This is a genomic window from Thiocapsa bogorovii, from assembly GCF_021228795.1.
GTDB classification, from domain to species: Bacteria; Pseudomonadota; Gammaproteobacteria; order Chromatiales; family Chromatiaceae; genus Thiocapsa; species Thiocapsa bogorovii.
In genome coordinates, this window is record NZ_CP089309.1 from 2813728 (window position 1) to 2871398 (window position 57671).

The window sequence follows — 57671 nt, forward strand, 5'->3', positions numbered from 1 at the left end:
AGTGCTGCATCATCGCGATCCAACCATCGGCGACGCCGCGGTCAAGCTTGCCTTTGCGCATGTCGTCGAACGACACCTTCTTGTACTTGTCCTCCGGGCTGTAATACACGGCACCCGTGTAGGTGTGAACGAAGCGGGATTCGTTCGGATCGATCAGATCGGTGCGCTGAAGCTGGTTGTACTGGCGAGCGACGAGGGGGGCGTCCGTGGCGTTGGTGATCGACTGACTTGCGCGGATCACGTAGCTACCGCGCTCGAAGCTGTAGCGCTTGCGGACCTCGATACCGGCGTCGTTCACCCAAAAGAGGTCGACATCGAGCGTGTCGTCGTCCGCGCCGAGGCTGTAGAGGGTCTGAGAACTTTGAAAGATGGCCTCGTGCGTCGGCAGCAAGGCCGGATCCTCACCCAACAGACCGGACTGGGCGACGAACATGTTGGGCGGAACCGGCTTGAGCAGCTGGAAGGGATCGTCCGGGCGCTCGGCAACCGTCGCGTAATCCAACAGCCACGCCGCGGAAACGGTCCCCCCCCGCGGAGAGATCTCGACGTGAAACACGTCCGTTTCGATGCGGATCGGAGCCTCGGTCGGCACCGCCTGAGCATCGGCCGAGGACATAGCCGGAGCGAGAGACTCTGGAGTCGTCGCGACCTGCGGGACATCCGGCGCCGCGGAGGAAGAGGCGGAGGAGGAGGAGGGTGCATCGACCGTCAGACCGCGCTCCTGCGCAACCTGAGGCTGAACCGGGCGCCCGTAGTCTTCCATCCAGGCCGAGTAGATGAGAAACACCACGGCGGCCAGGGCGAAAAACAGGATTAAACGCTGGTTATCCATGAGAGCAGGTCTGCCTTTCGGTTGGGACTGGATCGAAGCCGCCTTCGTGCCACGGGTGACAGCGCGATACCCGGCGCATTGCCAGATACCCGCCGCGAAGGAGTCCGTGGCGCTCGATTGCCTCGACGGCGTAATGCGAGCAGGAGGGATGGAACCGGCAATGCGGCCCGAGGAGCGGACTGATGCCGTACTGATAAGCGCGGATCAGGGCGATCAAGATTCGACGCATGGTTGTTTCTCGATGGTATCCCAGGCGCGGGCGAGGGTGGCGAACAAGCGCGGGCTGGGCATGGTCGGTGCGCCCGACACACACAGCACAACGATATCCCAGCCTTGGAGGCGCGAGCGGTTGAGCCTGAAGCTTTCGCGGACGATCCGTTTCAAACGTGCTCGGTCAACCGCGCGGCGCGCACACTTCTTGGCGATCGCGAGTCCGAGTCGAGGATGCCCCAAGCGGTTCTCGCGATACAGCACGAGAAAACCGGCGCCTCTGCAGCGCCGTGGTTCGGCAAAAACGTCACGAAACTGTCGGGAAAGGGTCAGTCGACAGGTCCGCGGAAAGGTCTGCTCGGACTCCGCGGGCGTCTCGGTGCGATTCTTCGGAAGGTTCAGGTCGCCAGGCGCACGCGACCCTTGGCGCGGCGTGCATTCAGGACCTTTCGGCCGTTCTTCGTCGCGCTGCGGGCGCGGAAACCATGGGTGCGCGCGCGCTTGAGGCGGCTGGGTTGGAAGGTGCGTTTCATGCTCGGTGCTCCGGAAGTCTCGTCGTCCGGGACTCGACTGAGCCCCGCCTTAAAAGGCGCGGAAACATAAGCAATTTCCGTCTGAAAGTCAATGCCGTTCGGGTTCGGGGCACGGAACCACCGGTTGTGGATAAGTCTCGTCCGGGAGGCTAGACTGCTGCCTCACCGGACCGGCGAGAGCCCGGCGGGGGCAATCTCCCGACCGATCGTCGCAGCCATCGACACGGCCGGAGCGATCGGCGGCCTTGCTCGACACCAACTAGCGGTTTTTGGGGAGTCCACCGTGGGAGTATGGGAACAGTGTGTCAGACAACTAAAAGGAGAGTTGACCTCGGCTGAGTTCAACACCTGGATCCTGCCGCTGCAGGCTCGGGTGGACGAGGGCCGGTTGCAGTTGTTCGCACCGAATCGGTTTGTGCTGGACTGGACGCGCCAGCACTACGAGGGTCGTCTACTCGATCTTTGCCGGTCCTACAGCGATGGCGCGATCGGAAGGCTGAGCTTTGAGGTCGGGGGCTTGGAGTCCGAATCGGGTGCTGCGGCCGCGCAGAGTACCGCCGCCGTTCCCGTCGACGCGGATGGCGAGCTTACCGCCAGACGGGCGAGTGCCAACCTGAACGCGGATTTTACGTTCGACAGTTTCGTCGAGGGGAAATCAAACCAGCTCGCGCGGGCGGCGTCGATCCAGATCGGGCAGAATCCGGGCACGGCGTATAACCCGCTCTTCATCTACGGCGGGGTCGGCCTCGGCAAAACACATCTGATGCACGCCGTCGGCAACATCGTCCTCGCCACCAACCCGAACGCCCGGGTTGTCTATCTGCACTCGGAACGCTTCGTTGCGGAGATGATCAAGGCGCTTCAGCACAATCGGATCGACGAGTTCAAGAAGACCTACAGGTCCGTAAACGCCTTGCTGATCGACGATGTGCAGTTCTTTGCCGGAAAAGAGCGCTCTCAGGAGGAGTTCTTTCACACCTTCAACGCGCTGTTCGAGTCGCGCCAGCAGATCGTCCTCTCCAGTGACCGCTTCCCGAAGGAGGTCGTTGGCCTCGAAGAGCGTCTGAAGTCACGGTTCGGTTGGGGACTGACGGTGTCGATCGAGCCGCCCGACCTCGAAACAAGCGTTGCGATCCTGCACAGTAAGGCCAGCCTTTGGGGAGTGGATCTCCCGGAGGATGTTGCGTTTTTCGTCGGGCGGCGGATTCGCTCGAACATCCGAGAACTTGAAGGGGCGTTGCGGCGCCTCGTCGCGAACGCTCAGTTCACCGGCAAGCCCATCAGCATGGAACTGGCAAAACATGCGCTTCGGGATATGTTGGCCGCACAGGACAAACAGGTCAGTATCGAAAACATCCAGAAGACGGTGGCCGAGTATTTCAAGCTCCGGACTTCCGACATGATTTCGGCGAAACGAAGTCGCTCGATCGCACGCCCGCGACAGATCGCAATGGCGCTCGCGAAGGAGCTGACGAAGCATAGTCTCCCGGAAATCGGTCGAGCGTTCGGGGGCCGCGATCACACGACCGTCCTTCACGCCACTCGGACCATCAAAAACCTTCGCGACAGCGACGCATCGATCGAAGAGGATTACAAAAACCTGTTGAGAACTCTGACCTCATAGCTGTGGATAACGTGTTCACGGAAAACGCACGCAGTTGAAGGCGAGATTTATGCACAGGCTGCCCAGAGGTTGTGCCGGCCATAAGCCAGGTTGACGTGACTGTTTCGTAACGGATTGTGGGTTGCCGCACACTCATGCACAGGCCTTATTACTACAGGTTTTTTAAGTTTCTTAAGTATTAGGAGATCACGATGGAGCTCGTCGTCAACCGTGAAAGTCTATTGCCTGTGCTCAGCAAGGTCGTCGGCGTCGTAGAACGTCGACAAACTCTTCCGATCCTCGGGAACCTGTTGTTGTCGGCGTGCGATGACCGGGTCGACATCTGCGGAACGGATCTGGAAGTGGAGGTCAGAACGAGTTGTAGCGCGTCAGTTCCTCAAGAAGGGGAGACCACGCTGCCTGCGAGAAAGTTGATGGATATTTGTCGGAACCTAGCCGAAGGCACGGAGATCCGGTTTCGACTGAACAAGGAGCGTTGCGTCGTCACCGCTGGACGTGGTCGGTTTACGCTCGGGGTGCTGCCGGCGGCAGACTTCCCCTTGATGGACGCGGAGATCGATGGGGCGGATGTTAAGGTTCCCGAGGGTGTCCTGCGACAGCTTCTCGACAAGACGTCCTTCGCAATGGCCCAGCAGGATGTTCGCTATTACCTGAACGGTCTGCTGGTGGAGTGGGATCGCTCGGGGATTACGGCTGTCGGGACCGACGGGCATCGGCTGGCCAAGTTTCATCGAAGCCTGGATCTGGATCTTTCGGAGCGCGTTCAGGTCATCGTGCCGAGCAAGACGATCCTTGAGCTTCGTCGCCAACTCTCATCCACTGACGAGCCGGTCTCGGTTTCGGTTGGGTCGAGGAGTATTCGTCTGGCGGTCGGCGGGATGGTGATGACATCGAAGCTGGTCGATGGTCGTTACCCGGAATACGAACGGGTCATTCCGCGGGAGCTCGGCAAGGTTGCTCGGGTCAGCAACGATGCGCTCAAGCGAGCTTTGGCACGGACCTCGATTCTGTCGAACGAGAAGTACCGGGGTGTTCGATTGGCGTTCGAGGATGGCGTCCTGAGGCTTCAGGCGCACAATCCCGAGCAGGAAGAGGCGGAGGAGGAGATTGAGCTCGACTACAACGGGGAGTCCGTTGCCATCGGTTTCAACGTGGCTTACCTATCGGACGTTTTGGGGGCAGTCGAGGGTAGTGAGATCGAGGTCCGATTCAGCGATGCAGGGAGCAGTTCGGTGTGGCGCGGCGTCGGCGCCGAGGATGAAACGTATGTCGTTATGCCGATGCGTCTGTGATCGTAGGGGTTGATGGACGGTTTGATCGGTCCGCGACTATTGAGGCTGGGGGTCACGAATCTAAGGAACCTCCGCAGTGTGGATTTGGACCTTCGGAAAGAATCCCATCGGATCCTGCTGACCGGCGCCAACGGAGCAGGGAAGACCACGTTCCTCGAGGCCGTTTATCTCTTGTCCCGAGGCCGGAGTTTTCGGGGTCGCAAGGCAGGATCTTTGACGACGGACGGCGAGACTCGAACCCTGATCGAAGGGGTGTTTCGGGAGGCGGACTCATCGGGCGAGTCGACGCTGGTCTTCGAGCGGAGCAGGCGGGGTAGTCTGAGGCGGTACAACGGTGTCGCGATGGGATCGCTCCCGCCGAGCGACAGCCCGCTCCGGGTCAAGCTCGTGGGTGAGAATCCTCAGGCTCTTTTGGAAGGGGAGCCGATGCTCAGGCGTGGGCTTTTGGACTGGAACGTGTTCCACGTGGAACATCGACTTGGACGGTTGCGGGCCGATCTTCGTCGTGTCCTCGCTCAGCGGAATGCAGCGCTCCGACACGCCGGATCCGGCGTGTCCATCTGGGATCCGACGTTCGTCCAACTTTCCGCCCGTATTACGGAGAAACGCGAGGCCTTCGTAGACCTGTGGCGGACTCAATTCAGATCGCTCGCGAACCACTTTTCTTTCCTTGACGATTTCGAGCTTGTATTCGAGCGCGGTTGGCCCCGAGACAGCGACTTGACCGAAATCCTGGAGCAGGGGCGAAGTGCCGACATTCAGCGCGGGCAAACGCTCGCGGGAGCGCATCGAGCGGATATCGGAATCAGTCGGGACCGCGCTCCACCCCGACTCTCACGCGGGCAGGCAAAGGTTGCCGTGTGCCTTCTTCAACTCGCCGCGGAGCGCGTCCACCGCGGGAAAGGTCTTGCCCCGTCGCTTTGGCTTCTCGACGACATCGACGCCGAGCTCGACACCGCTACGGGCGATCGATTATGGCGCTTGTTCGAGGAAGCGGAGGGACAGCGGATGGTCGCTCGGTTGGGCTACCATCCGACCGAGATCAAGGATGGATCGATCCACCAAGACACGATGTTCCACGTGGAACAGGGTATCGTGACATCCGCTGCCGTCGCCGATCGTCCACCCCCCCCGACGTCCTTGCCTTGATGGCATCACCGGCCGATGTCCTTGATCTGCGCGCAGTACGGCGCCTGAAGCGCTTCGGCCTACGTTCCCGTATAATGGATCGTGCTTCGGGACAGTCTTGCCCCGGCGCCGACTCACCCGACTGCGATGCCCACCATGCTTCCACGAAGCGGTGATACAGTCATCGGCCAACGGCCAAGGGTCGCGCCGCAAGCGCTTGCGCGCCCTCCCACCGATCCATCATCTCGATCACGCCACATGACCTACGACTCAACAAACATCAAAGTCCTTCGCGGGCTCGACGCGGTCCGTAAACGGCCGGGCATGTACATCGGCGACACGGACGACGGTACCGGTCTGCACCACATGGTCTTCGAAGTCGTGGACAACTCCATCGACGAAGCCCTTGCCGGCCATTGCGACAACATTCGCGTCATCCTGCACGGAGACGGCTCGGTGTCGGTAAGCGACAACGGGCGCGGAATACCGGTCGACATCCACTCGGAAGAACAAAGGTCCGCGGCCGAGGTGATTCTCACGGTTCTCCACGCCGGCGGAAAATTCGACGACAATTCCTACAAGGTCTCGGGCGGACTCCACGGCGTCGGGGTCTCGGTCGTGAACGCACTCTCCGATCGCCTTCTCCTGAAGATTGCCAGAGGAGGGCGCCTGTATCAGCAGGAGTACCACCTCGGGGAACCCCAATATCCGCTCAAGCATGTCGGAGACACCGACGCAACAGGAACGGAAATTCGGTTCTATCCGTCTGAGCAGACCTTTACGCACATCGAATTTCACTACGATATCCTCGCAAAGCGACTCCGGGAACTCTCCTTCCTCAACTCCGGAGTCCGTATCGAGTTGTTCGAGGAGGCTACCGGTCGAGAGGACGTCTTCGAGTATCAAGGAGGGATCCGTGCCTTTGTCGAGCACCTCAATCAGAACAAAGAGCCGATTCATCCGAGCGTGATTCACTTCACTGCCGAGCGGCAAACGGTCACGGTCGAGCTCGCAATCCAGTGGAATAACGGCTATCAAGAAACGATCTTCTGTTACACCAACACAATCCCGCAAAAAGATGGCGGTACCCATCTGGCGGGACTTCGGGCCGGGTTGACACGAACCTTGAACGGCTACATCGAACGCGAAGGCCTAGACCGCAATCAGAAGGTCCGGCCGGTCGGCGACGATGCGCGCGAAGGCTTGACAGCGGTCCTCTCCGTGAAGGTGCCTGATCCGAAATTTTCGTCCCAGACGAAAGATAAGCTGGTCTCCTCGGAGGTCAAGGCGATCGTCGAATCGCTCGTGGTCGAGCAGCTGAACATTTTTCTCGAGGAGCAGCCGGGGGAGGCGAAAGCCATCGCCAACAAGATGCTCGAGGCCGCGCGTGCTCGGGAGGCGGCCCGCAAAGCGCGCGAGATGACACGGCGCAAGGGGGTGCTCGATGTGGCAGGGCTGCCGGGCAAGCTTGCCGACTGCCAAGAAAAGGATCCTGCCAATTCGGAGCTGTATCTGGTCGAGGGTGACTCGGCAGGCGGCTCCGCCAAACAAGGGCGTGACCGGGCCTTCCAAGCCATTCTCCCTCTCAAGGGAAAGATCCTGAACGTCGAGAAGGCCCGCTTCGACAAGATGTTGTCTTCTGCCGAGGTCGGGACACTCATCACCGCGTTGGGATGCGGGATCGGACGCGAAGAATACAACCCGGACAATCTGCGCTATCACCGAATCATCATCATGACGGACGCTGACGTTGACGGCGCCCATATTCGGACGCTCCTCTTAACCTTCTTTTATCGACAGATGCCCGAATTGGTCGAACGCGGCCACATTTTCATCGCCCAGCCGCCACTCTACAAAATCAAAAAGGGAAAGCAGGAGGAATACCTGCTCGACGACGCAGCACTGAATGGCGCCATGCTCCAAGCCGCACTCGACGGGGCTAACCTCCATGTCAATGCGGACACCGTACCTTTGGCAAGCACCGCGCTCGAAACGCTCGCGCGTGACTATCAGGTGTTCGTCGGGATTATCAAACGCCTGTCGACACGCTACGACGCAGTATTTCTCGATGAGTTGGCGAAAGCGCCGCCGCTTGACGATGCACTCGTGGGCGATGCTCAAGCTTTTGCCGATTGGCTGAGCGACATGGAGCGACGTTTGAATCAACTCGATTCAATCTCCCTGCATTACCGACTCGCTCTCAGTAGTCCGACATCGCTTCGACCGGACTCTCTGGAGCTGGTTCGATTGATTCATGGTATTCCCGAGAGCCGCATCATCCCTTTGGATTTCTTCCACACGGCGGATTATGCAAGGATCTTGGATTACGGACGGAAGGTCGCTGGATTGATCGAGCCGGGGGCCTACGTCGCACGCGGCGATCGCCGCAAGGAGATCACGGAGTTGGGCGAAGGGATCCGTTGGCTGCTCGCGGAGGCACAGCGTGGGCACAGCATCCAGCGCTACAAGGGCCTTGGAGAGATGAACCCCGACCAGCTCTGGGATACCACCATGAATCCGGAGACTCGGCGCCTGTTACGAGTCACCATCGAGGACGCCGTGGGCGCAGACCAGATCTTCACCACACTGATGGGGGATCATGTCGAGCCGAGACGGGAATTCATCGAGCGCAACGCGCTGAATGTCGAGAATCTCGATGTTTAGAGCGGGTTCGACCCCGGCAATGTGGCGACCGTGGATTCGATCCAGGCTTCCGCCGCAGCATTGATCTCGGTTGCGGTTCGACCGGCGGTGGGAATCGTTGGCCCGATGATCACGTCGATCGTTCCGGGTTCCTTACGGATGCTGCGCCGTCCCCAAAAGTAGCCCGCGTTGTGTGCGATCGGTACGACCGGCCTACCGCTGCGCTCGGCGAGGACAGCTCCACCGATCGCGTAGGGATGGCGGCAACCCGGTGCGACACGGGTGCCCTCGGGGAAAACGATCACCCAACGCCCGCTCTGCAACAGGTGCATACCTTCGCGCACGAGCTCGACGATCGCTCGACGACCCGCGGTCCGATCGATCGGAATACAGCGAAGGCGCTTCAAACCAGCCCCGAAGACCGGGATGCGCATCAACTCCTGTTTCAAGACCCAGCTTTGGCGGATCGGCAACAAAGCCCTCAAGGCGATGATGTCCCATGCCGACTGATGCTTGCTTAAGACAACCGCAGTCTCGACCGGCACCGTCTCCAGTCCGCTGACCCGGTAGTGCAGTCCACAGATCCATCGCAGTGCCCCCAGATTGAGCTTCGCCCACTGCTGTGCGAGCCGATCGAGACCCGATTCCGATACGATCGGACCGAGGACAAGCAGAAGTGTGGAGTAGACGATGACCGATCCGACCAAAAAGACCTCGTAGAGGATGGATCGGACCAGGATCAGAACCGAAAACAGCCCGGAGATCAGTCGATTCCTGAGTGTCGGGCTATCCATAGAGCAGGGCATCGACGGCGGAGGCCAGATCGGCATAGACCGGAACCCCGGCAAGATGCGAGGAACCGCCAGCCACAGTGTCTTCTCCTTTTCCCGTGCGAACCATCCAGGGATCGGCCCCGGCAGCCCTTGCCGCCAGGACATCGCCGAGTGAATCACCGACAAAGGGTACGCCCGGGAGCTTCACCGAAAGGCGCCTCCCGATTTCCTGGAGCATGCCCGGTCTGGGTTTGCGACAGTCGCAGCCGTCATCAGGGCCATGCGGGCAATAGACGATCATCTCGACTCGTCCTCCCTGTTCGGCCAACAGATCCCGAAGCTTGCGGTGCATGCTGTCGAGGTCGGCCGGTGTCAGCAGGCCACGCGCCAAACCCGATTGGTTGGTCGCCACGGCCACACGATACCCCGCGTGCGAGAGTCGCGCGATGGCATCGATACTGCCGGGCAACGGCATCCATTCATCGATGGATTTGACGAAATGTTCCGAGTCCGCGTTGATCACGCCGTCCCGATCCAGGATCACGACCCGCTCACCCATCACTGTTGCCCTCGAAGACAAAGAAGCAGCCTCCCCCTCGTCCGGTCGACGCGTTGATCATTCCTGGAGACGCGAGATGTCTGCGACCAGCAGGAACAGCCCGGCCAGTGAATGGAGCAGTCGAATGCGGTTCTCGCGGATCTCGGGATCGTCCACCATCACCATCACCTGATCGAAAAAGGCCTCGAGATCGCCCTCGAGCTCCGACAAAAGTTGCAACACTCCCATGTAGTCGCGGGCTTGCGCGAGTGGTAAGACCAGAGAAGACAGCTCCGCGACCCGAGCCGCAAGACGGATTTCGGCAGGCTCGTCGAGCAGCTCGCCGTTTGCCTCGAGACGGGCGGAGCCGACCCCGATGTCGATACCCGCTTTGCTTAGAATATTGCGGATTCGCTTGTTCGCTGCTGCCAGGGATGCGGAGCCACTCAGCGCTCTGAACGCCGTCACGGCGGCCAGGCGGGCATCGAGATCGGCGGGTACGGTGACCCCCGTCTGGAGGACCGCCTCGATCGTATCCCCGGCGACGCCACGCTCATGGTAGTAGCCCCGCAGCCGATCGATTACATATCCAAGCGCAGCAGCTTCGACATCCTTGCTCAAGAGCCCGGCCGGATAGCTGGATGCCGCCGAGGCAATCAACTCGCGCAGGTCGAGCTCCAAGGGAGTCTCGATCAGGATACGGAGCACACCGATCGACGCGCGCCTCAGCCCGTAAGGATCCTTGGCCCCCGTAGGACGTAGCCCGATGCCGAAAATCCCGACGAGGGTATCGATCCGATCGGCAATCGCCAGGACCCTCCCGCACGGGCTCGCCGGAAGGACATCGCCAGCGAACCTCGGCAAATACTGCTCCTCCATTGCCGCACAGACGCAGGGGGCCTCGTTCGCGTGCTCGGCGTAGTAGCGCCCCATCGTCCCCTGAAGGCCGGGAAACTCGTAGACCATCGAGGTCACCAGGTCACAGCGCGAGAGCCGCGCCGCGCGTGCGGCAAGGTCCGGATCGACCCCGATCGACGACGCGAGACCGCGTGCCAGATTGGCCACTCTGGCGCTCTTCTCGGCGACGGTCCCGAGCCGATCCTGAAAAACGACGGTTTCCAGTCGTTCGGCGTACCCTTCCAACGGCTGCTTCAGGTCCTGGGCCCAAAAGAAGGCCGCATCCGCGAAGCGAGGACGGATCACGCGCTCGTTGCCTGCACGGACCTGATCCGGATCTCGGCTCTCGATGTTGGCGACCGTGATGAAGGATGCCTGCAAGACACCGGAGGAGTCCTCGACCGGAAAATACTTCTGATTCGAGCGCATCGTCTCGATCAGAACCTCGGGCGGAATGGCGAGATATGCCTCGTCGAAGCGGCCGAGAATCGCTCTTGGCCATTCAACCAAGGCCGTGACCTCGTCGAGTAGCGCATCATCGATCCGTGCACTTAGGCCATTGGCTGAAGCCAGTTCCTCCACCCGGCTGCGAACCAGTTCGCGTCGCCGATCGAAATCCGGCTCGACCGATCCGCGCGAGCGCAGCAGCTCGGCGTATGCCGTCGCTTCGGGTACATCGATCGGCTCGGGGTGATGGAAGCGATGTCCATGCGTCCGACGGCCGGCCTCGATGCCCAGTATCCGGCCCGGAATCGCCTCTGTCCCCAGCAGCAGACATACCCAGTGGACGGGACGGACAAACTCCTCCGAACCCTCGCCCCAGCGCATCCGTTTCGGGATGGGAAGCCTAGCCAACGCGGCGTCGGTCAAGTTCGGTACCAGAGAAGTCGTGAACTCTCCGATAACCCTGCTTTGGAACGCCAGCCATTCACCCTTCTCCGTGACCTCGCGAGCGAGCGCATCGACCGGGACGCCGCAGGATCCGGCGAAACCCAAAGCCGCTCTTGTCGGCTGTCCGTCCGCGCCGAAGGCAGCTTGTATCGCAGGTCCACGCCGCAGGGTCTCTCGGTCGGGCTGTCGGGTTAGGATCCCACGTACCAAAAGAGCGAGTCGACGTGGCGAGGCGAAGGGCTCGATCGTCTCGAAGCCGATGCCGGCACCCTCGAGCTCATCGCGAAAACCCGCGACGAAAGCATTCGAGAGAGCAAGCAAGGCGGTCGGAGGGAGCTCTTCGGTTCCGATCTCGACCAGAAGGTTGCTGGTTGCGTCCACAGTCGTCTCCCTTTAGCGGGTGAGCATCGGGAAGCCGAGGGCCTCCCGGCGGTCAAAATAAGCCTGGGCGACGGCGCGCGACAGGGTGCGTACGCGCAGAATGAACCGCTGTCGTTCGGTGACCGAGATTGCGCCGCGGGCATCGAGAAGATTGAAGGTGTGTGATGCCTTCAAGACTTGCTCGTAGGCCGGCAGGGGCAGGCCCTTCTCGACCAATGCAGCGCTTGCCGCCTCGCAGGTATCGAACAGTCCGAACAAGGCGTCGACGTCGGCATGCTCGAAGTTATACGCAGACTGCTCGACCTCGTTCTGATGGTAAACATCGCCGTAGGTGACGACGCCCGCCGGGGTACGGCTCCAGATCAGATCGTAGACACTTTCGACGCCCTGAAGGTACATGGCGATGCGTTCGAGTCCATAGGTAATCTCTCCGGTCACCGGCCGACAATCGAGTCCTCCGACCTGTTGGAAGTACGTGAACTGCGTCACCTCCATCCCGTTGAGCCAGACCTCCCAGCCGAGTCCCCAGGCTCCCAAGGTCGGCGACTCCCAGTTGTCTTCCACGAATCGAATGTCGTGGACAAGAGGATCGATCCCGAGACGGCGCAACGAGTCGAGGTAGAGATCCTGGATCTCGAGCGGCGAAGGTTTTAGCACGACTTGGTATTGGTAGTAGTGCTGGAGGCGGTTCGGGTTCTCCCCGTAACGTCCGTCGGTCGGACGGCGCGAGGGCTGCACATAGGCACTGCGCCACGGCTCCGGTCCGATCGAGCGTAGGAAGGTCGCCGGGTGGAAGGTTCCCGCGCCGACCTCCATGTCAAGCGGCTGAAGGATGACGCATCCGTGCTCGGCCCAGTAACGCTCGAGGGCAAAAACGAGGCCCTGAAAGGTCGAGACATCCTCTCGATCGAGATTCAAGATCGTTCTCCTTCGGCCAAGTGTTGACGAAAATCGGGCAGTATAGCGCTGATCGGCGAGGTCGCGCCAAAGCAGTACCACAGCGCAGCGTCGGGCCCCAACGCTCCTGGATTCTCGCCGCTGTGCACGCGTTGCTCCCGGAAAAACCCGCGAGGGCAGGGTATAGGTCGATCCCAGAGGGCATCGCGCAGCTGCTGGATTCGATCGCCGGGAGGACCCGTCCGCGCACATCAGGGTCTCGCCTGTTACCCTATTGCGGTGGTCCGACCGCATGCCCGGGCGCGGATCCGGCCTTCAAACATAACCTCGATGCCAACCGCCATGCGCACCTTCAACGATTCGTCAGCCGAACGTCGACATGCCGTAACCTACACGGCAATCGTCGGGGCAGCGATCAATCTCGTGCTCTCGGTCGTGAAGATCATTGCTGGCATTTTCGGTCATTCTCAAGCGCTCGTAGCCGACGGCATTCATTCGCTTTCGGATCTTTTGTCTGATCTGTTGGTCCTGTTGGCAGGTCGCCGGGCCAGCCAAGGTCCCGATCACGATCATCCTTACGGGCATGCTCGATACGAAACGGTTGCAACGCTCGTTCTGGGATTACTGCTCATCGCCGTGGCCGTCGGTATCGCCTGGGATTCCATCGAGCGACTGTTTCAGCCGGAGGCATTGCTCAAGCCGGAACCGCTGACCTTGCTTGCGGCTCTGGGGTCGATCCTCATCAAGGAATGGCTCTACTGGTGGACCCTCGGTTACGCCAAGCGGGTGAAGTCGGATCTGCTCCGCGCCAATGCCTGGCACCATCGTACTGACGCGGTCTCCTCGGTGGTGGTCCTCGTGGGAATTGCCGGGACCATGGCCGGTCTGGCCTATCTTGATGCGATCGCAGCAGTCGTGGTCGCGATCATGATCGCAAGAATCGGCTGGGCGTTGGGTTGGGAGGCGATCAACGAACTGGTCGATACCGGGCTGGAATCCGAGCGGCTGAGCGCGGTCAAGGAGACCATTCGCTCGGTCGGCGGCGTGCGGGACATCCATATGCTGCGCACGCGCCGCTATGCCGGACAGGTTTCGGCCGATGTCCATGTCTTGGTGGATCCCTTCGTCAGCGTTTCAGAGGGCCACATGATCAGTCTCTTGGTGGAGCATCGACTCAAGCGGGAGATCGACGAGATCACCGACGTGACGGTCCACATCGATCCGGAGGACGACGATCGCTTTCCTCCTCCCGTCGGGCTCCCGCTGCGGGCCGAGGCGATGGCGCGCCTAGCTTCGCTCTGGTCGGCGATTCCCGAGGCGAACGAGCGTCAACGGATGGTCTTTCACTATCTGCGGGGCGGAATCGACATCGAGGTCCATTTCCCGTTGGCCGCTTGCCGCCGAACGGGTGCGGACGTGGCCGATTTACAAGCGCGCCTCGCGAACGCGATCGCCGACGAACCGGCATTTCGGGAAGTCCGAATCTTTTTCGGATAGCGTTCGCACTATATCGGTGCGGTTTTTTTCCAAGGAGCCCTGCGAGGGTGCGTAGACGGGAAGAGCAGTCGCGGATGCCCGTGCGAAGAGTGTTTGTGCAATCGATACCGCGTTGGCTCGATCGGTCGGCCGACACGTCCAATCGGAAAATCACCTTTTTAAAACAGTATATTGAGATTCCATCCAGAGGTTGCCGCGCACGGACCAAGCGCAATAGTCCCCCTTTGGCGTGGTCTTGGCTCGGTAGATGCTTTACGCCCGGAAGGTGATCGACAGCACCGGTCGTTCTCCGTCGTACCCCACGAAGAGGACTCCATACAGACCGAATCACCGCGACCCGCCGACGCACTGCGAGTCGTGCAGCCGGAGAGGCGACCTGCTAGGCTCCCATCCGCCTCGCCGCATCCGAGGGCGTAAGGCCTACCACGGCGCCGCCCCACGATCTTTCCCCCGAACCTACAGCAGCGGAGAAATCCCAAATGACAGACGTGATCAAAATGATCAAGGACAACGACGTAAAGTTCGTCGACCTTCGCTTCACCGACACTCGCGGCAAGGAGCAGCACGTCTCCATGCCCTCCAGGGTGGTCGACGAGGATCTGTTTAAGGAAGGCAAGATGTTCGACGGATCGTCGATCGCCGGTTGGAAGGGCATCGAAGCATCCGACATGATCCTGATGCCTGAACCGTCCACCGCAGTCATGGACCCGTTCACGGATGAAAACACCCTGATCATCCGTTGCGATATCCTCGAACCCGACACGATGACCGGGTACGAGCGCGATCCGCGCTCCCTGGCCAAGCGCGCGGAAGCCTATCTGAAGTCGACGGGCGTCGCCGATACGGCCTACTTCGGTCCGGAGCCCGAGTTCTTCATCCTCGACGATGTTCGCTGGGGCGCAGACATGAGCGGCGCCTTCTACAAGATCGATTCCGAGGAGGCCGGCTGGAACTCCGAGCGCGTCTTCGCCGACGGCAACATGGGGCATCGTCCGAGCACGAAAGGCGGTTACTTCCCGGTACCACCGGTCGATTCGCTGAACGATATTCGCGCAGCCATGTGTCTGACGCTGGAAGAAATGGGTGTCCCGGTCGAGGTGCATCACCATGAAGTCGCGACCGCCGGACAATGTGAGATCGGGACCCAGTTCGATACGCTCGTGTCCCGAGCCGACAAGAATCAGATCACCAAGTACGTCGTGCAGAACGTCGCCCATGCCTACGGCAAGACCGCAACCTTCATGCCCAAGCCATTGGTCGGCGACAACGGCAGCGGCATGCATGTTCACCAGTCGCTGAGCAAGGATGGCCAGAACATTTTCGCGGGGGACAAGTACGCGGGCTTGTCCGACACGGCGCTCTACTATATCGGGGGGATCATCAAGCACGCCCGCTCCCTCAACGCTTTGACCAACCCGTCCACCAACTCCTACAAGCGTTTGGTGCCGGGCTTCGAAGCACCGGTGATGCTCGCCTACTCCGCGCGCAACCGCTCCGCGTCGGTCCGCATTCCTTATGTGGCCAGCCCCAAAGGCCGTCGCATCGAGGTACGCTTCCCGGATTCCACCTGCAATCCCTACCTGGCCTTCGCTGCGATGATGATGGCCGGTCTGGACGGTATCCAAAACAAGATTCATCCGGGCGATGCCATGGACAAGGATCTCTACGATCTGCCGCACGAGGAGGCCAAGGCCATCCCGACGGTTTGTCACTCGCTGGATATGGCCTTGGACTATCTGGACAAGGACAGGGAATACCTCACCGCCGGCGGCGTCTTCACCGACGATCTGATCGATGCCTACATCGCTCTGAAGATGGGAGAGGTCACTCGCATCCGCATGACCACGCATCCTGTCGAATTCGACATGTACTACAGTCTCTAGACTCCGGGCGCTCTTGAGCGCGCCAACGAGGCCCCGCAAGGGGCCTCATTCGTTCCGGTTGAGCCCGAAAACCGGGTCGACTATTCTTCGACCATGATCAAGCACTCGCTCGTCGCCATCGTTCTGTTCGCGCCCCAAGCGTCGAGCGCCGAAATCTTTCGCTGGGTCGACGCTGACGGACGTACTCACTTCTCGGATCGACGCCCTCCCGATACGGCGGTTCAACGCGTGGTACCCGAAACGGGTCAAGCCGACTCCGCTGCCCCGGATCCCGAGGCCACAGTCGACATGCCGCTCCTCGGACCCTACGCGGTCTTCGAGATCCTCGCGCCGACGGCCGGAGCACTCCTGATTCAAACCACCGATACACTTGAGGTCAACCTCGCGCTGGAGCCGGCATTGCTCGAAGGGCATCGGCTCGAGCTTCTCCTCGACGATCGTCCGGTGACGGTCGAGGGGGGGTCGACGCGGTTTCAAATTCAGGGTGTCGGTTTCGAGTCGCACCGGATCCAAGCGCGTGTGCAGGATGCCCTCGGAACGGTCGTTGCAGCGACGCCGTCGCTCGCGCTAGAACTGCGCCAATCCGCTCCCCCTGGGGTTTTGCCCTAAGCCTCCTTTATTGCACGGGCTTTCACGATAGACTCAAGCCGACCTGCGATGGTATGAGTTTCGCATGTCTCGGGAGTCGATATGCAGCCGAGTCTGTGTGTCGCGCCGTTCGTTTGCGTAAGCCTCCCGCAGCCCGAACGTGCATATCAAACCCACCGTCTTCGCGTGCGTCCTCGGTCACGCGTGAGCATGTAAGCCGTTCGGATGAGAAATCATGAGTATTCAGCCAGCCCCGAAGCCGGCCTTAGAGCGGACGATTCTCGATCACCTGAACACGGCTGTCCTACTATTCGACAAGGACTTACGTCTCCTATATCTCAATCCCGCCGCCGAGATGCTCTTCGAGATTAGTGCTCGACATATGGTCGGCCACCATGCCCTAAACCTGCTCCCGTGCCCCGACCACCAGGTTGAAGAGCGCCTGAAAGCCGCTCTGGAGTCGCGCCACCCCTTTACCGAGCGAGAGATCAATGTTGTCGCGGGGGACGGACGCACCAAGACGGTGAACTGTACCGTCCTACCATTGCACCATTTCGATGCACAAGATCAAGTGCTTGTTGAGCTTGCCCAGGTCGACCGGCAGCTTCGGATCACCCGGGAGGAACACCTGCTCTCTCAGCACCAGGCAACCCAGGCCCTGATCCGCGGATTAGCGCACGAAATCAAGAACCCGCTCGGCGGGCTGCGCGGCGCCGCACAGTTGCTTGAGCAGGAGCTTCCCGACCCGGGTTTACGTGAGTACACGCGAATCATTATCGACGAGGCCGACCGGCTTCAGGATCTGGTCAACCGGATGGTCGGCCCCAGTCGCCTACCGCGCCGAGCCTTGGTCAATATCCACAACGTCCTCGAGCATGTCCGCGGACTCATCCTCGCGGAGTCGCCGGCCGGTCCACGCGTGCAACGCGACTATGACCCGAGTATTCCGGACTTCATGGCGGATCAGGACCGCTTGATCCAGGCCTTCCTGAACCTCGCGCGCAATGCCGCTGCGGCGGCCGGAACGGCCGGACGCATCGAGCTGCGCACTCGAGTGCTGCGTCAATTCACGATCGGCAACCGTCGTCATCGCCTTGTGCTGCAGGCGCAAATCCGTGACAACGGACCCGGAATACCGCAGGAAATCGAGGATCGCATCTTTTTTCCGATGGTCTCCGGCAACCAAGGTGGTAGCGGACTGGGTCTACCCATTGCCCAAGAACTTATCAATCAACACGGAGGCCTCATCGAGTGCGAGAGTCGGCCCGGCGAGACCACGTTCTACGTTTATCTTCCGTTGGAGACGGGCTATGAATAATCGCGAGCCCAAGGTCTGGGTGATCGACGACGACAGGTCCATTCGGTGGGTGCTGGAGCGCGCGCTGCGGAAGGCGGAAATGCATGTGACCTGTTTCTCCAACGGTGTCGGTGTCATGGAAGCGCTCCAACGCGAGCAGCCCGACGTCATCCTGACCGACATCCGCATGCCGGGGATCGATGGATTAGACCTTTTGCGACAGGTTTCGGCCCGCTATCCGGGACTTCCCGTGATCATCATGACCGCGCACTCCGACCTCGACAGCGCGGTGTCGGCCTTTCACGGCGGTGCCTTCGAGTATCTCCCCAAGCCGTTCGATCTCGACGAAGCGGTGGGGCAGGTCAACCGGGCGTGTCGACGTGGACGAGAGGAGCGTCCCGAAGAGATCGTCATGAGCAAAGCGCCGGACATCATCGGCGAGGCCCCAGCGATGCAGGAGGTCTTTCGGGCGATCGGTCGACTTGCACGTTCCAACATCACGGTTCTGATCAACGGGGAATCCGGAACCGGGAAAGAACTGGTGGCGCGCGCGTTGCACCGCCACAGCCCGCGAAGCGATCGGCCCTTCATCGCCTTGAACATGGCCGCAATCCCGCGGGACCTCCTGGAATCGGAGCTCTTCGGTCATGAGCGCGGTTCCTTCACGGGTGCCCAGAGTCGCCGTGAAGGGCGATTCGAGCAGGCCGACGGGGGAACCTTGTTCCTCGACGAGATCGGGGACATGCCCGCCGAGCTGCAAACCAGACTCTTGCGGGTACTCGCTGACGGGGAATTTTACCGTGTGGGCGGCGTTGCCCCGACACGGGTTGATGTGCGGATCATCGCAGCAACGCACCAGAACCTCGAGGATTTGGTCCGCCAAGGCCGCTTTCGCGAAGACCTATTCCATCGCCTCAACGTCATCCGGATTCATCTGCCGGCGCTCCGTGATCGGCGCGAAGACGTCCCGGTCTTGATGCGCCACTTTCTCGCCCAAGCGGCCCTGGAGTTGACGTGCGAGCCGAAGGTGCTGGCGCCGAGCGCGATCGAACACCTGAAACGGCTCGACTGGCCCGGCAATGTACGCCAGCTGGAAAATACCGCCCGCTGGGTCACCGTCATGGCATCGGGCAAAGAGATTCACGCCGAGGATCTTCCGCCTGAGCTCAATGCGTCGTTCTCCGAGCCGGTCCGCGACGAGCCGTGGGAAACGGTGTTTCGCCGTTGGGTTCGTCAAAGCCTGAAACAGGGGCATGGTGCTTTGCTCGATACGGCTATGCCGATCTTCGAGCAGATCCTCATCCAGACCGCCTTGGAGCATACGGGCGGGCGTCGGCAGGAGGCTGCGCGACTCCTCGGGTGGGGACGCAACACACTGACTCGAAAAATAAAAGAACTGCAACTCGATATCGAGATCGACCCGGAGGAACCCCCGCCGGATGAGGATTCGGCACGGAGCCCCCAAATCAGCTAGGCGGAACGAAGACACGCCCCGCAGTCGTCGCTCCGCTGTATTCACCATTGCTATCGAATGAAGATTTGGAGAACGACTTGGACAGTATGAGTATCGACCTGAAAGGCTCCGAGATCTCCTCGATCGATCTCGAGGACGGACGTCTGAGCCTGCATTTCTCGCGGGCCTATCTTGTCAAGACGATGACGGGCTCAAGCGAGCGCACGCGTTGGCATCAGGCAGGGGATTTGGTGATCGAGGGGGTCGAAGAAGCCCCAATGATTCCAAGCGGCCCGCTCGTCTGTCTGGGGGGGGATATCGAGGAGAATATCTTCACTTATCGGGATATGGTCCCGGTTCCGCTCGAGAGTCGAGGCCATGCGCGCTGTGCGCTGATGTTCGAAGGGTTTTCCGATCCGTTTGTCGCGCAGGGAACGACGGTCAAACTGGAAATGCACGATACGCCCAGGTACATTGAGCATCTACGCTGAACGGCGTCTTGCGGAAAGGAATCATCGTTAAGAGCCGCGTCCAGGATTTCGGACGCGGCGTCCGCCCCGAGCGCGTCTGCTCAGTTGCGCGCCGAACCGACGATCTCGTGAGCAATGTCCACGACTCGGTTGGCCATATCCTGGTATTCCTGCCGATAGTTCACGAGCAAGCCATCGGTCGCCGCCCAGTAGTCTTTGCCCGACACCCCGTGCTCATGCTCGTAGTCGATGAATTGCTTTTGCATCCCGAGCATCTTCTCGATCAGCTCCTGCTTTTCTTTCTTCAGCGTGGCGATATCGCTCATGTCGGTGTCCCCATAGGGTTTTTGGCCGCCTTGGTGCGGCGATGTTAGAACTTTCCCAAACCTTAATATAGCATGCAGCGAGACGTCTCGGTCAACCGCCGAACCCGCTCTTCGGTCCGTCGTTTCCGACCGCGATCGGCTTGCTCGCCCACGCCCGACTGACCTGGATCCGCGATGTTTGATGTCATCCTCTACGAGCCCGAGATCCCGCCCAATACCGGTAATGCCATGCGCCTCTGCGCGAACGGTGGTCTGAGACTTAACCTCATCGAGCCTCTCGGGTTCGCGCTCGAGGATCGTCTGCTCAGGCGCGCCGGGCTCGATTACCGGGAATGGGCCGAGGTCGAGGTCTATCCAACCTTGGAGACCTGTTTAGGGATGCGTCTTCCCCAGCGGCTCTTCGCGCTTACGACCCGAGGCTCGACTCTCTATACGACCCCGCACTACCAAGCCGGCGACGCATTTCTGTTCGGCCCGGAAACGCGAGGCCTGCCGCAAGCCGTCCTCGATACCCTCCCGCACGAGCAACGCCTCTATATCCCGATGCGACCCGGCAATCGCAGCCTCAACCTCTCGAATGCCGTTGCCGTCGTCGCGTTCGAGGCATGGCGTCAAACCGGGTTCGAGGGAGCTGTTCAGCGATAGGCTTGACTGCCGTCCAAGGCAGACGCCGTCAACGATCAAGCGATCGGCCTTCCGATGTGAGCCGCCTGTCATGAGGGCGGCCAAGGGCAGCGACGACACAGACCACGCCTCAGGCGGTCTAGCCGAACTCGGCCTTCGGCTCGCGCTCGAGCAGGGCGCGGGTTGCGCTCTCGGGCGAGGCACCTTCGTAGAGCACTCGGTAGACCTGCTCGCTGATCGGCATATCGATGCCCAAGCGTGATGCGAGCCGATGCATGGCAAGCGCGGTCACGACGCCTTCGACCTCTTGACCGATGTTGGCCTGTGCGTCCTTCAGACTCGCCCCGGCCGCGAGCGCAAGGCCCATTCGCCGGTTCCTGGACTGATTGTCCGTGCAGGTCAGGACCAGGTCGCCGATGCCGGCGAGACCCATGAAGGTCTCCTTGCGTCCGCCCAAGGCGGTACCGATGCGAATTAACTCGGCGAGACCGCGCGTGATGAGCGCAGCGCGGGTATTCGCACCGAACCCGAGACCATCGGCGATCCCGGTGGCGATCGCGAGGACATTCTTCGCGGCTCCGCAGACCTCGACACCGACCATGTCCGAGCTGGTGTAGGCGCGAAAGCGATCCCCGTGAAGTCGCAGCGCAACCTGCTCCGCGAACGCGACGTCGGCCGAGGCGACCGTTACGGCAGTCGGGAGACCGTGCGCCACTTCCTGAGCAAAGCTGGGGCCGGACACGACCGCGAGTGACCGGGCGCCGAGACTCTCCTGTGCCACAGCGTGGAGCAACTCCCCGGTTGCGGGGTCCAGACCCTTGGTCGCCCAAGCGACGCCCATGGTTTCGGGCAGTCGTCGCGCGGTATTCTCCACCACTCGTCGGAAGGCGTGGCTCGGGACGACGATCAGGCAGTCGGTCGCCCCGCCAAGTGCCTCGTCCAGGGAGGCTGTCGCGGCCAAGCCCCTAGGGAGGGGAACTCCCGGCAGGAAGAGACGATTCTCGCCGTCGCGACTAAGCGCCTCGATCTGCTCGACCTCATGACCCCACAGCCGCACGCGGTGCCCGTTGCGGCACAACAGGATGGCGAGTGCAGTTCCCCAGGACCCGGCACCCAGGACCGCAATGATTGCGCCCGAGGAATCTGGCTGGACGGACTCGGTCCGCGCGGAATCGCCCGACATACTTCCGCTCAATGCTGGCTCGGCGGTTCTGCCGCGTCGCCCTTGGCGCGCTGCATCGCCTCTTGCTGATGCTGCGCGAACAGGGCATCGAAATTGACATGTTGCAGAACGAGTTGCGGAAAGCTCCCTTTGGAGACCAGATCGGAGACGACCTCGCGGGCGTAGGGGAAGAGCAGGTTGGGGCAGTAGGCGCCGACCATCGCGCCCATCTCCTGCTCGCCGAAGCCACTGATCCCGAAGATACCCGCTTGCTGCACCTCGACGATAAAGGCCGTCTTGTCCCCGAGCTGCGCCGTCACGGTAACCGAGAGCACGACCTCGTAAAGGTCATCCTGGATGCGATTGACCTTGGTACTGACGTTGAGCTCATGTTTGGGCTTCCATTCGCCGCGGAAGATGTCCGGTGCGTTGGGAGATTCAAACGAGGCGTCTTTGACATAGACACGCTGGACGGAGAACTGTCGCTCCGGCTGGGTACGGGGTTCGTTGCTTTGCGCGTTCTCGGCCATGTTGCGGTTCCTTATCGAAGACTGGATCGAAGATCGTGTAAGAGGATGGGTAGAGTCACCGTCGAATCCGCCATCGGGATCGACGTGCGCTTCAGCGTTTCTTGCGCGTGAGCGGGAGGCTGGCGGCTTCCCATGCCATGATGCCGCCGTGCAGGTTGAAGACCTGCTCGAACCCTTCCTTTCGCAGCTGGCTGCAGGCCATTGACGACTGGGCGCCGGATCGGCAGCTGACGATGATGGGCTTGGCCTTGTGCTTCTTCAGTGTGGCGATCTGATTCTTGAATCCGTTCATCGGCACGTTGATGGCATTGATGATATGCCCCTTTGCAAAATCGGCCGCGGGGCGAACATCGACCACCACCGCATCCTGATGGTTGATCATCTCGGTCGCGGCCAAGGGCTCGACGCTCCCTTTACTGCCCACGATGATGTTGTAGGCGAGTAACCCCGAGATGACGATCAACGCCACGAAGAGGTACCAGTGGTTTCCCACGAATTCCATGATTTGGTCTAGCAGCATCGCTCTGCGATCTCGTTGAATGGGCGAGAGTTCACGGACGGCGCGGCCGACGCCTCGACCATGAGCCGAGCGCATCGAGACTGCAGTTGCCCGCGGTTGCCCTGGATGACTTAAGGTGGCGAAGTATAAGGAGGAGGGACGCGGGCGTCATCCCGCACCGTCTCGCTTCAGTGCGCGTGCTGGCAGAAGACCTCGCGCATCATCCCGATCAACTGGAGTGTCCTTCCGTCGCTGACCCGGTAATACACGCGGTTCGCATCCTTGCGCGAAGCGAGAATGCCCTTGTCGCGAAGAATCGCCAGGTGCTGAGAGATGTTGCTCTGGGAGGTCCCCACGTGGTCCACGATCTCCTGGACACTGACCTCTCGGTCGCCCAAGGTGCACAGGATCTTCAGGCGCAAGGGGTGCGACATGGCTTTCAGCGACCGGGAGGCGCGCTCGATGTCGGCATCGTCCGCGAACAGGTCGATCTCCTCGCGTTCGTCGACCGGGTCGTTCAGGACCGGGCGGGAAGGCTGGCTCAAATTGCTCACCATCGGATCCTGTCTCATCAATTATTAACAATACAATAATAAACTTTTTCCGGCGGAGTGCGAAGTGGATGTCGGTCGCCGCCGGTGCCCCGGGGCCGTCGGAAGACGCCGGTCATGCTCCTGAAAAGAGAGAATCCGGAGCCTCCGCCCGCCGGTCGTCTCCTCGCCTTCCGATCACGCCTTAGACGACGCGTATAATCCAGCGACCGATTCGCATCAGGACCCCCCTCGACCGCTGTGCCCAGGACCGTCGCAACAGGACATCGCGAGTGGTTTTGCCGCCGCGAGCATGATGACAGGCGTGACCGAGCGCTCGACCGGTTCGGGCGTCCCCTGGCGTGCCTCGTTTTGGCGTGCGCCTTGGCGACGCCGACGGCTGCGCTGGAGACGGCGTCCGACGACACCTTCGAGACGCGCGCGAACGACCTTCAGGAGATCCAACGACAGGTCGAGTCGATCGGTCGGGAGCTCATCGAGCAGCACGCGGACCGTCGAGCCTTGATCGCGGAGCTCGAGGTGCGGGAGCGGGAGGTGGCCGAGGCGGCCGTCGCCGGCAGAGAATTGGCGCGAGCCGTTGCCGAGCAAACCCGGGTCGCGGAGGCGTTGCGGGTGCGTCATCTCGAAGAGCACGCTGCGCTTGAGCAGGAGCTCGCACTCTGGGCGGACCTGGTGCGCACCGCTTACGTTATGGGGCGGGCCGACCGCTTACGCTTAATCTTAAATCAAGAAGATACTGCCCAAGCAAGTCGGATTCTTTCCTATTTCGCGTACTTGAACAGAGAGCAGCTTCGTCGAATCACGGCCATTCAAACGCGCGTCGAGCGCCTCACCCGATTGGCCCATGACGCCGAGCGCGAGGCCGAGCGCCTGATCGAGCTGGCTCGCCGCCAGGAGGCGGCGCGGCTTCGCTTGGAGGCCGCGCGCGAGGAACGCGCCGCCGTCCTCAGCCGGTTGGACGCGAGCATCGCCAGCCAGACAGATAATCTCGAGGTCCTCGAGCGGGATTCCGAGGCGCTGCGTCTCTTGGTAGAGCACCTGCGTCAGCGCGCTCAGATCCGTGCCGAGCTCGACATTCGGCGCGAACCCTTCCCCGAACGCCGAGGGCGCTTGACATGGCCGCTGCTGCACGGGGAGATCCTCGCCGAGTTTGGAACCCTCAAGCCCGACTCCGAGCTGCGCTGGGACGGCGTGCTCCTGGCGGCGCGACAAGGCGAGGAGGTGCGCGCCGTGCATGACGGGCGGGTCGTCTATGCCGACTGGATGCGCGGGTTCGGATTGCTCATGGTGATCGACCACGGCGAAGGTTACATGTCGATCTACGGGCACAACGAGGCGCTTCTGAAGGAGACGGGCGAATGGGTGGCTACCGACGAAGTCATTGCCTTGAGCGGCGACAGCGGAGGTCGCGCAGAGCCGGTGCTCTACTTTGCCATCCGTCACAATGGCAAGCCGCAGGATCCGTCCGACTGGTGCGGCGCGGGGCAGCGGCAGGAATCTCTCTCGGATGCGGGCTCTGGTGAACGGGGCGAACGATCTTGACCGGCGACGGGAACGCGTCGGCGCAGAACCGATCAAACCGCAAGTTATATTGCCCTTCGGCGCTGTCGCCTGCTCCCCGACGTCCGGATCGACATCGGTTCCGCCTGACGAAAGCAGCGAAAACATGCGATGCTAGCCCATCCTCCCGCAAGCGCGGGTCGGATGTGCACGGCCTTGCTCCGCAAGGTGCGCCGAGTGGCGCGCCGATCCCAACCGACGTGATTCCATGATGCATGCCATGACCCGACGCCTATCCTTCGCCTCGACCTTGATCCTCGGAATTTGTCTCGTCTGGCCGAGCGCGCGAGGCGATCGCGCCTTCGCCGAAACGGTCGAACACCCGGATATTCCCGAAACCGCACCGATGCCGGCCGAAACCGAGAGCGCACTCCCGCTGCGCGATCTTCGAACCTTTGCGGAGGTCTTCGGGCGAATCAAGGAGGAATACGTCGAGGGCGTCGAGGACAAGTCCCTTCTCGAAGGCGCGATCCGCGGCATGCTTGCGGGTCTCGACCCCCATTCGGCGTATCTCGACAACGAGGAGTTCGAGGAGCTGCAGGTCGGCACCCGGGGAGAGTTCGGCGGTCTGGGGATCGAGGTCGGAATGGAAGACGGTTTCGTCAAGGTGATCGCGCCCATCGACGACACTCCGGCTCAACGCGCGGGTCTGCAATCGGGCGATACGATCGTGCGCATCGATCAAAAGCCGGTGAAGGGGATGAGCTTGAACGATGCGGTGACTTTGATGCGGGGCGAGCCCGGCACGAGCATCGCGCTCACGATCGTGCGTTCCGGCGACGAGCGCCCATTCGACGTGACGATCGAGCGGGCGATCATTCAGGTCGCGAGCGTGCGCAGCCGCACCTTGGAGCCCGGCTTTGGTTACATCCGCGTCTCGCACTTTCAATCGCGCACGACCGAGGATGTCCTGGCCGCGGTGGACACGCTCAAGGCAGCCAACAACGGCACTCTGCAGGGTCTCGTGCTCGATCTGCGCAACAACCCCGGTGGAGTGCTCAACAGCGCGGTCGGGGTGAGCGACGCCTTCCTCACGGAGGGCCTCATCGTCTATACCAAGGGTCGGCAGGACGACAGCAAGCTCCAGTTCCAGGCCGGACCGGATGATGTCCTGTCCGGTGCCCCGATCGTGGTTCTCGTCAACGGCGGCAGCGCATCGGCTTCGGAGATCGTTGCCGGTGCCCTGCAAGACCACAAACGGGCCATCGTCATGGGCAACCAGACCTTCGGCAAAGGCTCCGTTCAGACCATCGTGCCGATCGACGACACAACTGCCCTCAAGCTTACGACCGCGCGCTACTTCACGCCCTCCGGGCGTTCGATTCAGGCCCAGGGCATCACCCCCGACATCGAGCTCGAGCGCGGGGAGTTTAAACCTCTGGCGTCGAACGGGGTGGAGGATCTCAAGGAGTCCGATCTGGTCCGTCACCTCGAGGACGAGGCCCCGGAGTCGGCATCCGAGGACGATGCGGGGGAGGGGTCGCTTGTCGCAGAGGACTTCCAACTGGCAGAAGCCCTCAACGTTCTAAAAGCGCTTAACATTTTTGGACAACTCGGTACGCCCTAGTCGGTGTGTTCGAGTGACGTCCGCGGAGGCGCTCTCTCTCAACATCGGAGTCGATCATGCCAAGCGTACTCGTCCCCCTGGCTCAGGGATGCGAAGAGCTCGAGGCCGTCACGATCATCGACCTGTTGCGCCGCGCCGCAATCGATGTCGTCACGGCCGGGCTCGATCATCGGCCGATCAGAGCGAGCCGAGGAACCCTGTTGATTGCGGATACCCGGCTCGAGGACGTCACCTGGCGAACCTTCGATATGATCGTGCTGCCGGGCGGACAGCCCGGAGCCGACCATCTCGCCGCGGATCCGCGCATCATCGCCTTGCTTCGCAGTCAGCATGCAGCGGGGCGCTATCTCGCGGCAATCTGCGCCGCCCCCAAGGTTCTTGCCGGTGCCGGGTTGCTCGACGGGCGATCGGCGACCGCCTACCCGGGGTCGGTCGATCCTGCGGCCTATCCGAGGGTCAAGTTGACCGACGCGGCGGTCGTTGTCGACTCAACCCTCGTCACCTCGCGCGGCCCCGGCACGGCCATGGATTTCGCGCTGCAATTGATCGCGCTCTTGCTCGGGCCCGAATCGCGCGACCAGGTCGAACGCGGACTGGTTCGAACACTCTGACGGAAGAACGAAGACGCCGGCCCGGATTCCCGTGAGCCCAGGACATCAAGGATCATGCCCCTCGACACGCCGATTTCGGCTGCTGCAGCCATCGCCTCGTTGTTGTTGAGCGTGTCGGCAACCCGCTGGCTGGCCTCCCACGGAGCCTCCGGGCGTGGACCGCTCGATTATCCCAATGCGCGCTCGCTGCACAGCACGCCCGTGCCCCGCAGCGGCGGTCTCGCGGTCCTGCTCGGCGTGGTTGCGCCGCTCGCGGTCTTGACCGCCTCGGGGATCTTCGCCCCCGAGTTGGGCTGGATTGCCGCAGCCGTGCTACCGGTCGCGGGGATCGCCTTCCTCGACGACCTCGGGGAGGTCTCGCGCCGTCTCAGGCTCGTCGCCCAACTCGGCGCGGCTTTGCTGTTGATCGGCGGGGGGCTGCGCTGGGCTGTTCTGGATCTGCCGGGATCGGGCGTGGTCTTTCCGGGTTGGGTTGCCGTCGTGTTGACCCTCGTCTACGTCGTTTGGCTCATCAATCTCTACAACTTCATGGACGGGATGGACGGATTCGCCGCAGGGATGGCCCTGTTCGGATTCTCCGCATTGGCGATCCTCGGCTGGTCAGGAGGCGAAACGCTCTTCGCGCTCGCTTCGGCCTGCGTCGCCGCGGCGAGCGCGGGGTTTCTGAGCGGTAACTTTCCGCCCGCCCGCATCTTTCTCGGTGACGCGGGTTCATCAAGTCTAGGCTTGTTCGTGGCGGCCTTCTCGCTCTGGGGCGCCCATCTCGGACTCTTTCCGCTTTGGAGCGCCTGGCTCGCCTTCTCGCCATTCATCCTGGACGCGACCTGGACCCTGCTGGCCCGTTTGGCGCGGCGCGAGCGCATCTGGGAACCGCATCGGCAACATCACTACCAGCGATTGGTGCTGGCTGGATGGAGCCATCGTCGAACCCTGCTGCACGCCTATCCGGTGATGGCTGCGGCGGCCGCGTGCGCGGTGGCCTCTCCACGTCTACCGCCCCACGAACAGTGGCTGTTGATCGGGGCTTGGGCGATGATTTATGCCATGATCCATTTGAAGGTACGCCTGGTCGAGCGCGCCGCCTCGACGGAGCCGTCATGAATCCGCTGCTCGACCGTCTGCGCTCGCGTACCGCCGCCTTCTCGCACGATCTCATCATGATCCCCGCGGCCTGGCTCGCCGCCTATTGGCTGCGTTTCAATCTCGGTCGGATCCCGCCGGAATTCGTCGACAGCGCCGTCAGCTCGTTGCCCTGGGTCCTCGTGATTCAAGGCACTGTCTTCTGGCTGTTCGGGCTCTATCGCGGGGTGTGGCGCTTCGCGTCGCTCCCCGATCTCGTGCGCATCGTCAAGGCTGCGGTTGCGGGAACGGTTCTGGTGGTGGTCGCGCTCTTTATTCTGAACCGGACCGAGCTGATCCCGCGGTCCGTCCCCGTGCTCTTCCTGGGGCTTCAAGTGATCCTGTTGGCCGGTCCGCGGCTTCTCTATCGCTGGATGAAGGACCACCGACTCAACCTGAGCTCGGGACAGCGCGTCCTGATCGTGGGCGCCGGTCGCGCCGGGGAGATGCTGGTGCGCGACATGCTCCGCGATGCGAGCCGATCCTATTTCCCGGTCGGCTTCGTGGACGACAAGCCGCGTCGACAGGGCGGAGAGGTTCACGGTGTCCCGGTGCTCGGGCTGACCGAGGCGATCCCGGATATCGTCGTGAGCGAGGATATCGATCTGCTGATGTTGGCCGTTCCGAGTGCAACGGCCAAGGAGATGCGCCGCCTGGTCGAGTTGTGCGAAGGCACCGGCCGGCCGCTCCGTACCGTTCCGGAGCTGCATAATCTCATGACCGGACAGGTCAGCATCAGTCAGTTGCGGCCTGTCTCGATCGAGGACTTGCTCGGTCGCGATCCCGTCAGCCTGGACTGGGAGGGGATCCGTGCAGGACTTTCCGCACGCGCCGTTCTGGTCACGGGTGCCGGCGGCTCCATCGGCTCCGAGCTGGTGCGCCAGATCGCGGCTGCCGTTCCGTCTCGCTTGATCCTGATCGACAACGGCGAGTACAACCTCTACCGCATCGAGATGGAACTGCTCGAACACTATCCGAACCTACGCTTCACACGTCACCTAGTGGACGTCGCGGATGCGGCCGGTCTGGACGCGGTCTTTGCCGCCGAGCGCCCCCAGATCATCTTCCATGCCGCGGCCTACAAACACGTCCCGATGCTCGAGGATCAGATCCGTGCGGCGGTACGCAACAACGTGTCCGGGACGCGTATTGTTTCGGAGGCGGCGTCGCGCTGGGCATGCGAGCGTTTCGTCTTGATCTCGACCGACAAGGCGGTGCACCCCGCCAATGTCATGGGTGCCACCAAACGCGTCGCCGAGGCGATCTGTCAGGCCTTGGATCAGAAATCCGCGTGTCGCTACATCACCGTGCGATTCGGCAATGTTCTCGGATCCGCGGGCAGTGTCGTGCCGCTGTTCAGCCGCCAAATCGAGCACGGCGGCCCGGTCACCGTGACACACCCGGATATCGAACGGTTTTTCATGACCATCCCCGAGGCGTGCCAGCTGATCATGCAGGCCGCCGTGATCGGAGACGGCGGTGAGATCTTCGTGCTGGACATGGGCGAGCCGGTCAAGATCCGGTATCTTGCCGAACAGATGATCCGACTCTCCGGACGTGAGCCCGGCGAGGATATTTCCATCCACTACATCGGATTACGCCCCGGGGAGAAGCTCTACGAGGAGCTTTTCTACGACTCCGAGGATCTTGTCCCAACGCGTCATCCAAAGATTCGTGTGGCCCGCGGAAGCGGCGGACTCATCGCGGCCGCGCCTGCCGAGAGCGTCGCGGCACTGGAGCAGGCCGCAGCCGTCGACGATCGCTCCGCGATGGCGAACATCTTGCGGGCGATGCTGCCGGAATGGCACCCTGAGCCGCGCGACGAGACCCGATCGACCGAGGCCGTCCAAGACCGGAGAAATGCCGATGCATGACGACGCCGTCCTCGAAGAGGCACCGAGCATCAGGGCGAGGCGCGACGACCTCGACGAGATCACTTCCGGGTCGCAAACGCTCGCCGCCCTCTCGGATTCGCCCGTTTCCTCGGCCACGCATGATGCGGTAGACGCCGACCCGGAACGCGCCTCGGAGGGCTCGCCGACCCTGCATCCGGAGCCTCCGCCGGAAGGGCGCGTCGTCGCACACCTACACGGGTCCGGAAAGCTCTCGCCCGGCGATCTCGCGCGGGCGAGGCGACTCGCCGACGAGGCGGGCGACCCTCTGTTGCCGATGCTTGTTCGCTTGGGGCTCATCTCCGAGCGCGACATGGCGCAGGCGATGTCCGACGTGCTCGAGCTTCCCCTGACGGACGCGAGCACCTTCCCGTCCGAGCCGTTGCGCGAGGACCTCTTCAGTCTGCGGTTTCTCAAGGACGCCAAGATCCTCCCCGTGTCCGAGGATCAGGACAGCATCCAAGTGGCGTTCGCCGATCCGATCGATCGCTTCGCGGTCGAGGCCATGCAGATGGCGGCGGGCAAACCGGTGAAGGCACTTGTCGGGCTGCCGAGCGAGATCGAGCTGGCCCTAGAACGCCTCTACGAGAAGGTCGAAGAGGCGCCGGAAAGCGCCGAGGCGGCGCTCGGTGATTTCGACGAGGAGGATATCGAGCACCTCAAGGATCTCGCCAGTGAGGCCCCGGTCATCCGGATGGTCAACCAGTTGATCCAAAAAGCCCTCGAATCAAGAGCATCGGATATCCACATCGAGCCCTTCGCCGACCAGCTCAAGGTGCGTTACCGCGTCGACGGGATCCTCAAGGAGGTCGATGCACCGCCCGTGCGCTCCACGGCCGCGGTGATCTCGCGCGTGAAGATCATGGCGAAGCTCAATATCGCGGAGCGCCGCCTGCCTCAGGACGGCCGTATCCCGATCCGTATCCAGGGCCGGGAGCTGGACCTGCGTGTCTCCACCGTTCCGACCATGTTCGGCGAGAGCGTCGTCATGCGTCTGCTCGACAAGGAAAGCGTGCGCTTCGACCTGGATGCGCTCGGCTTCGATGGCTCGCCGCGCGAACGCCTCAGGCTCATCCTGGAAAAGCCCTACGGCATCCTGCTCGTGACAGGGCCGACGGGCTCGGGCAAAAGTACGACCCTCTACACGGCGCTCAGCCGAATGAACACCGAGGAGCGTAAGATCATCACGGTCGAGGATCCGGTGGAGTACCAGTTGGCCGGCATCAACCAGATTCAGGTGAAAAGCGCGATCGGCATGACCTTCGCCAGCGCGCTGCGCGCCATCGTTCGGCAAGACCCCGACGTGATCATGGTCGGCGAGATGCGCGACCTCGAGACCGCCCGGATCGCCGTCCAGTCGGCCCTCACCGGACATGTCGTGCTCTCGACCCTGCACACCAACGACGCGGCCAGTGGCGTCACCCGATTGCTGGAGATGGGTGTCGAGGATTATCTGCTCACCTCCACGATCAACGGCATTCTGGCCCAGCGCCTGGTACGCAAGCTCTGCCCGCACTGTCGGGAATCCTATCCGGCGATCCCGGAGCTGGCGGTGCGTTTCGCCGCCATCGGCGCGGCGCCCGAGGATGTCGAGCTGCAACGCGCTGTCGGCTGCGACGCCTGCAACGGGACCGGCTATCGCGGCCGTCTGGTCATCACCGAGGTTCTGCTGATGACGGACCACATCCGCAAGGCCGTGCTGAATCACGCAACAGCGACCGAGATCCGTCGCATCGCCATCGCCGAGGGTATGGAAACCATGTACCTGGACGGCCTGCGCAAGGCGCTCGATGGGCGCACGACGATCGAGGAAGTGCTGCGTGTCGCCGAGGCAGGCGAAGAGCCGAGCGCCGACTGAGTCGCGCATCCCCAGGGGCCATTGATGCCATGTCTCGGCGCACCGCTCGACAAGAACCGCTTTTCATGTTTTGAACGGCGTCTCCCGCCGCGTCGATTGAGTCACTGGACGTCGATCAAACGCGAATCCGATGCATATCGCATGCGACGCGGTTCAATAGAGGACTGAAGTGCCGAAATTTTTCTACAAGGCAGTGAAGCTCGACGGGGAAAGCGTGGAGGGCGAGCAGGAGGCGGTCGACGAGGCCGCGCTGGTGCGCCAGCTCCAATCGGAGGGATTGATCCCGATCGAGACCCGCTCCTCGGCGGGGCTGCGCGCTCGCTTCGTGCGGACGCGACGCCGGCGCATCAACCAAAAGGAGATCGGCATCCTGACCCGCGAGCTGGCGACGCTCCTCGAGGCCGGGATGACCCTGGACCGATCGCTGCAGATCCTGGTCGAACTCACCGAGGAGGAGCACCTGATCCAGGTCTTGTCGGATCTGCAGGATCGCGTGCGCGGCGGTGCGACCTTTTCCAGCGCGCTTGACCTGCAGGACGGGCAATTCCCCCGGCTCTACGTCAATATGGTGCGCGCGGGCGAGGCCAGCGGCGCACTGGACCAGGTCCTGAATCGACTCGCCGATTATCTCGAGCGCGTGGCGGAGTTGCGCCAAACGATCACCTCCGCACTGGTCTACCCCTCCATCCTCTTGGTCGTTGCGGGCCTGTCGGTGATTATGTTGTTGGTCTTCGTGGTGCCCCAGTTTACGGTGCTCTTCGATGACATGGGCGAGGCCCTGCCGCTGCCGACCCGGATCGTAGTCGCGACCGGCGATCTCTTCCGCAACTATTGGTGGGCCATGTTGGTCGTCATCGCCTTGATCGCGGTGGTGTTGGAACGCTGGTTTCAGGACCCTATCGTCCGCGATCGATTCGACAATAAGGTGCTTGGCGTGCCGCTGTTCGGCGATCTGATCTGGAAGATGGAGACGGCCCGACTCTGCCACACCCTGGCGACGCTCCTGAAAAACGGTCTGCCCCTGCTCAGCGCCCTGACGCTTGCCAAAGAGGTGGTCTCCAATCGCAAGCTCTCGGGTCTGCTCAACGAGGTCGGCGACGACCTCAAACACGGCCGCGGTCTCGCCGGACCCTTGGCACGTCTCGAGGTCTTACCGGATCTGGCACTGCAGATGATCCGTGTCGGCGAAGAGTCCGGCAGTCTCGACGCCATGCTTGCCAAGGTGGCGAACATCTACGATCGCGAGACCCGGAACAGTGTCCAGAGTATGCTGACGCTGCTTGAGCCGATTCTCATCATCGGGCTCGGCGTCGTCGTCGCGGGGATCATCATCTCGATCCTGATGGCCATTCTCGGTGCCAACGAGTTGGTGTTCTGACGCGCGCGACCATCGCCCGGGTGCCCGCGCCGATCGCCTTGGCCCTGCACCGTCGGCCCCATACAATGACCACACGTAGTCAAAGTCATCCGAGCCTATCTATGCACCCGAATCAATCCCGGAATCAATCAAGGCGCGTTCGCGGTTTCACGCTCGTCGAGCTGCTCGTCGTCCTCGCGATCCTCGGCCTTCTGGCGGGACTCGTCGGTCCCCAGGTCATGAGCTTCCTCGGCACCTCAAAGACCAAAACGGCCAAGCTCCAGGTCGAGAACCTTGCCGCGACCCTGGATATGTACCGATTGGAGGTCGGCCGCTACCCGACCCAATCGGAGGGCCTACAGGCCCTCGTGGAACGTCCGGCCAACATCCAGAGCTGGAACGGTCCCTACCTGAGAAAGGGCGACGTTCCGAAGGACCCTTGGGGCTTCGACTATCAGTACCGTTTCCCGGGCGAGAACGGGGCCTTCGATATTTGGTCGCTCGGGGCGGACAACCGCGAGGGCGGTGACGGGGAGAACGCGGACATCCACAGTTGGGATTGAGCTCGGCACGTCATTGAGGTCTTGCGCAGACGCCGCCATGAATCCGGTTGCAAGGCGCCGGAGCCGCCGCGGCTTTACGCTCGTGGAGCTGCTTGTGGTCCTGGCGATCGCGGCATTGGCCATGTCGGCCGTGCCGCCGCTCTTCTCGGCAGCGATGCCGGGCGTGGAGATGAAGGCTGCGGCGCGAAGAACCGTCAGCAGCCTTCGCCTGGCGCGCGAGCTTGCCATTCGTCAGGGGACGGAGGTCGCCTTGATCGTGGACGTCGAGCAACATCGTCTCGAACTTCAAGGGCACCGCAGCCTGACGCTCCCGAAGCGTCTCGAGGTCACACTCGAGGCCGCCGATCGCGAGATGCTCGACGAGCAGCGCGGGGCGATCCGGTTCTTTCCCGACGGGAGCTCGACCGGGGGCCGCATCATCCTGGCGAACGACGACACCGGCTACCAGGTCGGTGTCGTTTGGTTGACGGGGCGCATCCGCATGGCGCCGTGGAGCGCGCGTTGAGGATCCTGCGGCAGAAAAGACGACCTCAGTCCGGCTTTTCGCTTCTCGAGGTCTTGGTCGCCTTCGCCATCCTCTCCGTGTCGCTCGGTGTCCTGATGCAGATCTTTTCGCAAGCCTCGCGGGCCACCCTGGTGTCCTCCCAATACAGCCGTGCCGCTTCGTTGGCCGAGTCCAAGCTCAATGCCGTGGGTACGGCGATCCCCTTGGAGGAAGGCTCCGTTTCGGGCGGCCCCGAGGGTGGCATTGCTTGGGAGGTGACCATCCTACCGGTCACCCTCGGCGAGGAGTTCGGTGCCGAGCCGCCAGCCACGCCCTACCGTGTCAACGCGACCGCGCTCTGGCAGGACGGGACCCAGGTCCGCAGCTTGACGCTTTCGACCTTGCGGCTCGGCGAACGGTTCTGAGCCGCGTCCGCCATGCCATGGAGCGTTTTCAACCGGGATCGGCTTCGAATGAGTCAACGATCCTCGCAGCAGACGCGGTTCAGGAGTATGCATCTTATGGATTTTGCATGCGTCGGCACCGGTTCTCTCGGTTTCCCGGCGAAGACGGGCCCCTACCGAATCGCCGTCTTCGCTGCGGCTTGGTCTCGGACGCGTGCGACGAGAGTCCGGCGTCGGTCGCGTGACTCCGTGGGCTTTACCCTGATCGAGCTGCTCATCGCCCTGGCCATCGTCAGTCTCATCACCTTGATGCTTTTTTCCGGATTGAGCCTCGGATCGCGGGCTTGGGAAGGAGTAGACGCGACCTCCGAGCGGGTCTCCGAGGTTCGGGTCGCACGCGATTTTCTGATGTCGACCTTGAGTCAGGCTCGGGCGACGACCTTGACGCTCGACGCCGAGATGATCAGCGTTTTTGCCGGCGACGCCGAGCGCTTGGAGTTTGTGGCGCCCCTGTCCACGCAGGTCGGCGTCCCCGGACTCTACATCTTGCGTCTGGAGCTTGTCCCGATCGATCGAGACGTGGGTTTGGTCCTGACGCGCTGGTTGGTGCATCCGGAGGTGCTCGAGGGAACCGACGAGATCCCGAGCTGGGAGCCGCTCGAGGCCGACTCGGGCTTTGCGCTCGACTCGGTCCCGCTCGACATGGACGCCGCCGCGGGTGCCTTCGGCCGGACCCTTCTCCTGGATCGCGTTGCCGAGTTCCAGCTTGCGTATTTCGGTACCGCCGACGGGGAGATCGAGCCCGATTGGCATGAGGAGTGGATCGGACAATCGACGTTGCCGACCCTGCTGCAAATCCGCATGGCTACGCCCGCGCAGTCCTGGCCGGATCTGCTGGTCGGCTTGCCGGTGCGCCTCCTTTGAGCGGGGTGCGCCCGCTCGCGCGACATCAACGGGGCATCGCCTTGGTTCTGGTGCTGTGGGTGCTGACCCTGCTCACCGTTATGGCCGTCGGCCTGACCGCGGCGCAGCGTACCGAGACGGCGCTGAGCGACAATCACGTCTCGGGCGCACGCTTTCGGGCCGCCGCCGATGCCGCTATCGCCTTTACGGTCCTGGTCTTTGCGATGCCGCCGCCCGATGCGATCGATCCGGACGTGCCCGTTTGGTTGCCCAACGGTGTCGCCGTGCCTTGGCGGTTCGGCGGGGTCGATCTTGCGATTCGGGTCTTTAACGAGGGGTCGCGGATCGATCTGAATCAGGCGCCGCCGGAGCTGCTCTCGGCGCTCCTCGTGACGCTCGGCATGGAGGAGGATCCGGCGACGTCGCTTGCCGCAGCGATCGTCGATTGGCGGGACGAGGACGATCTGTCGCTCCTGAACGGTGCTGAGGATGGCGACTATCGCGATGTCGGCCTGACCCTCGGGGCGAAGGATGCGCCTTTCGTGGCCGTCGAGGAGTTGATGCAGGTCCTCGGGATGACGCCGGAGATCTACGCGCGTTTGGCCCCGGAGGTCAGTGTCGATCTCGATGGGGCTGGATTCGACGAACGCTTCGCCTCCGCAGCGGCTATCGCCGCGACTCAGGGGATCCCATTCGAAGATGCACAGCTTCGCGTTGTCCAGCGCGACTCGCCTCTGTTCGAGGACAGCAGCGGCCCACGCGTCGTCGATCGGGCAGGCCCCCTTTACCGGATCGATGTTGCCGAGACCGGTCCGGGCGGGGGCGGGCGCCGCATGGAGGCGCTGATCGAGACAACCCCCGGACAGCAACCGCCCTATCAGGTGCGGTGGCGCCGTTTCGGCCTGTCCGCTGTGCCGTCGGCGCCGACCGACAGCGAAGCCGATGCCGGTTGACTGGCGTCGCGGCGACGGGTGGACGTACACTCAAGGGGTCGGCTAAGCGCGAGCACAGGCACGCGACATCCGACACGGATCGACAACACCACTCCGACTGGCACTCATGTCCCTCAGCGATCGACTCAAACTCCTCGGCCAGCTCCCGAGCGGCCCCGCGACGGGCCTCGACGATGTCTACCGCATCCTCAGGCGCTCGCTCGAAGTCTGTCTGCCGATCCCGGTACGTCGTTTTCTTGCCCGCCGAGATCGCCGTTTGATCATCGAGCCCGAGGCATCGACCGCGCATCTTTTTCTGACGACCGGCGAGGAGCGCGAGCCGGTTGGCGAGCTTGGGCTCGATACCGCGATTCCGCTCCCCGAGATCGCACGACCCGGACCCGAGCGCTCCCCGACGCGGGTCTTGATGATGCCGCGCGAGGACATCCTGACCCGCAGTGTTTCGCTGCCGTCGCAGGTGCGCGCCAATCTTCCTCAGGTGATTCGCTTCGAGCTGGATCGTCTCTCGCCGTTCCAGGCAGGCGACGTCCTCTACGATTTTCTCGCCAAGTCCGGTCCGAAAGGTGCCCCTCGCCTCAGGGTCGAGCTCGCCCTGTGTCGCCGTGATCTTGCAGCGGCTTGGGTCAAGCGCATGCGAGATGCGGGGGCACCGATCGATCGGATCGCTTGGGAAGGGGCTTGGGCATCGGCCAACCTCTTGCCGCCGGCGGAGCGCCCGAAACGCCGTCTTGACCTCTTCAGTGTCGACAAACTGCTTTGGGCCGCGATGGTGGTGCTCATCGCCGTTGCCCTGATCGGACCCTTGTGGCAGCAAAAACGGGTTGCCGAAGCCCTCGACACCGAGGTTCGGCGGGCGCGGGTGGAAGCGGTCGCGGTCGATGATCTGCGCCAGGAGCTCGAGCGGGCGCGTCTGGGAAGTACGGCCGTCCTGCAACAGAAACGTGATGAGCCCAACATCCTCGTCTTGTTGCGCGAGCTCAGCGACCGAATCCCGGACGACACCTGGATTCAGACCCTCGACTACAACAACGGGCAGGTCGAGCTGCGGGGCGAATCCGGACAAGCGACCGCCTTGATCGCGCTGCTCGAGCAAGCTCCCGGTATCGACGAGGTGTCGTTTCGCTCTCCCGTGACGCAGGTCCCGCAGACGGGTAAGGAGCGATTCAATATTTCACTGCGGTTCACGCGCGCGAGGGAAGAATGAAGGCTCCATCGCGCCCTACGATCGTCTGCGTTCTGGCTTGGGTTCTGTTTTTGTCGCTCCCCCTGCTGCTGATCGGCGGCCTAGCGATCGCCTGGACCAGCGAGATGGGTACGCTTTCCGGCCGGATTGCCGACAGCGAAGATCAACTCGTGCGTTATCGTCGGCTCATTGCAACGCTACCCGAGCTGCGGTCGGAACTCGAGCGGGTCCGGGCCAACGAGAGCTTCAAGGCGTTTTATTTCGATGCACCGACAGCGGCCTTGGCGGGTGCGGAGCTTCAGCGTCAAGTTCAGGACATCGTCACGGCGGCGAGCGGCCGTCTGATCAGTACCCAAATCTTGCCCGGACCGCCCGAGGAGAGTCCGCCGCGGGTGCGTGTGCGCACGCAGATCCAAGGCTCGACCGAGACGCTCCTCGACGTCCTCTACGACATCGAGCAAGCGCGTCCTTTTCTGTTCGTCGATCAGGTCTCGGTGCGCTCCTCCGCGCGCCCTCAGCAGCCCGCCTCCGCGCCGAGGGGCCGCATGATTCGCCGTCCGCCCGTCAACCCGGCCGGTGAATTGACGGTGAGGCTGGATATCTTCGGCTTTACCCTGGGAGGTGACACTCAATGAAGTGGCTCCCCGGATTCGTGCTGCTCGCCTTGGCGTCGACGCTCTTCTTTCAGTGGAAGGATTGGCCGCCCGGCCCGTCCGGCGCGGGCCTCGATTCGGCCTCTTCGCCGGGCCCGAATACCCTCGCCGGGAGCGAGCCGGACGCCGCGACGCAATTGCCTCCTCCGGATCCGAAAGACGCCTATGCCAGCGTGACCGACCGCCCGTTGTTTCGTCCCCAGCGTCGACCGGAAGAGGAGGTCGATCCGGAGGAACAGGCAAGCGCCGAATCGGATACCGCAACATCGCTCGAGGGCATGAACCTGAGCGCCGTGATCATCACCCCGACGCTTGTGTCGGCCTGGATACAGGATCCGAACGAGCCCAGACTCAGACGCCTGCGCATCGGAGATGATCTGGAGGGCTGGTCCGTCCAGACCATCCTTCCGGATCGCGTCCTGCTGGAGCGACAAGGCGAGCAGGATGCGCTAATATTGCGCGACTACGGAAAAACACCCAGTCCGGCTGCCCCGATGCCGGTCCCGCGGCGCCCGCCTCGGGTGCTTCAACCCGCGGATCCCCCGGACCAATGATCTCCAGGAATTCTGATTTCATCGGCCTGACGAGCCGAGCCGACTCGAACGAGGCCACGCTGGATCCAAAGCGCTGTCGCGGTGCCCGTCAACCCCTGCGCAACCTACAGCGACTCGCGATCGTATTGATCCTCGCCATCGTCTCCTCGGCATGCGAGCGCGCCTATTGGGACCCGACCGTACGGGTCGACGATATGGGCGAAGACGGGACTCGTGCGCTTCAGGGCGGAGCGCGCGGCGCCTCGTCAGCGCGCGGAACCGACGCAACCTCCATCGCCCTGGCAGGAGACGACGAGCCCGGTCCGACCGTCGGGGCACTCCAGCGAGGGACGGGCACCTTTGTGCGCGAGATCTCACCGCCCAGTGTCGACACCACCCCCGGCGACGTCACCCTGAACTTCGACGGGACGGACATCCGCGAGGTCGTCAAGGTCATCCTCGGCGACCTGCTGCAGGTGAACTATGTCCTGCATCCCGCGGTTCAGGGCGTCACGTCGCTACAGACCGGCCGTCCGTTGCGTCGCGACCATTTGATCCCGACCCTCGAAACCCTGTTGCGTATGAACAACGCCGCCATCGTCTACTCGGGCGGCACCTACGAGGTGGTCCCGCTGGCGAATGCCGTTCAGGGTCGCGTCGTACCCCAGCTCGGCGAATCTGGCCGAGCCCTTCCGGAAGGCTACAGCGTCCAAGTCGTGCCGCTCCAATACATCGGCGCGGAGGAAATGAGCAACATCCTTCAGCCTTTGGCGCCTGAGGGGAGCGTAATCCGCGTCGACAACCTTCGCAATCTGGTCGTCATTGCCGGCACCAGTCCCGACATGGGTAATCTGCTCGACACCATTCGCGTCTTCGACGTCGATTGGATGGCGGGGCTCTCGGTCGGTTTCTTCTCCTTGGAATACGCCAAGGCCAACGAGGTGGTGACCCAGCTTCAGACCCTGTTGGGCGACGAAGGCAGCAATCCGCTCAAGGGTGTCTTCAGATTCGTCCCGGTCGAGAGCGCCAACGCGGTGCTCGTGGTGTCTCCGCAAGCCAGTTATCTCCAACAGGCCAGCAATTGGATCGAGCGGCTCGACATGGCCGAGGCGACAGGCGATGCGGCCGAGCGCCTCTTCGTCTATCGGGTGCGCCACGGCGACGCCGAGAATCTGGCCGACACCCTCTCCCAACTCTTCGGCGGGGAGGCATCGCAGCGCTCGTCATCCGTGGGCGGCGTCGCACCTGGGTTGAGCGGATCCTCGATCGGATCGACGGGTGACGGGGAAGCGGACGGCGGCGGCGTTGGCGGTCAGTCGGCACCGCGCCGCAGCTCCTCCCGCGAGATCGAGCTCTCCTCGCCCGTGAGTATCGTCGCCGACGCGACCAACAACTCGCTGATGGTCAGGTCCAGCCCGAGGGACTACAAGAAGATCCTCGACGCGCTCAAACAGTTGGATATCCTGCCGCTGCAGGTCCTCGTCGAGGCCACTATCGTGGAGATCAGCCTCGAGGGCAATCTCAGGTACGGGGTCCAATGGAATCTCTTCGGACTCGCCACCAAGGATCAGCGCAGCCAATTCACCTTGGGCTCGGGCGACTCGCTTGCCAACAGCGTCGGTTTAACATTCCCGGGCTTCAACTGGGCCGTCATCAGTCGGCCCGATACCATTCGTGCGACCCTGAGCGCCTTGGCACAGGACAACCTCGTCAATGTCCTGTCCTCGCCGTCCGTGATGGTCCTGGACAATCAGACCGCGAAGATCCAGGTCGGTAAAGAGGTCCCGATTGCAACCAGCCAACAGCAGGGTCTCACCAATACGGATCGCGTCGTCAATACGATCGAGTATCGTCCTACGGGCGTCATGCTGTCGGTCAAGCCGAGGGTGACCCCGGGCGGTCTCGTGCAGATGGAGATCGAGCAGGAGGTGAGCACGGTCGACGAGGTCGGAAGCGGTGGCTCGGCGCTCGACTCGCCGACCTTCTCGACGCGCAACATCACCAGCTCGGTCGCGGTTCGCTCGAATCAAGCCGTTGTGCTCGGCGGCCTGATCCAAAACGAGCGAAGCGACGGCAATCAAGGCGTCCCCGGACTCTATAACCTCCCGTTCGCCGGACCGCTCTTCGGGCAACGTTCCAAGGTCTCCAGAAGGACCGAGCTCGTCGTCGTCCTAACGCCGAAGGTCGTCGCGAGCGACCAGGACGCCGAAACGGTCACTCGCGATTTCCGCAACAAGGTCCGTGGTCTTCAAATGAAATTCTGAGCGGCTCGGGCCTCTGTCAACCCGCGCCGGTATCACCCGAAGTTGATCCTGGCCTCGAGGTTCGGGGCCGAGTCCGCGTTGGCAAGCGCCTCTTCCAACGAAATCGCTCCCTTGTGGTAAAGCTTCAAGAGCGCCTCGTCGAAGGTGACCGTTCCCTCCTCGCCGTGCCCCTGCATGGCTTCCTCGATCGCTTCGATGTGCCCGTCGCGAATGAGATCCGCGATGTGGGGCGTATTGACCAAGATCTCGATGGCCGCACGGCGCGCCCCGGTTGTGGTTCGGACCAAGCGTTGGGACACGATCGCGCGCATGTAGGAGGAGAGATCGGCAAAGAGCGTCTTGTGCATCTCCTGCGGGAACATATTGACGATCCGCTCCATCGCTTGATACGCGTTGTTGGCATGCAGGGTGGAGATCGCCAAATGACCCGTTCCGGCCAGCTCGATCGCTGCTTCCATCGTGTTGCGGGTCCGGATCTCGCCGATCAAGATGACATCCGGCGCCTCGCGCAGGGCACTCTTCAACGCCCGGGAGTAATCTTTGGTATCCAGACCGAGCTCGCGTTGGCTGACGATGCATTGCTGGTGAGGATGCACGAATTCGATCGGATCTTCGATGGTGATGATGTGACCCGGCGCCGTTCGATTGCGGTGGCCGATCATCGCGGCGAGTGTCGTCGACTTGCCGGAGCCTGTCGCGCCGACCATGAGGATGATCCCTCGCTTGTGCATGACCAGGCGGCTGAGCACGGCGGGTAGGTCCAACTCCTCTAGGGTCGGGATGCTGCTGCGGATGTAACGCAGGACCATCGCCCGGTGTCCGCGCTGATGATAGGCGTTGACCCTGAAGCGACCCCGATCCTCGAAGGCGATGGCGAAGTCGAGCTCGAGCGACTCCGTGAGCTCACGCTCTTGATCCGCATCGATGAGTGACGCAATCGCCTCCCGACAGAAGGCCGGCGTCAAAGGGTTCTCGCCGATCGACCGGATCACCCCTTCGATCTTGATCTTGGCCGGTGCTCCGGGAACGAAAAAGAGATCCGACGCCTTGTGTCGAATCATCATCTCGAGATAAGGGTTGATGTCCATCGGTTTACCCTTCCTTCAGGCGGCGTTGTCCCGCCGATCCCGCGAACGACACCGCTCGCATCGACGGTCGCGTCGGACTGAACGCGCCGCTACACTGCGGACTTGCCCACGAGTCCCGCCCGAAGCGGGGGCCATTCGTCTCTACGACTTGCGTCCGCTGTCCGGATTGGGCAGTCCATCGATCATGGTGGAATTGGCCAGGGTCTCGCTGAACAGGGTCGAGTCGAACGAATCGCTATCGCCGTCCCCGAGGATGCTCAGACCGTCGGTCTCGGCGAAAGGATCCCTGCCCTGGGCTTCATGACCCTCCAACTTGATCACCAAACGCAGCTCGTTCATCGAATCGGCGCTGCGCAGTGCATCCTCGTAACTGATCTTACCCGCTTCGTAAAGATCGAAGAGCGACATGTCGAAGGTCTGCATGCCCTGCTCGCGCGAGCGCTTCATGATCGCCTTGATCCTAAAAAGAGCAGTTAAACCTTGCCTCGAGTGATCCAAGCCGCTGAAATATCGGCGCAAGGAGGTCCCCATGAGCAACCCGATCCCTCACCCGCAGGGTGAACCCGAAACCACCGCATTGGTACCGCATGCCGGCCCGGTTGCGGTGGACACGTTTGGCGGGCGCGTCCACGTCGAGTGGGATGCGCAGGCGGCGGTCACCCCGCTGGGGCAGCTGCCGTTCTTCACCGAGTTTTTGCGCCTGGGCGGGCGCTTCGATGCCTGGGTCGAGAGCTGCCCGCTGAAGCTGACCAGCCCGAACGCCCCGAGCACGCGCGACGTTCTGGGTACCGCCATCCTGGCGGTGCTGTCCGGGCATCAGCGCTATGCCCACATCAGTGCCCTGCGCGGCGACACCATCAACGCCGCCCTGCTGGGCATGGAGGCGGTGGTGAGCGAGGACTCGGTGCGCCGCAACCTCGGCAAGCTCGATGAAGCCGACGGGGTGGCCTGGTTGCAGAACCACCTGGACGCCTGCGTGGCGCCGGTGCTGGGCGTGCCCTGGATTCTCGATGCCGACGTGACGGTCAAGCCGCTCTACGGGCATCAAGAGGGTGCGGTCAAAGGCTACAATCCGCACAAGCCGGGTCGGCCCTCGCACACCTACCATACCTATTTCGTCGCCGGTCTGCGTCTGATCCTGGACGTGGAGGTGCTGGACGGCAACCAAACCGCGTCCAAGTACAGCGCGCCGGGCCTGTGGGAGTTGCTCGCGCGCCTGCCGCGGGCGCACTGGCCGCTGTGCATTCGCGGCGACCGCGATTGGGGCACCCAAGCCAACATGGCACGGGCCGAGCAGGAGGGGATCCCGTATCTGTTCAAGCTGCGCATGACCTCCAAGGTCAAGCAGACCGTCGAGCGCCTGATGCGCGATGCCGAGTGGTGCGATGCCGGTCAAGGCTGGCAGGGGGCCGAGACGACCCTGCGTCTGTCGGGCTGGAGCCGTGCCCGGCGCGCCGTCGTGCTGCGCCGGCGCATCAAGGCCGACCTGGCCGTCGTCGAGCAGGGTGATCCCGAGCAGCTGCGCCTGAGCTTCGCCGAGCTCACCGACGAGACGATCGTCTACGAGTACGCCGTGCTGGTGACCTCGCTGCCCCATGAGATCCTGAGCGTGGCGCAACTCTATCGCGATCGCGCCGACGCGGAGAATCCCTTCGACGAGCTCAAGAACCATTGGGGCTGGGGCGGCTTCACCACCCGCGACATCAAGCGCTGCCGCTTCATGGCGCGCATCACCGCCTTGACCTACAACTGGTGGAGCCTGTTCGTGCGCCTGGCCGACCCGACTCGGCACACCGAGGCGATCACCAGCCGCCCGCTGCTGCTCAGCGCACCGGCACGACTGACCCGTCACGGCGGGCAGACGCGCCTGACCATCAGCCATCCCCATGCCGAAGCCGGGTGGGTGGAGGCGACCTGCCGCGAGATCACGGCCTTCTTCAACACGCTGCGCCGAACTGCGGAGCAGTTGAGTCCCCTGCAACGCTGGTACCGGCTCCTCTCGCGGGCGCTGGTGAAGTATCTCAACGGCCGCCAATTGCAGCCGCCGGCGGTGTTACCGGCGCCGGCGTAGCCGCCGAACCGCCGGTATGTGTACTCGCCCGCGGGCCGAAAACGCTCCGCGACGGGCGCTAACTGCTCTTTTTAGGTTGATGGATCCGACATCGCCCTTGAAGATGAGATCCTGAATCAAAGGCGTGTTGATCAAGACCTCGACTGCGGCGATGCGTCCGCCGTCTGTGCAGGGCAATAGACGTTGCGAGACGATCGCCTTGAGATTCAGGGACAGATCCATCAACAACTGGGCACGCCGCTCCTCGGGAAAGAGATTGATGATGCGGTCGAGTGCCTGGTTGGCGTTGTTGGCATGGAGCGTCGACAGGCAGAGATGTCCGGTCTCGGAGAAGTTGATCGCGTGCTCCATCGTCTCTCGGCTCCGGATCTCGCCGATCAGGATGACATCCGGCGCCTGGCGCAGCGTATTCATCAGCGCGATTTCCCAACTCTCGGTATCGACACCGACCTCGCGCTGGGTAATAAGGCAATGGCGGTGCGGATGAACGTATTCGACCGGGTCTTCGATCGTGATGATGTGACCGTAGCTGTGTTCGTTGCGATGCCCCAACATGGCCGCGAGGGACGTCGACTTCCCGGAGCCCGTGCCGCCGACGACCAACACGAGGCCGCGCTCGACCATCACAAAGTCTTTCAAAACAGGGGGCAGCGCGAGCCCGTCGAGCTCCGGGATGGTGGCGTTGATGGTGCGCAGGACCGCGCCGCAATGACCTTGCTGGATGAAGGCGTTGACCCGAAACCGACCGATCGACTGTGGACTGATCGCGAAATTACACTCCTTCGTCGCGTCGAAGTCGCGGATCTGCCGGTCGTTCATGATGGAGCGCACCAGGACATTGGTCTGGGCAGAGCTCAGGGCTTGTTCGCTGATCGGCGTCATGCGCCCATCGATCTTGCACGCCGGCGGAAAACCCGCGGAAATGAAAAGGTCCGAACCCCTCTTGGCCACCATCTTGCGAAGGCAGTCGAGCATGAAATGGGCGGCTTGCTGACGATCCATCTCTAGTCCGGGCCTCTCGACGCGATGCGACCTTCCTGACGCGACGAAGAGCGGCTCCGACGGAAGCCCTCGGCGCTGCTGCCGGAGGTCGACGTTAAACGGTCTTCAAAACGCTCGATGGGGTCAAGACAGCCTCTTGGGGATTTGGCGGGGCCCCGGGGAGCCCACGTGGTCGATCCCGGGCCGCGCACGATGCGGCCCATCCCGATTCAACGCGCCAAATCGGAGCGGCCCATCAACCACTCGTCCACCGCCCTCGCGCATTGACGACCCTCGCGGATCGCCCACACCACGAGAGACTGACCGCGCCGCATGTCTCCGGCGCAAAAGACGCCGTCGACCGACGTGTGATAAGCAGCGGACCCGTCGGTGGCGCCCTTGATGTTGCCGCGCGGGTCGAGCTCGAGACCCGCGCTCTCACGCAGCTCGGCGATCATTCCTTCATGCACGGGATGCACGAAGCCCATGGCCAAGAGCACCAAATCGGCCTTGAGCTCGCCGACGCTGTCCGGCACGGGCTGCATCTGCCAGCGGCCTCCGTCGGTACGCTCCCAGCGTACTAGCTCGAAACGCAACGCCTTGACCCGACCGTTTTCGTCGCCGACGAACGCCTTGGACGCGACGTTCCAAAGTCGCTCGCAACCCTCCTCCTGGGAGCTTGAGGTGCGCAACCGATTCGGCCATTCCGGCCAGGTTAAGCCCTTGTCCTCCTTCTCCGGCGGTTTGTCCAGGATCTCGATCTGAGTGACCGATTTGGCGCCGTGACGATTGGAGGTTCCAATACAGTCCGAGCCGGTATCGCCACCACCGATCACGACAACATGCTTGCCGTGAGCGCTGATGAAGTCGTCATCGGGGACATACGAGCCCTGCACACGCTTGCTGTTGCGCGTCAGGAAGTCCATCGCGAAATGGATCCCGGACAACTCGCGACCGGGCACCTCAAGGTCACGGGGCTTCTCCGATCCACCGGCGAGGACCACCGCGTCGTACTCCTCGCGCAAACGGGCAACCGGGATGTCCAGTCCGATGTGGGCATTGGTATGAAATTCGACGCCCTCGGTCCGCATCTGGGCCATCCGTCGGTCGATCAGCGATTTGCTTAGCTTGAAATCGGGGATGCCGTAGCGCAGCAGCCCGCCGATGCGATCGGACTTCTCGAACAAATGTACCTGGTGACCGGCTCGCGCGAGCTGCTGGGCGGTCGCCAGCCCGGCCGGCCCGGAACCGACCACGGCGACACGTTTTCCGGTACGTCGCTCCGGGACCAGCGGCTTGATCCAGCCCTCCGTCCATGCCTTGTCTACGATGGCGCATTCGATGGTCTTGATGGCGACCGGATTATCATCCAAATTCAGAGTGCAGGCGGCCTCGCAGGGCGCAGGACAGATGCGTCCGGTGAACTCCGGAAAGTTGTTGGTCGAGTGCAGAACCTCGATCGCGGCCTCCCAGTCATCCCGATAGACCAAGTCGTTCCAGTCCGGGATGATGTTGTTGACCGGGCACCCCTGATGACAATAGGGGATTCCGCAGTCCATGCAGCGGGCACCTTGCTCGCTGACCTCGCGATCCGCCAACGGGATCACGAACTCGTTGTAATGCACGACGCGATCGGCAGCCGGCTGATAGTGTCGGTCGCGTCGCTCGAACTCAAGGAAACCGGTCGGCTTACCCATGATCTACAATCCCCTTCGACTGCTTGATCGTCTGTGGCGGACGGCTTTGTCGGGTCTGCATCGTCTCGAGGGCCAAGCGATAATCGACCGGCATGACCTTGACGAAGCGATCTCGGTAGCTGTCCCAATCATCGAGGATCCGCCGCGCCACATCGGAGTTGGTGTAGTGCAGATGGTTCACCACGAGCTGCTTGAGGCGGGCGGCATCGTAACGGCTCATGTCCTGGCTGAGATCCACGAGCCCGTGCGTCTCGAGATCGCCGCCCTGGTGCTCAAGCGCCTCGAGGATGTCGTCTTCACGTGCGATCGGCTCAAGCTCGACCATCGCCAGATTGCAGTGGTCGGCAAAGGTGCCGTCTTCGTCCAGCACGTAGGCGACACCGCCGGACATCCCGGCCGCAAAGTTTCTCCCCGTCGGACCGAGCACCACGGCGATACCGCCCGTCATGTACTCGCAGCCATGGTCGCCGACGCCTTCGACCACGGCGATGGCCCCGGAGTTGCGGACGCAAAAACGCTCGCCCGCCACGCCCCGAAAGAAGCATTCGCCGCTGATCGCACCGTAAAGCACCGTGTTGCCGACGATGATGTTGTCCTCGGCACGCTCGATCGCGGATTCCGCCGGGGGATAGATGATGAGCCGTCCGCCCGAAAGCCCCTTGCCGACATAGTCGTTGGCCTCGCCCTCGAGCTCGATCGTGACACCCGCGGCCACCCAGGCCCCGAATGACTGACCGCCCGTACCCTTGGCCTTGATATGGATGGTGTCATCGGGCAAGCCGGCATGGCCGAAGCGCTCGGCAACCCGACCCGACAGCATCGCGCCGAAACAGCGGTTGTAGTTCCTGATTTCGGTCTCGATTCGCACCGGCTCGCGGTTCGCGAGGGCCGGCTCGGCTTGACGAATCAGCTCATGATCTAGTGCCTTGTCGATCCCGTGATCCTGGCGCTCGCTGTTGTAGATCGCCACGTCCGAGCCGACATCCGGGCGCGCCAGCAACCGCGAGAAATCAAGCCCTCGGGCCTTCCAATGCGAGATCGCGCGGCGCATCTCCAGGCGCTCGGAATGGCCGATCATCTCGTTCATCGTGCGGAATCCGAGCTTGGCCATCAACTGACGGACCTCTTCGGCCACGAAGAAGAAGAAATTGATCACGTGCTCGGGCTGGCCGGTGAAGCGCCTGCGCAGCTCGGGGTCCTGGGTCGCGACACCGACCGGACAGGTGTTGAGGTGACACTTGCGCATCATGATGCAGCCTTCGACGATCAAGGGCGCGGTCGCGAAACCGAACTCGTCGGCCCCCAGCAATGCCCCGATCACCACGTCCCGTCCGGTACGCATGCCGCCGTCGACCTGAACAGCGATGCGCCCGCGTAGCCGGTTGAGGACGAGGGTCTGATGGGTCTCGGCCAGGCCGATCTCCCAAGGGGACCCGGCGTGCTTGATGGATGTCAGCGGGCTCGCGCCCGTGCCTCCATCGTAACCGGCAATCGTCACGTGGTCGGCGTGGGCCTTGGATACCCCCGCGGCGACCGTTCCGACGCCGACCTCGGAGACCAGCTTGACCGAGATGCGGGCCTTCGGGTTGACGTTCTTCAGATCGTGGATGAGCTGTGCCAAATCCTCGATCGAGTAGATGTCGTGATGCGGCGGCGGGGAAATGAGTCCGACACCGGGTGTGGAATGACGAACCCTGGCGATCTGCGGGCTCACCTTGTGTCCCGGCAGCTGCCCACCTTCACCCGGCTTGGCCCCTTGCGCGATCTTGATCTGGATATCGTCCGCGCTCACCAGATACTCGGTGGTGACGCCGAAACGGCCCGAAGCGACCTGCTTGATGGCCGAGCGTTCCGGATTCGGCGATCCGTCGGGCAACGGCTGGAAGCGCTCGGGCTCTTCGCCGCCTTCACCCGTGTTGGACTTTCCGCCGATGGCATTCATCGCTTTGGCGAGCGTGGAATGCGCCTCGGGCGAGATGGACCCGAAGGACATGGCGCCGGTCGCGAAGCGTTTGACGATGGCGCTGGCCGGCTCGACCTCTTGGATCGGGATCGGCTCGGATACGAACTTCAGCTCCATGAGTCCGCGCAGGGTCAGGAGTCGCTCGGACTGGTCATTGATCAATCGGGAGTATTCGCCGAAGGTTTCAAAACTCTTGGCACGGGTCGCGTGCTGTAGTTTCGAAATGGTCTCGGGGGTCCAAACATGATCCTCGCCGCGCAGCCGATAGGCGTAGTCCCCGCCGACGTCGAGGTGTTTGCGGTAGATCTGCTCCCGCCCGTAGGCCTGCGTGTGCCAACGCACCGCCTCCTCGGCAACCTCCTTCAAACCGATCCCTTCCACCTTCGATTGGGTACCCGTGAAGTAACGCTGGATGAAGGGCGTGTTCAATCCGATCGCGTCGAAGATCTGTGCCCCGCCGTAGGACTCGAGCATCGATATGCCCATCTTCGACATGACCTTGAGCAGTCCCTTTCCGACCGCCTTGATATAGCGCTTCTGGGCCTCTTCGAAGGTCAGCGGCTCGGCGAGATGCGGCAGTAGGGATTGGATCGTATCGAAGGCCAGATAGGGATTGATCGCCTCGGCGCCATACCCGGCCAGCGTCGCGAAGTGATGAACCTCCAAGGCTGCACCGGTCTCGACGACGATGCCCGAACTGGTGCGCAGGCCGCGGCGAATCAGATGGTGGTGCACCGACGAGGTGGCCAGCAGCGCCGGGATCGGGATCTGATCGAGATTGGTGTTGCGATCCGAGAGGATCAAGATGTTGTAGCCCGCCAAGACCGCCTGCTCGGCCTGCTCGCAGAGGCGATCCAAGGCCGGGCCCATGCCTTCGGCACCCTCGGACGCGGGGTAGACCATGTCGAGCGTACTGGTCCTGAACGCGGCCCCCGCGCTGTACTCGATATGCCGAATCCGCTCCAGGTCTTGATTGGTCAGCACCGGTTGCGGGGTCTCGAGACGCCAGTGCTTGCCGGCCTCGTTGATCCCCAGCAGGTTCGGCCGCGGCCCGATCATGCACACCAGCGACATCACCAACTCTTCACGGATCGGGTCGATCGGCGGATTGGTGACCTGTGCGAAATTTTGTTTGAAATAGGTCGAAAGGTGCTTGGGCCGGCTCGACAGCACAGACGGCGGGTTATCCGCACCCATCGAGCCGACGGCCTCTTGACCCGTGAGGATCATCGGGCTCAAGAGGAACTTGATATCTTCTTGCGTGTAGCCGAAGGCCTGCTGGGCGTCCAACAGGGTGGCATCGTCCGGAGACATCGGTCCGACGCTCGTCGGCAGCTCGTCGAGTCGGATTTGCGTCTTCTTGAGCCATTCGCCGTAGGGCTTGGCCTCGGCGAGTTCGGTCTTGATCTCGGCATCGTCGATGATGCGGCCCTGCTCAAGATCGATCAGGAGCATCTTACCGGGCTGCAGACGCCACTTTTTGACGATACGTTCCTCGGCGATGTCGAGCACGCCCATCTCGGAGGCCATCACGACCATGTCGTCTTTGGTCACGAGGTAACGCGCCGGTCGCAGCCCGTTGCGATCCAGCGTCGCACCGATCTGGCGCCCGTCCGTAAAGGCGACCGCAGCGGGACCGTCCCAGGGCTCCATCAACGCCGTGTGGTATTCGTAGAAGGCGCGCCGCTTCTCGTCCATCAGGCGATTGCCGGTCCAGGCTTCCGGGATCAGCACCATCATCGCGTGCGCGAGCGAATAACCGCCCATCACCAGCAGCTCAAGCGCATTGTCGAAGCACGCGGAGTCCGACTGGCCTTCCGGGATCAGGGGCCAGATCGTGTCGAGGTCTTCGCCGAGGATCTCCGAGCGCATAGTGTGTCGGCGCGCGGCCATCCAGTTGACGTTGCCGCGCAGGGTATTGATCTCGCCGTTGTGGCAGATCATGCGGAACGGCTGTGCCAGATCCCAGGTCGGGAAGGTATTGGTCGAGAAGCGCTGATGCACCAACGCGATGGCGGACTCGAAGCCCTCGTCCGAGAGGTCCAGGTAGTAGTTGCCGACCTGATCGGCGAGCAACATGCCCTTGTAGTTGAGCGTGCGCGACGATAGCGAGGCGGTGTAGTAAGAGGTTTGATCATATCCGGCGCCGCGGATCTCGTTGTCCATCCGCTTGCGGATCACGAAGAGCTTTCGTTCGAAGGCGTCCTGATCGGCACAGTTCTCGCCGCGGGCGATGAACACCTGCTGGACCAGCGGTTCGGTCGGTAGCACGCTCTGGCCCAGATCGCTGTTGTCGACCGGGACGTCTCGCCAACCCAGCACGCGCTGTCCGCCCTCGCGGACGTGGCGATCGATGATGTCCTGCATCAGCGCACGCGCATCCGCCTCGCGGGGCAGGAAGACCATGCCGACCCCGTACTCGCCGATCGGCGGCAAGTCGAAGGCGACCCGCGCACGAAGAAAGGCGTCCGGGATCTGCACCAGGATACCTGCACCGTCGCCGGCCTTCGGATCCGCGCCGACCGCGCCTCGGTGGGCGAGACGCTTCAGGATCTCCAGGCCCTGCCTGACGATTGCATGGCTTTTGCTGTTCTTGATGTTGCAGACGAACCCGACCCCGCAGGAATCGCGTTCGTTGGCCGGGTCATAGAGACCCTGTGCGGGCGGATAGGCACGAAGGCTCATCATTGACCTCGCTGATACGGGAGCATGTTGCCGGGGATTGTGCAGTCGCGACGCGCGCGCTTACACCTTCAAACCTGTGTGTGATTGTCGCAACCGAGGCCCGACATCACAATGGTGTCGTGATTCGCGCGGGGAGGTGGTTGTCGACCGTCCGAGTCAGGACGAAGATCGTCGCCGAGTCACCGCAAAACCCTGAAGCATACCGACTCAGCAGATGCTGTGCCACATTTCTCGACATCCACGAGGCCATCGAAGGGATGCGGGCGACCTTGCGGTCCTGGACTTCCGCGTGCCGAAACCGCCGTGCCGACGGGGGTTAGAGAGTGCGCGTCGGGTTCGGCGAATCCTGTCGAGGCCGTCGCGGCTCGACGCGAAGACGCCCTATCGCCGTGCGCGAGACGGACGGCCTGCCCTAAAGCAGTGCAAGCGAACCGCCTCCAGAGTGAAATGCGTCATTTTCATGGTGTGTCGGGCTCAAGAATCCTTCCGACCTTTGGAGGGACGCGGTTTAGCAGGCAGCGGAGTCGAGGGTCGCGCGCAGAAGATTTGGGTCGACGTCGCCCGTCACGACCGCGTCCCCTGGTTGTTGCAGCAGGACGAGGCGCAGTTGACCATCCTGAACCTTTTTGTCGACCGCCATGAGCTGGAGAAAGCGATCGGCGGAGAGATCGTCCGGGGCGGCGACAGGCAGGCCCGCGCTTGCGACGAGCCGGCGCACCCGCTCGACATCCCCCTCGGTAAGCCAACCCTTACGGGCGGAGAGATCGGCTGCCATGCAGATTCCGACCCCGACCGCTTCGCCATGAAGCCAGGTTCCGTAACCGGTCGCGGTCTCGATGGCATGCCCGAAGGTGTGCCCGAGGTTGAGCAGCGCGCGCTGCCCCGCCTCGAGCTCGTCTTCCGCAACGATCTCGGCCTTGATCTCGCAGGAGCGGCGGATGATGTAGGCCAAGGCGTCGGCGTCGCGTGCAAGCAGCTCGGCCATATGCGTTTCCAGCCAAGCGAGGAAGGTCGCGTCGCGGATGAGCCCGTATTTCAGAACTTCGGCCAACCCGGCGGAGAGCTCGCGTTGCGGCAATGTCGCCAAGGTCGCGGTGTCTGCGATCACCGCCCTGGGCTGGTGGAAGGCGCCGATCATGTTTTTCCCGGCAGGATGGTTGATGCCGGTCTTGCCCCCCACCGATGAGTCCACCTGCGCCAGCAAGGTCGTAGGCACCTGGATAAAGCCGACCCCGCGCTGATAACAGGCGGCGGCGAATCCCGCCATATCGCCCACCACGCCCCCGCCGAGCGCCACCAGCGCACAGTCGCGTCCGAAACGCGCCTGCAGCAAGGCGTCGAAGATTCGGTTCCAGACCTCCACTGTCTTGTGCTGCTCGCCGTCGGGCAGCACCACCTCCTCGACGTGATATCCCTCCAGCGCCGAGCGAACCGCGTCCAGGTACAACGGCGCAACCGTCTCGTTGGTCACGATCATGACCTGCGAGCTGAACAAATGCGGCCGGTAGAGATCCGGATCCGAGATCAGGCCGGTACCGATGTGAATGGGATAGGCACGCGCCCCGAGGGCGACGTTGAGGCTCCAAGACATGGCGTTTCTCCGATCATGCTGCCTCGACGTGCGTCATGCTCCGTCCAGGTCTTCGGGGCGCAAGTGAATGAGGGTCTTATCGGGAGCGACGCCGCCAGGGTTATCCTGAACCTGGTCCGCCGCCACCTCGGTCAGGGATGAAGACGGCCATCCGGTCAACACCGGGGCTTGCTCGGGACGCCGTTCAGATCTCTTCGGATTCCAACCGTCGAGAGATCTCCTTCACCACGGAGCTGGTGCCCCGCTTTTCGGTCGAAACGACCATATCGGCCACCTGGCGATAGAGCGGCTCACGCTCCTCCATCAGCTCGCGCAGTTTCGCAAGTGGATCATCCGTGTCCAACAAGGGGCGATTCCGGTCGCGGGCGGTGCGGGCGTATTGCTGTTCCGGGCTGCAATGCAGATAGATGACAACGCCCCGCGCAGCCAAGTCTTGCCGATTCTCCGGCGACAAGATGACCCCGCCGCCGGTCGCGAGCACGATCCGCTCCTCGTTCACCAGCTCCTCGATGACTTGGCGCTCGCGGGCGCGAAATCCTGTTTCGCCCTCGAACTCGAAGATGGTCGGGATGTCCACCCCGGTGCGGCGCTGGATCTCCTGGTCGCTGTCCTTGAAGGTGTAGGAAAGCGTCTCGGCGAGCTGCCGTCCGACCGTACTCTTGCCGGCGCCCATCGGGCCGACGATAAAAATGTTCTGTGCGCGCATCATAGGAAAGGTATGCCAGATTTTCGGCGCGCGGGCAAGGGCAACGATGCCCGACCCGAGCGCGGTAAGGAAGACGACGCGAGCGCTGAACGAACGCCGGAGCGCTCGATCACCGCCCGATCGAGACAACACGAGAAAAAACGCAACCCTTTGAACTTCATGGAGTCTTCGCTGCGGGTTGGGGTTGCCGCTCAAGGGGGCGGCCGTGGCTAGTGCAACAGGGTAGATGTGTCGAGACCGCGCGTTGTCGTTGTCGTAATCGACCAGCGATTACGACCACCATTGCACCAACGACAATGTTCTCGGAGGTTCTCGGAATCTCTGCACTGCTCCACTAGTTTCCAATCAGGTCGCCCTTGAGGATCTTCGGCGTGACAAAGATCAGGAGCTCCGAGTTGTTGTCTTCACGAGCCTCTTGTTTGAAGAGACGCCCGAGGACCGGCACGTCTCCCAGCCACGGGACCTGCTCCTTTGCAAAGATCTTGGTCCGCTCGTAGACACCGCCTAAAACGACGGTCTCTCCGTTGTCGACCAAGACTCGCGTTTCGATCTCGCGCGTGTTGATGGTCGGGGTTCCGTCCACGACACGGCTGAAATCGGGTTCATCCTTGGTCACGACCAGATCCATGATGATCCGGTCGTCGGGTGTAATCGCGGGCGTGACGGTGAGACTCAAGGTGGCGTTCTCGAACTGCACGTTCGTCCCGTCTTGAGAGGTGGTCGAATAGGGGATCTTCTTGCCTACCTCGATCCTCGCCTCCTTTTGATCGGAGGTGATGACGCGCGGACTCGAGATCACCTCGCCCCGTCCCTCGCGTTGCATGGCCGAAAGCTCCAGTTGAAGCAGGTAAGAGCCGACCTTCCCGATCAGGAAGTTGACCGCGCCCGAAGGATCGGCTGCCGGGAGGTTCACGAGCAGGGAAGGGGTGTCGGTCGCGACGGGGTTGAGGATGATCGAGTTGTTCGGCTCGCCGGCAGTGTTCAGCCCGAAGGGTCCGGCGTCATAGTTGCCGCGTCCGGTCAGATTGCCGGGTAGGCCACCGCCGATGAGCATCTCGTTGTTGTACAGAGCGCCCATCGAGGTCGCGAGACCGAAGCGTACGCCCAGATCGCGCGTGAAGTCGTTGTTGGCGATGACCACTCGGGACTCGATCATCACCTGCCGGACCGGGATGTCCAGCCGGGCGACGATCTCGCGGATCTGGTCCAGGCGAGCAGAGGTATCCATGACCAGGAGGGTGTTGGTACGCTCGTCGAAGGTCACGCTGCCGCGCCCCGGCGTGAGGATAGAGTCTTTCGTGGATTCGCTTACGGTGCGATCGAACTGGCGTGCATCGCGGCCGGTCGCGCCCAGCCCCGATTGGGCCCTGGCGGTCGACTGCAGGCTGGATGCACCCCGAATGAAGGCGGCGATCTCCGCGGCCTTGGCGAACTTGACCGGAATGAACTCCGAGCGAATCGGTGCCAACTCCTCGAGACGCTGATCGGCGGTCAGGGTGCGCTCTTCATGTCCGACGATCTCGTCGAAAGGACCCACCATGATGACGTTGCCTTCCTGGCGCTTGGTCAGGTTCTTGGTCTTGAGGATAATGTCGAGCGCCTGATCCCAGGGGACATTCTTCAAGCGCAAGGTAATGTTGCCGCCCACCGAATCGCTCGCCACCAGGTTCAGATCGGTGAAGTCGGCGAGCAACTGCAGGACCGCCCGCACCTCGATGTCCTGGAAATTCAGCGAGAGCCGCTCCCCGTCGTAAACGACCTTTTCCCGCGCGAGACGCTCCTTTTCGGCCGAGGTCAGGGGGCGTAGCTCCAGCGTGAAGAGGTTGTCGGTCTGATAGGCCATGTACTCGAAGTCGCTGCCGGTCTGGACGTTGACCTCGACATTGCGTCCCTTGGGCCGGGACTCGATTGCCACGACGGGTGTTGCGAAGTCCACGACGTCGAGCCGGCGAAACAAACGCTGGGGAAGCGCCGCATCGATGACGTCGACAAGAACACGGCTTCCCTGCTCCCGCACGGTGACCCGGGTTGTCGCACTCGGAAGCGTGATCAGGACACGCCCCTCGCCCTCGGGGCCTCGACGAAAATCGATGTCGCGAACACTCGGCCCCGGGGCGCTGCCTCCGTCCGAGGCGGGACGATCCCAAGGTGCGGAAGCCGGCGCCCGGGGCTGTGCCCGCGCGGCAGCAGACGCCGGCGACGGGGCCGGGGCCGCTTCCGGCTCACTCCGAGCGTCGATATCGACCCGCACGCGATTGCCTTCGGTGGTCACCCGGTACGGCACCGAATCGTTGAGATTGATCACCACACGCGCGCGATCGCTCGCCTCCACCGCGACCAGGCTATGGACCGGACCCACGCCGATCGGGACGGCTCTGCGCTCGAGTCGGTTCGCGACACCCTCGAAATCCAGTGCGATCCGCGCCGGAGACACGGTGTCGAAGGTCTGCGGAGCGCTGACCGGACCGGAGAAGAGGAGCTGGATCTCCACGCGATTCCCCGGTTGTGCCGCGAACTCGACATCCGTGAGATCGACGGCGCCAACATCTGCCGCGCCGATGGACACACCGAGCAGAGCGACGCACTGGAGCACCACTCGGAGGGTGCCGCGGAGTCCGCGCGGGCGCAGTCGATAGGGGCTGTTCATCACGGCATGCCTCTGCCTGTCACGGGGTGAGAGCGAGCGTGGCCGAGCGTTCGCGCCAGTCACCGGGTATCTCGGAGACGATCTCCGTCACCCGGATAGCGTCGTCGGTGATATCCACGATCTGCCCGTTGTTCATTCCGAGATAATTTCCGACCCGCACGCGATAGACCAAGCCTTCGCGGGTTCGAACCAATGCCCAGCGCGTATCTTGCTGCTGAACCGTGCCCACCATGCGCAGCGAATCCAGGGGGTAGCTCTCGAGCTCTTCCTTGGGTCGCAGCGGATCAGGTGCGAGACTGTCGTCCGTCCGGGCCGCCGCGGCGGTTTGCGTGTCCATCACGAACGGGTCCCGGCGTCCGTTGGGCTCGAAGATGAAGGCATCGACGGGTTGGATCTCCGGCAGAGGCTCGATCGGACTCGGCGAGCGCGTCTTGATCTCCTCGACGTAGGCCCTGAGCTCTTGCGTCCCGCTGCGGTCGCACCCCCATAGGAGCAACGCGACCAAGACCATCGTCCCGAGCATGCAGGCCGAGCGCAGTCGCCTGCTCACTGTTCGGCGCCCTCGTCGAGATAGCGGTAGGTCTTCACCGTTGCCTGCAGCGACAGTTTCGCTGCCCCGCTGCCGGTCCGTCCGCCGGCGTCGCTGATCTTCGAGTCATGGACGGTCACGATGCGCGGCAAGGATGCCAATCCGCTGACGAAGCGCCCAAAGTCGTGATAACTCCCGGTCACTCGAATCTGGATCGGGAGCTCGGCGTAAAAGTCCTTCAGCTGCTCGCTGCCCGGTTGAAACAGCTCGAACTCGAGCCCGGCGGCAAG

The 57671-nt window shown here is 62.6% G+C and carries 49 protein-coding genes and 2 pseudogenes (2 of these 51 only partly in view); 28 read left to right on the top strand and 23 right to left on the bottom strand.

Going from position 1 to position 57671, the window contains the following annotated elements:
• The 4 genes in view from yidC to rpmH are tightly spaced (each overlapping or abutting the next) and all read right to left on the bottom strand, a layout consistent with a single transcriptional unit that may run on beyond the window.
• On the bottom strand, window positions 1-832 hold the start of the coding sequence (yidC, locus tag LT988_RS12735; protein WP_232410490.1) for a membrane protein insertase YidC. It extends 863 nt beyond the left edge of the window; the window shows 832 of its 1695 coding nt (coding positions 1-832); the start codon lies at window positions 830-832; its stop codon lies beyond the left edge, outside the window.
• Window positions 825-1061 (bottom strand): membrane protein insertion efficiency factor YidD, encoded by a 237-nt coding sequence (yidD, locus tag LT988_RS12740; RefSeq protein ID WP_007193461.1) that lies wholly within the window; start codon window positions 1059-1061, stop codon window positions 825-827. Before yidD ends, yidC begins: the two co-directional genes overlap by 8 nt.
• The gene (rnpA, locus tag LT988_RS12745) at window positions 1046-1444 is read right to left on the bottom strand and encodes a ribonuclease P protein component (RefSeq protein ID WP_269752144.1); all 399 of its coding nucleotides are present in this window, start codon (window positions 1442-1444) and stop codon (window positions 1046-1048) included. The genes yidD and rnpA overlap by 16 nt, the downstream gene beginning before the upstream one ends.
• Window positions 1441-1575, bottom strand: coding sequence for a 50S ribosomal protein L34 (gene rpmH / locus LT988_RS12750; RefSeq protein WP_007193460.1), 135 nt, complete (start codon window positions 1573-1575; stop codon window positions 1441-1443). Before rpmH ends, rnpA begins: the two co-directional genes overlap by 4 nt.
• 283 nt (window positions 1576-1858) lie before the next feature.
• On the opposite strand from rpmH, the gene dnaA reads away from it, so the two are divergent.
• From dnaA to gyrB, 4 genes are all read left to right on the top strand, one after another.
• Entirely contained in the window at window positions 1859-3199 is a 1341-nt protein-coding gene (dnaA, locus tag LT988_RS12755; protein ID WP_232410577.1) for a chromosomal replication initiator protein DnaA, read from the top strand.
• A 191-nt stretch (window positions 3200-3390) separates the two neighbouring features.
• Window positions 3391-4491, top strand: coding sequence for a DNA polymerase III subunit beta (gene dnaN, locus LT988_RS12760; RefSeq protein ID WP_232410491.1), 1101 nt, complete (start codon window positions 3391-3393; stop codon window positions 4489-4491).
• Between the two features lie 12 nt (window positions 4492-4503).
• Complete coding sequence (gene recF / locus LT988_RS12765) at window positions 4504-5640, top strand: DNA replication/repair protein RecF (protein WP_232410492.1); 1137 nt, start codon at window positions 4504-4506, stop codon at window positions 5638-5640.
• A 237-nt stretch (window positions 5641-5877) separates the two neighbouring features.
• Entirely contained in the window at window positions 5878-8283 is a 2406-nt protein-coding gene (gene gyrB / locus LT988_RS12770; protein WP_232410493.1) for a DNA topoisomerase (ATP-hydrolyzing) subunit B, read from the top strand.
• Here the strand turns inward: gyrB and LT988_RS12775 are convergent.
• Genes LT988_RS12775 through glyQ form a run of 4 tightly spaced genes read right to left on the bottom strand, consistent with a single transcriptional unit; the run spans window position 8280 to window position 12660 of the window.
• Complete coding sequence (locus LT988_RS12775; protein ID WP_232410494.1) at window positions 8280-9056, bottom strand: lysophospholipid acyltransferase family protein; 777 nt, start codon at window positions 9054-9056, stop codon at window positions 8280-8282. The genes gyrB and LT988_RS12775 overlap by 4 nt on opposite strands.
• On the bottom strand, window positions 9049-9594 hold the full coding sequence (gene gmhB, locus LT988_RS12780) for a D-glycero-beta-D-manno-heptose 1,7-bisphosphate 7-phosphatase (RefSeq protein WP_232410495.1): 546 nt from the start codon (window positions 9592-9594) through the stop codon (window positions 9049-9051). The genes LT988_RS12775 and gmhB overlap by 8 nt, the downstream gene beginning before the upstream one ends.
• Window positions 9595-9651: 57 nt before the next feature.
• Complete coding sequence (glyS, locus tag LT988_RS12785) at window positions 9652-11742, bottom strand: glycine--tRNA ligase subunit beta (protein WP_232410496.1); 2091 nt, start codon at window positions 11740-11742, stop codon at window positions 9652-9654.
• A 12-nt stretch (window positions 11743-11754) separates the two neighbouring features.
• Window positions 11755-12660, bottom strand: a complete 906-nt coding sequence (gene glyQ, locus LT988_RS12790; RefSeq protein ID WP_232405961.1) for a glycine--tRNA ligase subunit alpha — start codon at window positions 12658-12660, stop codon at window positions 11755-11757.
• Between the two features lie 321 nt (window positions 12661-12981).
• Between glyQ and LT988_RS12795 the strand changes: the two genes are divergently transcribed.
• The 6 genes from LT988_RS12795 to LT988_RS12820 all read left to right on the top strand — a co-directional run bounded on the left by LT988_RS12795 (window position 12982) and on the right by LT988_RS12820 (window position 19848).
• Window positions 12982-14136 (top strand): cation diffusion facilitator family transporter, encoded by a 1155-nt coding sequence (locus LT988_RS12795; RefSeq protein ID WP_232405962.1) that lies wholly within the window; start codon window positions 12982-12984, stop codon window positions 14134-14136.
• A 479-nt stretch (window positions 14137-14615) separates the two neighbouring features.
• Window positions 14616-16019 carry a glutamate--ammonia ligase gene (glnA, locus tag LT988_RS12800; protein WP_232405963.1) on the top strand — a complete coding sequence of 468 codons (1404 nt, stop codon included), beginning with the start codon at window positions 14616-14618 and terminating at the stop codon, window positions 16017-16019.
• Window positions 16020-16112: 93 nt separating this feature from the next.
• Complete coding sequence (locus LT988_RS12805) at window positions 16113-16628, top strand: DUF4124 domain-containing protein (RefSeq protein WP_232405964.1); 516 nt, start codon at window positions 16113-16115, stop codon at window positions 16626-16628.
• A gap of 214 nt (window positions 16629-16842) precedes the next feature.
• The gene (gene glnL / locus LT988_RS12810; protein ID WP_232405965.1) at window positions 16843-17925 is read left to right on the top strand and encodes a nitrogen regulation protein NR(II); all 1083 of its coding nucleotides are present in this window, start codon (window positions 16843-16845) and stop codon (window positions 17923-17925) included.
• Window positions 17918-19378, top strand: a complete 1461-nt coding sequence (gene ntrC / locus LT988_RS12815) for a nitrogen regulation protein NR(I) (RefSeq protein WP_232405966.1) — start codon at window positions 17918-17920, stop codon at window positions 19376-19378. Before glnL ends, ntrC begins: the two co-directional genes overlap by 8 nt.
• Before the next feature lie 86 nt (window positions 19379-19464).
• Window positions 19465-19848 carry a hypothetical protein gene (locus LT988_RS12820; RefSeq protein WP_332460482.1) on the top strand — a complete coding sequence of 128 codons (384 nt, stop codon included), beginning with the start codon at window positions 19465-19467 and terminating at the stop codon, window positions 19846-19848.
• Window positions 19849-19928: 80 nt separating this feature from the next.
• On the opposite strand, the gene LT988_RS12825 is transcribed toward LT988_RS12820, so the two are convergent.
• Complete coding sequence (locus tag LT988_RS12825; RefSeq protein ID WP_232405968.1) at window positions 19929-20153, bottom strand: hypothetical protein; 225 nt, start codon at window positions 20151-20153, stop codon at window positions 19929-19931.
• A 174-nt stretch (window positions 20154-20327) separates the two neighbouring features.
• On the opposite strand from LT988_RS12825, the gene LT988_RS12830 reads away from it, so the two are divergent.
• On the top strand, window positions 20328-20798 hold the full coding sequence (locus tag LT988_RS12830; protein WP_232405969.1) for a tRNA (cytidine(34)-2'-O)-methyltransferase: 471 nt from the start codon (window positions 20328-20330) through the stop codon (window positions 20796-20798).
• A gap of 118 nt (window positions 20799-20916) precedes the next feature.
• Here LT988_RS12830 and LT988_RS12835 read toward each other — a convergent pair whose 3' ends face one another.
• The 4 genes from LT988_RS12835 to LT988_RS12850 all read right to left on the bottom strand — a co-directional run bounded on the left by LT988_RS12835 (window position 20917) and on the right by LT988_RS12850 (window position 23525).
• A complete protein-coding gene (locus tag LT988_RS12835) occupies window positions 20917-21960 on the bottom strand; it encodes an NAD(P)H-dependent glycerol-3-phosphate dehydrogenase (RefSeq protein ID WP_232405970.1) in 1044 nt (347 codons plus the stop codon).
• 8 nt (window positions 21961-21968) lie between these two features.
• Window positions 21969-22469: a protein-export chaperone SecB gene (gene secB / locus LT988_RS12840; protein WP_232405971.1), complete on the bottom strand. Its 501-nt coding sequence runs from the start codon at window positions 22467-22469 to the stop codon at window positions 21969-21971.
• Window positions 22470-22560: 91 nt separating this feature from the next.
• Complete coding sequence (locus tag LT988_RS12845; protein WP_232405972.1) at window positions 22561-22989, bottom strand: rhodanese-like domain-containing protein; 429 nt, start codon at window positions 22987-22989, stop codon at window positions 22561-22563.
• A 167-nt stretch (window positions 22990-23156) separates the two neighbouring features.
• A complete protein-coding gene (locus tag LT988_RS12850) occupies window positions 23157-23525 on the bottom strand; it encodes an ArsR/SmtB family transcription factor (protein WP_232405973.1) in 369 nt (122 codons plus the stop codon).
• Window positions 23526-23882: 357 nt separating this feature from the next.
• Between LT988_RS12850 and LT988_RS12855 the strand changes: the two genes are divergently transcribed.
• The 16 genes from LT988_RS12855 (at window position 23883) to gspD (ending at window position 41423) form a co-directional block, all read left to right on the top strand.
• On the top strand, window positions 23883-25061 hold the full coding sequence (locus tag LT988_RS12855; RefSeq protein ID WP_232405974.1) for a murein hydrolase activator EnvC family protein: 1179 nt from the start codon (window positions 23883-23885) through the stop codon (window positions 25059-25061).
• Window positions 25062-25290: 229 nt separating this feature from the next.
• On the top strand, window positions 25291-26646 hold the full coding sequence (locus LT988_RS12860; protein ID WP_408648077.1) for a S41 family peptidase: 1356 nt from the start codon (window positions 25291-25293) through the stop codon (window positions 26644-26646).
• A 56-nt stretch (window positions 26647-26702) separates the two neighbouring features.
• The gene (locus LT988_RS12865; RefSeq protein ID WP_232405976.1) at window positions 26703-27257 is read left to right on the top strand and encodes a DJ-1 family glyoxalase III; all 555 of its coding nucleotides are present in this window, start codon (window positions 26703-26705) and stop codon (window positions 27255-27257) included.
• 54 nt (window positions 27258-27311) lie between these two features.
• Entirely contained in the window at window positions 27312-28358 is a 1047-nt protein-coding gene (locus LT988_RS12870; protein ID WP_232405977.1) for an MraY family glycosyltransferase, read from the top strand.
• Window positions 28355-30250 (top strand): polysaccharide biosynthesis protein, encoded by a 1896-nt coding sequence (locus LT988_RS12875; RefSeq protein ID WP_232405978.1) that lies wholly within the window; start codon window positions 28355-28357, stop codon window positions 30248-30250. The genes LT988_RS12870 and LT988_RS12875 overlap by 4 nt, the downstream gene beginning before the upstream one ends.
• Window positions 30243-32126, top strand: a complete 1884-nt coding sequence (gene gspE, locus LT988_RS12880) for a type II secretion system ATPase GspE (RefSeq protein WP_232405979.1) — start codon at window positions 30243-30245, stop codon at window positions 32124-32126. The genes LT988_RS12875 and gspE overlap by 8 nt, the downstream gene beginning before the upstream one ends.
• 169 nt (window positions 32127-32295) lie before the next feature.
• Window positions 32296-33504 carry a type II secretion system F family protein gene (locus LT988_RS12885; protein ID WP_232405980.1) on the top strand — a complete coding sequence of 403 codons (1209 nt, stop codon included), beginning with the start codon at window positions 32296-32298 and terminating at the stop codon, window positions 33502-33504.
• Between the two features lie 101 nt (window positions 33505-33605).
• Window positions 33606-34046, top strand: a complete 441-nt coding sequence (gene gspG, locus LT988_RS12890; protein ID WP_232405981.1) for a type II secretion system major pseudopilin GspG — start codon at window positions 33606-33608, stop codon at window positions 34044-34046.
• 37 nt (window positions 34047-34083) lie between these two features.
• Window positions 34084-34551: a GspH/FimT family pseudopilin gene (locus LT988_RS12895; protein WP_232405982.1), complete on the top strand. Its 468-nt coding sequence runs from the start codon at window positions 34084-34086 to the stop codon at window positions 34549-34551.
• On the top strand, window positions 34548-34955 hold the full coding sequence (locus tag LT988_RS12900; protein ID WP_232405983.1) for a type IV pilus modification PilV family protein: 408 nt from the start codon (window positions 34548-34550) through the stop codon (window positions 34953-34955). Before LT988_RS12895 ends, LT988_RS12900 begins: the two co-directional genes overlap by 4 nt.
• A gap of 228 nt (window positions 34956-35183) precedes the next feature.
• Entirely contained in the window at window positions 35184-35858 is a 675-nt protein-coding gene (locus tag LT988_RS12905; RefSeq protein ID WP_232405984.1) for a prepilin-type N-terminal cleavage/methylation domain-containing protein, read from the top strand.
• A 5-nt stretch (window positions 35859-35863) separates the two neighbouring features.
• Window positions 35864-36790 carry a type II secretion system minor pseudopilin gene (locus LT988_RS12910; protein ID WP_232410578.1) on the top strand — a complete coding sequence of 309 codons (927 nt, stop codon included), beginning with the start codon at window positions 35864-35866 and terminating at the stop codon, window positions 36788-36790.
• A gap of 106 nt (window positions 36791-36896) precedes the next feature.
• The gene (locus LT988_RS12915) at window positions 36897-37994 is read left to right on the top strand and encodes a PilN domain-containing protein (protein WP_232405985.1); all 1098 of its coding nucleotides are present in this window, start codon (window positions 36897-36899) and stop codon (window positions 37992-37994) included.
• On the top strand, window positions 37991-38608 hold the full coding sequence (gene gspM, locus LT988_RS12920; protein ID WP_232405986.1) for a type II secretion system protein GspM: 618 nt from the start codon (window positions 37991-37993) through the stop codon (window positions 38606-38608). The genes LT988_RS12915 and gspM overlap by 4 nt, the downstream gene beginning before the upstream one ends.
• Window positions 38605-39180, top strand: coding sequence for a hypothetical protein (locus tag LT988_RS12925; protein ID WP_232405987.1), 576 nt, complete (start codon window positions 38605-38607; stop codon window positions 39178-39180). Before gspM ends, LT988_RS12925 begins: the two co-directional genes overlap by 4 nt.
• The gene (gene gspD, locus LT988_RS12930; RefSeq protein ID WP_232405988.1) at window positions 39177-41423 is read left to right on the top strand and encodes a type II secretion system secretin GspD; all 2247 of its coding nucleotides are present in this window, start codon (window positions 39177-39179) and stop codon (window positions 41421-41423) included. Before LT988_RS12925 ends, gspD begins: the two co-directional genes overlap by 4 nt.
• A 32-nt stretch (window positions 41424-41455) precedes the next feature.
• Here the strand turns inward: gspD and LT988_RS12935 are convergent, their stop codons facing one another.
• Both LT988_RS12935 and LT988_RS12940 read right to left on the bottom strand, forming a co-directional pair.
• Window positions 41456-42511 carry a PilT/PilU family type 4a pilus ATPase gene (locus LT988_RS12935; protein ID WP_232405989.1) on the bottom strand — a complete coding sequence of 352 codons (1056 nt, stop codon included), beginning with the start codon at window positions 42509-42511 and terminating at the stop codon, window positions 41456-41458.
• Between the two features lie 141 nt (window positions 42512-42652).
• Window positions 42653-42982, bottom strand: a pseudogene (locus tag LT988_RS12940) (type IV pili twitching motility protein PilT); the annotation flags it as partial.
• A gap of 58 nt (window positions 42983-43040) precedes the next feature.
• Between LT988_RS12940 and LT988_RS12945 the strand changes: the two are divergent.
• Window positions 43041-44582 (top strand): transposase, encoded by a 1542-nt coding sequence (locus LT988_RS12945; protein WP_232405990.1) that lies wholly within the window; start codon window positions 43041-43043, stop codon window positions 44580-44582.
• 78 nt (window positions 44583-44660) lie between these two features.
• Here LT988_RS12945 and LT988_RS12950 read toward each other — a convergent pair.
• From LT988_RS12950 to LT988_RS12985, 8 genes and pseudogenes are all read right to left on the bottom strand, one after another.
• Window positions 44661-45584: pseudogene (locus tag LT988_RS12950) on the bottom strand (PilT/PilU family type 4a pilus ATPase); the annotation flags it as partial.
• A gap of 209 nt (window positions 45585-45793) precedes the next feature.
• Complete coding sequence (locus tag LT988_RS12955; RefSeq protein WP_232405991.1) at window positions 45794-47260, bottom strand: glutamate synthase subunit beta; 1467 nt, start codon at window positions 47258-47260, stop codon at window positions 45794-45796.
• Complete coding sequence (gltB, locus tag LT988_RS12960; protein ID WP_232405992.1) at window positions 47253-51908, bottom strand: glutamate synthase large subunit; 4656 nt, start codon at window positions 51906-51908, stop codon at window positions 47253-47255. Before gltB ends, LT988_RS12955 begins: the two co-directional genes overlap by 8 nt.
• Window positions 51909-52416: 508 nt before the next feature.
• The gene (aroB, locus tag LT988_RS12965) at window positions 52417-53499 is read right to left on the bottom strand and encodes a 3-dehydroquinate synthase (RefSeq protein ID WP_232405993.1); all 1083 of its coding nucleotides are present in this window, start codon (window positions 53497-53499) and stop codon (window positions 52417-52419) included.
• A gap of 184 nt (window positions 53500-53683) precedes the next feature.
• Window positions 53684-54208, bottom strand: coding sequence for a shikimate kinase AroK (gene aroK, locus LT988_RS12970; protein WP_232405994.1), 525 nt, complete (start codon window positions 54206-54208; stop codon window positions 53684-53686).
• 331 nt (window positions 54209-54539) lie between these two features.
• Window positions 54540-56852, bottom strand: coding sequence for a type IV pilus secretin PilQ (gene pilQ / locus LT988_RS12975; RefSeq protein WP_232405995.1), 2313 nt, complete (start codon window positions 56850-56852; stop codon window positions 54540-54542).
• A 19-nt stretch (window positions 56853-56871) separates the two neighbouring features.
• Window positions 56872-57402 (bottom strand): pilus assembly protein PilP, encoded by a 531-nt coding sequence (locus tag LT988_RS12980; protein WP_232405996.1) that lies wholly within the window; start codon window positions 57400-57402, stop codon window positions 56872-56874.
• Window positions 57399-57671, bottom strand: the final stretch of a protein-coding gene (locus tag LT988_RS12985; protein WP_232405997.1) for a type IV pilus inner membrane component PilO. 333 nt of this gene lie beyond the right edge of the window; only the last 273 of its 606 coding nucleotides appear in the window; its start codon lies off the right edge, out of view; its stop codon occupies window positions 57399-57401. Before LT988_RS12985 ends, LT988_RS12980 begins: the two co-directional genes overlap by 4 nt.

Excerpts from the sequence above, each read along its gene's own strand:
- LT988_RS12915 (WP_232405985.1), top strand. The coding sequence starts at position 36,897 with ATGTCCCTCAGCGATCGACTCAAACTCCTCGGCCAGCTCCCGAGCGGC.
- LT988_RS12845 (WP_232405972.1), bottom strand. The coding sequence starts at position 22,989 with ATGCTGCTAGACCAAATCATGGAATTCGTGGGAAACCACTGGTACCTC.
- LT988_RS12935 (WP_232405989.1), bottom strand. The coding sequence starts at position 42,511 with ATGGACATCAACCCTTATCTCGAGATGATGATTCGACACAAGGCGTCG.
- yidD (WP_007193461.1), bottom strand. The coding sequence starts at position 1,061 with ATGCGTCGAATCTTGATCGCCCTGATCCGCGCTTATCAGTACGGCATC.
- gltB (WP_232405992.1), bottom strand. The coding sequence starts at position 51,908 with ATGAGCCTTCGTGCCTATCCGCCCGCACAGGGTCTCTATGACCCGGCC.
- gspG (WP_232405981.1), top strand. The coding sequence starts at position 33,606 with ATGCACCCGAATCAATCCCGGAATCAATCAAGGCGCGTTCGCGGTTTC.
- LT988_RS12825 (WP_232405968.1), bottom strand. The coding sequence starts at position 20,153 with ATGAGCGATATCGCCACGCTGAAGAAAGAAAAGCAGGAGCTGATCGAG.
- gspD (WP_232405988.1), top strand. The coding sequence starts at position 39,177 with ATGATCTCCAGGAATTCTGATTTCATCGGCCTGACGAGCCGAGCCGAC.
- LT988_RS12820 (WP_332460482.1), top strand. The coding sequence starts at position 19,465 with ATGAGTATCGACCTGAAAGGCTCCGAGATCTCCTCGATCGATCTCGAG.
- secB (WP_232405971.1), bottom strand. The coding sequence starts at position 22,469 with ATGGCCGAGAACGCGCAAAGCAACGAACCCCGTACCCAGCCGGAGCGA.
- aroB (WP_232405993.1), bottom strand. The coding sequence starts at position 53,499 with ATGTCTTGGAGCCTCAACGTCGCCCTCGGGGCGCGTGCCTATCCCATT.
- LT988_RS12835 (WP_232405970.1), bottom strand. The coding sequence starts at position 21,960 with ATGTCGGGCGATTCCGCGCGGACCGAGTCCGTCCAGCCAGATTCCTCG.
- LT988_RS12925 (WP_232405987.1), top strand. The coding sequence starts at position 38,605 with ATGAAGTGGCTCCCCGGATTCGTGCTGCTCGCCTTGGCGTCGACGCTC.
- pilQ (WP_232405995.1), bottom strand. The coding sequence starts at position 56,852 with ATGAACAGCCCCTATCGACTGCGCCCGCGCGGACTCCGCGGCACCCTC.
- LT988_RS12805 (WP_232405964.1), top strand. The coding sequence starts at position 16,113 with ATGATCAAGCACTCGCTCGTCGCCATCGTTCTGTTCGCGCCCCAAGCG.
- recF (WP_232410492.1), top strand. The coding sequence starts at position 4,504 with ATGGACGGTTTGATCGGTCCGCGACTATTGAGGCTGGGGGTCACGAAT.
- gyrB (WP_232410493.1), top strand. The coding sequence starts at position 5,878 with ATGACCTACGACTCAACAAACATCAAAGTCCTTCGCGGGCTCGACGCG.
- LT988_RS12795 (WP_232405962.1), top strand. The coding sequence starts at position 12,982 with ATGCGCACCTTCAACGATTCGTCAGCCGAACGTCGACATGCCGTAACC.
- LT988_RS12850 (WP_232405973.1), bottom strand. The coding sequence starts at position 23,525 with ATGGTGAGCAATTTGAGCCAGCCTTCCCGCCCGGTCCTGAACGACCCG.
- aroK (WP_232405994.1), bottom strand. The coding sequence starts at position 54,208 with ATGATGCGCGCACAGAACATTTTTATCGTCGGCCCGATGGGCGCCGGC.
- dnaN (WP_232410491.1), top strand. The coding sequence starts at position 3,391 with ATGGAGCTCGTCGTCAACCGTGAAAGTCTATTGCCTGTGCTCAGCAAG.
- LT988_RS12775 (WP_232410494.1), bottom strand. The coding sequence starts at position 9,056 with ATGGATAGCCCGACACTCAGGAATCGACTGATCTCCGGGCTGTTTTCG.
- LT988_RS12830 (WP_232405969.1), top strand. The coding sequence starts at position 20,328 with ATGTTTGATGTCATCCTCTACGAGCCCGAGATCCCGCCCAATACCGGT.
- LT988_RS12955 (WP_232405991.1), bottom strand. The coding sequence starts at position 47,260 with ATGGGTAAGCCGACCGGTTTCCTTGAGTTCGAGCGACGCGACCGACAC.
- ntrC (WP_232405966.1), top strand. The coding sequence starts at position 17,918 with ATGAATAATCGCGAGCCCAAGGTCTGGGTGATCGACGACGACAGGTCC.
- glnL (WP_232405965.1), top strand. The coding sequence starts at position 16,843 with ATGAGTATTCAGCCAGCCCCGAAGCCGGCCTTAGAGCGGACGATTCTC.
- gspE (WP_232405979.1), top strand. The coding sequence starts at position 30,243 with ATGCATGACGACGCCGTCCTCGAAGAGGCACCGAGCATCAGGGCGAGG.
- LT988_RS12870 (WP_232405977.1), top strand. The coding sequence starts at position 27,312 with ATGCCCCTCGACACGCCGATTTCGGCTGCTGCAGCCATCGCCTCGTTG.
- LT988_RS12860 (WP_408648077.1), top strand. The coding sequence starts at position 25,291 with ATGCATGCCATGACCCGACGCCTATCCTTCGCCTCGACCTTGATCCTC.
- LT988_RS12875 (WP_232405978.1), top strand. The coding sequence starts at position 28,355 with ATGAATCCGCTGCTCGACCGTCTGCGCTCGCGTACCGCCGCCTTCTCG.
- LT988_RS12865 (WP_232405976.1), top strand. The coding sequence starts at position 26,703 with ATGCCAAGCGTACTCGTCCCCCTGGCTCAGGGATGCGAAGAGCTCGAG.
- gmhB (WP_232410495.1), bottom strand. The coding sequence starts at position 9,594 with ATGGGTGAGCGGGTCGTGATCCTGGATCGGGACGGCGTGATCAACGCG.
- gspM (WP_232405986.1), top strand. The coding sequence starts at position 37,991 with ATGAAGGCTCCATCGCGCCCTACGATCGTCTGCGTTCTGGCTTGGGTT.
- LT988_RS12945 (WP_232405990.1), top strand. The coding sequence starts at position 43,041 with ATGAGCAACCCGATCCCTCACCCGCAGGGTGAACCCGAAACCACCGCA.
- LT988_RS12895 (WP_232405982.1), top strand. The coding sequence starts at position 34,084 with ATGAATCCGGTTGCAAGGCGCCGGAGCCGCCGCGGCTTTACGCTCGTG.
- glnA (WP_232405963.1), top strand. The coding sequence starts at position 14,616 with ATGACAGACGTGATCAAAATGATCAAGGACAACGACGTAAAGTTCGTC.
- rpmH (WP_007193460.1), bottom strand. The coding sequence starts at position 1,575 with ATGAAACGCACCTTCCAACCCAGCCGCCTCAAGCGCGCGCGCACCCAT.